The following is a 55,336-nucleotide window of genomic DNA, read 5'->3' as shown; positions in this document are numbered from 1 at the left end:
TGGCCGTACATGGAGCCAAAGAGCAGAGATGTCGATGGATGGGTGTGCGCCGGGGAACCGACCACACATAAATGGGCCGAGGCCGTGGCAATATATGCGGCAAATCACACGATTAAAGAAGAGTTCCATCCGATAGATCTCATGGACTACGGTCTCGATGAAGACCAGAGCTATGAGGTATGTCGCGAGCTCCGCCGCAAAGGCGAGCTGAAGCTACCGGACGGAGTGAGGTACGGCGGTGATGGAGAATGAAGTCCCGCCGCGGAAAACCCGATCATGAGGCCGAAAGCATATCCGTAAGGGCCGACAGTATCGAGAAGCCTGAAAAAATATACCGCAACGCCAAGCATAACGGTAACAGGACGAGTGCCAAAGGAAACGTCGAAATAAAGGTCAACAGACAGAAACCCGAAAACAATGCCGATGATATCTTCCGCCCAAGGCCCGGAACCATACTGAAGGGGGGAGAGGAAGAATCAGTTATTATCGAGTCGAAGCGCATCCAGAAGCAGGGCCGACACAATGGTAAGGATGTCGCTAACGCCAGTAGAGATGTGAGGATCTTCGGCAAACTCAGGAGGGCGAAGAAATGACTGCCGCGGATTTAGCCCTTATCGGCGCCCGCAGACCTTCTGGCGCGCTCTTCTTCTCTGATTTTATCGAGGTAAAACCTGATGGCATAGAGCGCAAAGTCTCCTCTCCCGGTAAAGTTGCCTTTGGCAACTTCTGCATCTATCGCGTCGATGACGTTCTCCGGCGCCATTACCTTTATCGCCCTGGTGTTGGCCATATATATCTGAACGGTAACTCCAATAATCTTTCTATGGGCACTGTTCAGTTACCGTACAGTAACATATATAATGGAGGTAACTAATATGGTACGTATGTGCAACCCAACTTACATCAAGGTCACTATCTCCAAAAAAGAGGCAGAGGGGATCGATAGGGCCGTAGGCATGGGTTACGGCCGTTCACGTGCCGACTTCTGCCGCACCGCCATTTCCGCATATCTGGCGGAACTGAACAGAGAAAATGAGGCCTCTGCATGAACAGCACTGTCCTTAATTATCCTGAAACCGTACCTGTGTCCGCCCCCGGAAGGGGAGAACGGACAAAGGGAGGTGAAAAAACGAAGAGCGAATGGGAAGAGCTTGAGAAGCTGACCAAGGATGAACTGATTATCGAGCTGGTGAGGGCAAGAGTATGTTACAGGAATCTTCGCGAAAAGGTCGAAGATGAATGCATTTGGCCCCTGCCTGAGGGACTAAGATTCGGAGACGCCCGCGACGGTCATGAACCTGAGAATGAAAAGACCACCCGCGAATGGGCGGAGAAGATAGCACAGTATGGTGCGATGCACCCCAAGGATGGATTATTCTGCTGGTGCGATCTTATGGACTATGGTCTAGACGAGGACCAGTGTTTCGACGTAACGGAGAGTCTCCTGAGGAACGGCAGTCTTAAGGTTCCAGAGGGCACCGATATCGACTGGGACAATTTGAACGGCGCGGAACCAAAGGAGGATGCCTGATGAAGCCGTCCCGCCACAGCCCGCAAGTTGAGGCTGAGAAAGTCACGGTCCGTGCGGACGAGATAAAGGAGAAAGGCTACTTCCACGCCAGGAACAGGCATGGTGGCAACAGGCTTGAAGCCGAGGGCAATGTGGAGATCGCCATCGTAAAACAGCATCCAGGTGTCCGTAGCAGTGCCCGTCGCCCCGAGCCCGGTACGGTGCTTGAAGCACCCGGAAAGAGGAGCAAAGTCACCATAGAAGCGCGCGCGGCAGGGAAACATAATGGTGTAGATGAATCCAGACGGGAGACCGGTAGCGCCAGGTCTCGTGTGGAGATATTCGGCAGACTCCGGAGGCGGAAATGAGCCACCATCCGGAATCCGTCGAATCGGTCATTGAGTCGTACTGCATCCATCTCCGCAGAGATCGGAGAGTCAAGGCCAGATTTATCGAGTCGTATAAGGGGAACCTGCATTCTGTGATGATCAGACTAGAAGCAGGCGGCTGCGAAACGCTTCCATGGCTTATCGACAGAAAAACGATCACATACCTTCTCGATTGTTTTGATCGGGACAAGCTTGCAGTCAAAACCCGCAGGGGATATATTGCGGCGATCTCGGGACTCATGAAATTCTACGGCAACAGCACCATTAATGAGATGTACATCAGGTGGCCGCACGATTCTCAGCCGAACGTTGATTGGCTCTCTCCGAGCGAAGCCCGTACATTGGCCAATTATCATTTTGCGGAGCCCCTGACGAACCTTCTGGTTCATTGCGAACTGTGCCTCGGAATGCGCGCGTCGAGGTCCTGCGGCTCACTGTATGCTCGTTCGGGCGCGATACCGTCAGGATCGACGGTAAAGGCAGGGTCGTCGACGAGATCCGCTATATACCGTACCATCGAAGGACACAGGAGATTTTAGGTGATTATATGAAATGGAGAAATGAACAGGTAGATGTCGTTCTCTGCAGAAGGCCTGCAACAAAAATCCCAGACAATCTGCTGATCCATCGCCGCGGATTCAATATCGGAACATATGAGCAGCACAAGGCACAGGCGATGAACAACCGCATGAACTCGGCCGCGTAAAACTCGGTCATCACACCCTGCGCAGAACCTTCGGCCGGCAGCTTTGGCTGGATGGCGTGAAAATCGAAACTATAGCAGACATGCTTGGTCACGAGGACCTCGCGACCTGCAAGAAGTACATCGGAGTGAACATCGGAGACATGGCTTCCGCCATGAATAAGTTCAGTATCTAAGGAAAAAGGAGTTGAAAAAATGGAAGCGAAATGTGAATCGTATAAATACATTAATTCGGAAAATCAGACTAGCCAGATGGAAAATGGTGGGCCCAATGTGATTCGAACACATGACCTCCCGGTTATCAGCCGGGCGCTCCAACCAGGCTAAGCTATGGGCCCAATAAGGGACTTCAATAAAGAAGTATGATATAAACATTCCCCTAATGTCAGCAGATACCAGATGTTACGGAAAATTGATAACCGGGACCTGCCATGCGCATGTATGGAACCTATCTTCAGCGAGAGGATACGAGTTATTCCTGAGATAGCCGAAAGGGCTTTGCTTGCGATTCTCGTTCCCACGGACGCTTTCATTCTGATCAGCGCCGCGCTTGGATGGGTGACCTGGTGGCTGTTCGCGGTCATGGCTGCGGTCACCGTTTTCATGTTTCTTTTTTCCAGATTATTTATCCTCAAGACCGACGTTTATGAAGATAAAATAGTAATAAAATACTTTAAAACCAGAAATTACCGGATGGAGAAGATCCGCGACCGCCGCTACGGCGTAATGAACGACATACGGAATTTTGCCGGCGTCGGCCTCCGCGGCCTGCGCTATAGGAACTACCTCAGCGCAGGATGCGAAACAGGGGTCGTGTTCCTTACACAGGGCTCGGTCGTCGCGGTGTCCTCTCACAGGACCGAGGAGCTTGCTAATCTATTGCCCAAGGCCGAACCGAAACCCAAGGAGTGACAAATATGCAATCGACTTTCCGTTGGATAAGAGCCAGGGTTATGTGCTATGCTACCGAAGATAAAGAAAGAGTGTCAGAGATGTTCAAAACGTTCATCGGTACCGACGAATGGAACGAAGACCTCGTCGAGGGCGAACTGGGAAACATCACAGTAATAATGGACGCGGAGCTGACCAGACAGAAGCCCATTGATGAGATGTTCGCAAGGCTTAGTCAGAGCACCGTTGACGAGATCATAGCCGAACTTGACGAACGCATCGACGAGGAATGCACTTTCTACGTGCGTCTGAACAAACAGATGGCGATATCCGGGTCATACGTCGTGGCATCGGGAGGGGATGTGATCTCCCTTACTTGCAAGATAGCATCGTATCCCGCCAAAAAGGAGCTTGCCGTCGATATTCTCAGAGAATATCTCAGTTCCCTTCCCCGGTCGGCTCCTGAACTTCCTTGATGTCGAAACGAGCTTCCTTAACACGGCGGCCCTTTATCGACTTTACAGTGATTTTAACGTTATCGTTGTCGACAACCGCACCCCTGTACGGGATATCGTCGATCATGTACTGGACATAACCGCTCACGTTGTAGTCCGCATAATCCTCCGGGTCGAACTTCAGCCCAAGGTCGTCCATCACATTATAGATGTTGGCGTCCCCGATCACTGTGTAGGAGCCGTCGGCTTCCCTCACCACAGGCAGTTTGACATCGTCGCTCTCATCCCATATCTCGCCCACAAGCTCCTCGATTATATCTTCCAAAGTCACGATACCGAGGGTACCTCCGAAAGAGTCAAGGACCACGGCCATGTGGACTTTGGTCTTCTGCAGAGCGTTAAGCACCTCCGCCAGGCTTGCGGATTCCTGGAAGAACTTGACCTGCCTTATTATGTCTATCAGATTGAAGTTGTCATGGTTGACGACCCTTCTGAAGAAGTCCTTCGCATTTACGACTCCGATTATGCGGTCTATGCTGCCGTCGTAGATGGGGATCCTGGAGTATCCGGTATGGGTGAACATCTCCTTCAGCTCGTCCATGTTGATGTCCTTGCTGGCGGCGACTATGTCAACTCTGGGTATGTAAACTTCAGATATCGATGTGTCGTCGAAAGTGATGGCGGACTTGATCAGATCGCTTTCGCTCTTCTCGAGGGTTCCTTCCTCTTCGATCTCATCGATCATCACGACCAGCTCGTCTTCGGTAAGCGTGAGGCTGGTGTTTTTCTTGGACTCCTTGGTGAACGCCGAGCTGAGCTTGATGAAGAACCAGGTGATCGGAGTGAGCACTGTGACCGCAAGGGTCAGAGAACCGGCGAGCTTCAGGGCAAAATGGTCTGCCCTCCTCTTAGCCAGGTTCTTCGGTGCTATCTCTCCGAACGTTAGGATCACCAAGGTCATGAACACAGTCGCGATTACGGTGCCCAGAGCCGGGCTTTCAGGGAACAGCTGTTCCGTGAACAGCATCGTACAGGTTGTGGAAGCCGCGATGTTGAGTATGTTGTTGCCCACAAGTATCGTGGTGAGGAGCCTTTCGAAATCCTCGGATAGCGCGAGCGCTTTCGTGGCGTTTTTAACTCCGTCGCTCTCGAATTTCTTCAGACGGATGTTGTTCACGCTGGAATATGCCATCTCGGACATCGAGAAGTAAACTGCACCCAGCAGAAGAAGGAATATTATTACGGATAAAATTACGACGAGCCCTACGTCCATCTCAGATCAATCCGTTCGTTATAAGCGTACCAAAGGACACTTTTCTAAACCTACCATGTCTCACAGACATCTCAATTAAGCGACCATTGGATATAATTGTTATGAATAAAAAGTCCAACGATATAAAAATTAAAGAAAGGAAAAGGTTTGTTACTGGTATATTGGCTTCGTGCTTACATTCCCATCTTGCTCTTGACGTCGTTCGAAAGAACGGCGACCAGGAGGAAGGCGTACAGAATGAAATTGCAGAGGCTCAGGACCGCGGCTATTACTATGTCGATGATGTCCATGTCCACGAGGAACGGAGTGAATATTCCGATCAGCGAGACGATGGTCAGCACGAGGAACACTATCACCAGGATTATCCAGATGATCTTGTCGAGAGTGTCTGCGGTACTGTCGGTGATCCTCTTGGCTATCCACATAAGGATAAGACCGAAGATCAGACCGATGACGATTTCGACGACTCCGGCTCCTGTGTCACCATCAACAATCATTCCAGCCCCCGCGAAGAGGTAGACGACGATTGTTGCAAGTCCGACGAAGTTAACGAACTTTCCGAGGATGCTGAAAGCATTTGTGTCCTCGCCCCTATAAATAGGCAGTCCTATCCCAAGAATCAGAACACCGTATAGGAGGGTACCTACTGCCGCAACAACGGATCCCGTTGCCATCGGGTCAGCCAGTGCACCCCTTACGATTGCTACGATTCCTGCCAGTATGCTGACGATACCGATAACCACGGCCGCCAGTCCAAAATTTTTAGGGTTGTCAATGAATGACATGGTTTAATGAACCCGCGAAAGAAATATAAATACTATTCTAAATAACGCCAGATGGATAACAATGGATTTTTACTGATTTTATCTACCCTGGGTCTTATTATATCCTTATTTTTCAATTATAAAGCGCACCCGTCGATTGCCGTAATTTTATTTATATTATAATAATTATACGAGCAACAGAGCTGACCGCCATGGCAAGCGAATTTACATATGAGATTGTCGAAGAGATAGCGACACTGTCCCAATCTTCGAAGGGCTGGACAAAAGAACTCAACCTCATCAGCTGGAACGAGAGGGAACCTAAGTACGACATAAGGGAGTGGTCTCCCGACAGAAGCAAGATGGGAAAAGGAGTCACACTTTCCAACGAAGAGGTTTCCATTCTGAAGAAGGCCCTGGATTCCAGAGACGACATAGAGTGATTTCGTATCTTCCGTACGCTCGGGTGTGTTTGAATGTCAGATAATAGGGTCAGCTATCTCGAGCGTTTCCTGGGAGGGATCGATAAGATCGAGGCTGGCCGTCTGGGAGGAATATCCGACGACCGATGGCTGGTAACATATTACAGGCCAGATTACTCCCCCGTAATTCTAAGATACCTTTCGTACGGAAACGAGAACGTACGGGCCGAGACCGTGATGTTGTTGACCGATGTCCGAGAGCCTGCTGCGGCAGACATCGTCCGCAGGATGATCGTCTCCGACACGGAGAAGGTTCGCGGTGCATGCATCGGATATCTGAGCATCGTTGCAGATGCCGAAGAGCGGATCCCCCACCTTATGGATACGCTCAGGCGCTCTCGCGGAGAAGATTTCTCGAAGGCGGCATCGCAGATGGGTTCCATCGGGCGTTCCGAGGACATAGACGGGTTACGCAAGATATACGGTCAGGTACGGGGCGACATGCGTAAGGACATCTTCAATACACTGACACGTATAATCGGCCGTTACCCGGAACTCGAGCCCAAACGGGACCTGATACTGTCGGTGCCGATACCTCCGGATGAAGACTCTTACGACCGTTTCATAACCGCCTCTGTCGAGTATATAGACAAGCGTTACAGGGAGAACGTTTCGGGACTCGACAAGATCAGCGCCAATACGGGTAACAACGTGGCCTCGGCCCTCAATAAGATGAGGATGAGGATCTATAACGAATCTGAAAATATTCAATACTACGGTGCCGAAGAATCGGAAAGGACGGAGAAGCTCACGGAGCTCGTATTGTGGGCATCCAAGGACCTCGCCTCGAAAACGGTCCGTGCAAACGGTCCGGGACATCTGTGCCCGAAGTGCGGAGCTCAGATGATATTGTACCGCGGACTGTGGTCCTGCCCGAATTGCTGACCCGTTTTGTACAAACCTTTAAATGTAGAACGTCAATCCAAACTCAGGCATTCTAATATAGCTCCCTGTACGCCGTAGGGAAGAGTTAGGAAGTAGTATTGGGGCCGAAAAAGATAGGAGATAGAAAATATGGCCTACGGAGAAGACAGGAACAGAGGATTTAGAGACAACAGGGAGCCCAGGGAGATGTTCGACACCACCTGCTCCGACTGCGGAAAAGAGTGCCAGGTGCCCTTCAAGCCCACCGACGGAAGGCCCGTCTACTGCAGGGACTGCTTCCAGAAGCACCGCCCCGCTGACAGGGAAGGCGGCAACGGCGGCAGGCGCCCGAGATACTGAGCTTTTTAAAAGTTCATCGTATTCCTAAACTTTTTACGTATTCACTTACGTTTTTGATTTTTTGAATTCTTGCTGTCGATGAGAGCCTGCGACATCATCGCCACCTTGAGGACGGCGAAGGACATCACTATGCCTGCCATCCCGATCACCAGCATGACGACCCCTGGAGCCTCGTATTCCATGAGATATAGCCCGAGTCCGATAAATGCAATGGCGGCGGATACGAAAAATGCCGCCTGAGCGACGTGCGTTCCCTGTTTTATGTCCACATGAAGTCAGCGAACGGCATATATTTAATTCGAATGTAGAAAAAGTAAGTGGTTTTGTTAATATTTTCAGGAAAATCAAGCTATCTTCTTTCCGGAATTGGGGCCGACCCCTTCATCGTAGACGGCGGTGACCTTGAACTTCCACAAAGCTTTGGCACGCATGTTGGCGCCTGCAAGTGCCTTGTTGAGATTCTCGACGTCGGATCCCTTTTCCTCGCGTCCGAGGACGGTCGCCTGCATCTCGTAGGCTTTGGGCCCTGCGTTGACGAGAATTGCAACCTTCTTGTTCTCGGCCATGTACTCGGCGGACCTCTTCATGAGGATTTCTCCTACGGTGATAACGTCGTTGCCGATCGTCCCGAAGCTCCCGCATACGATGGCGTGAGGCTGTCCGGCCGCGTTCGCGGTCACCAGGACCTTTGTCGTTCCCTTCTCATTCATTATGTCCAGAATTTCTTTGGGTATTGCTACCATTATGTATCACCAGGTGTAGATGGTATCAAAAGTATATATAACAGGGGGTTACAGCCGTGTAATCCATTTACCCGGCAGCAAAAGCTGTCCAAATAAGCTGGCTTACTTGGATTTCTTAGCTTTGAATTTCTTCTTGCACTTGGAGCCCATAGTATCAAAGGCGAGTATTATGACGATCAACGCGACCACAGAGATTATAACAGGCGAGAAATCGACCAACATTTCGATCATACCTGCCCCAACGGCGGGTGCATATTTATGGCTTTTCAATCGGCCTAAGATGCTGGACGACCAGTTGGATCCTCCCGTCCTTGAAGTACGGTATGGAAGTGCATGAATATTGCGTGTCCGTCCCGGGTATCACGCGCGGCTCGTTGCAGCGTACGGGCCCCTGTGTTGCGATCACATTGCAATCTGTGCAACATGTCGTACGCCCGATGAGGCGGTAGCACTTGCGGCCGATGACCTCGTCGGCGTTTTTGTTGAAGACTTTGAGGGCCGCACGGTTCATCCAAACAACGGTGTGCTCTGAATCGTGTATCATTATGAGGTCGTCTATCTCGTCCAGTACCATGTTGAGCAGAACATCGGCGAATCCCTCTTCTTCCATTTTTCTCACCACGTATGAATCATCTCGGAAGTATTAAACCTGGCGGGACCGAAGAAAATCAAAAATAGCACATCTGGTACGGAATATGTCGGTGTCTCGTATGTAACCCACGATTTTCTGCAAGAATTCTGACAATTCCGTAAGCGGATTTCGAATCTCGAATCGGATCACCAAGTTATTCAGACATTTTTTTATATGGACAACATATAGCCCACTGAATGACTTACGACGTTATCATCATCGGAGCTGGTCCGGCAGGTCTGACCGCCGGCATCTATGCCAGGTCCAAAATGATGAATACGCTTATTATCGAATCCGGCCGCGTAGGCGGTCAGCTTGTCAGCCTGTATCCGGAGAAGGGGGTTCACAACTTTCCGGGCTTCGAGAGCGTACAGGCGCGTAAGCTTTCAGACCGCCTCTATGCACAGGCCGAGAACCTGGAATGTGAGATCAGGGAGCGGGAGAAGGCACTTGAGATAAAAGACGGGAACGAGGACCTTGTCGTAATCACCAACAAAGGCGAATATCATACGCTTACGGTGATCATAGCCATAGGAATGGGTGATTTCAACCCCAGGAAGATGGAGGTCCCCGGAGAAGACGAACTTTTCGGCAAGGGCGTTTCTTACCTGTTGCCAGTAAAAGAAGAGCTTGTCGGCCAAAAGGTCACGATGTTCGGAGGAGGAAACAGTGCCATTGAGATGGCGCTGATCGCAGACTCTGTCACAGACACCACGATCGTCCACAGAAGGGGTGATTTCAGAGCAGACGAAATGAACGTCTTCCACCTTGAAAAGAGCAACATCCTCAGAGTTATGAACGCAGAAACGATTTCGTTCAACGGCACAGAAAAACTGAAATCGGTAACTGTGAAGCAGGATAACAGGACTTTTGAAATACCGACCGACCTCGCCGTCATAAATATAGGTATAAAGTCAGACCTGGGAATACTTACCAAGTGGGGGCTCGGGCTGACGCCCGAGGGGCTCGTGAAGGTCGACCTCGATATGTCTACGAACAGACGCGGAGTGTTCGCCTGCGGAGATGTCGTCGACTATCCGGGAAAATACAAACAGATCATCACCGCATGCGGAGAGGCCGCCAACGCGGTACAGATGGCCTACAAGTTCTCGAAGAAACCCTATTGGGCTTGAAAAAAGAAATTGTTTTCCGGCCGATGAAGGCCGAATTGAATCACTCACTCATCGACTATAGCGTCGTTGGGGCACTCGTCTATACAAGCTCCGCAATCGACACAGGCATCGAGGTCGATGACTGCGATGTCGTCTATCGTGATAGCGTCCTGAGGGCATATGTCGGCACATGCTCCGCAGGCAGTGCATTTATCTGCTATTACTTTCGGCATTTGAACACCTATCACAGTATGAAAAAAATCTGTATTTGTACTTTGCGCGAAGCAACATCAAAATATCCTATGTCCGACATGGGGTTGCATGGAATACTTTTCGGGCACCGTCATAACTCAGGACGGTGCGATCGAAGGCTACGTCTGTCTTGATGGAGGTATCGTCGCAGAGGTCTCCGAAGGAAGATGCCCCGCCCAACCTTTGGCGACGGGCATAATCGTACCTCCGATGGTGAACGCGCATACCCACTGTGCGGACGCCGGGCTCAAGGTCCCGAAGGGCATCGGCCTCCCTCAACTGGTAGGGCCGAAAGGTCTGAAAGATAGATATTTGAAAAGGACCCCGTCCGAACTTATAGCAGAAGGGATGAAAAGATTTTCAGAATTGGCACATATTAACGGCATAGGGACTTTCATTGATTTTCGCGAGGGCGGTGAAGAAGGCAGCAAACTGCTCAGAGAAACGGTGCCCGGAGCATTCATACTCGGAAGGCCCATATCGCCCGAATTCGACCCCAACGAGATCGACAGGATACTGAAATATGCTAACGGGATCCAGTTATCCGGAATAAATGATGTTCCGAAACACTATGCCGAGGCTGTTGCTGACCGGGTACACCGTTCTGGAAAAATATTCGCCATACATGCAAGCGAAGGCTCCCGAGAAGACATAGATTCAATACTGGCACTTTCGCCTTCCTTCGTGGTTCACATGGCATCTGCGGAACGTGCGGACCTTCTGAGGTGCGCCGATGACGACGTTCCCATAGTCTCGTGTCCCAGATCGAACAAATTTTTTGGCCTCGTTCCCCCGCTGGCTATGATGTACCAGTGTAACAATGCCGTGATTCTGGGAACCGACAACGCGATGATATGCTCGCCTGACATGAGAGAAGAGGCCAGAGAGTATTATTCCATTCTACGGAAGCAGAACGGAACTACGAAAAAGCTATGGAACGCAATGGTATTCGAAGGAAGAAAGATATTATATGATGGGAAAAGAATCGGGCTCCAACGCGGCATGGACGCCGATATAACGGTACTGCCCTCTGAGGACGGTACTGCCGGCGGAATGCTTAGGAGCAAGGAGCGCGTATTGCGCTACAGACAGAATAAAAAAGGTGATGACAATGGTTTTCGATAAGATACTTGTACCTACTGACGGAAGCGAATATACGAAGGCAGCCGTAAGGAAAGCCATTGAACTCGCCAAACTTAGCAACGGGAAGATAACCGCTCTCTACGTGATGGACCAGACCATCTTTACAAATGTACCGATGGACACAGCGGTCATGAACGTCTATCGCACGCTCGAGAAGGAAGGCAACAACGCGCTCAAATACGTCGAGGAGCTCGGAAAGGAGACAGGAGTAGACGTTGAGATCAAGCTTGCGGAAGGAATCCCGATAAAGGTCATACTCGAACTGTCCAAAGAGTACGACATCATAGTTATGGGCACCCTGGGAAGAACCGGGATGTCGAAACTTCTAATGGGAAGCGTGGCAGAAAGAGTTGTCAGAGCTTCCAAATGCCCCGTAATGGTGGTTAGGTCCCCTGAGGCTGATAAACAATGAGAACAGTATCCGAAATAATGACTCTGGCACCCATAGTAGCGGAAGTGCCTGGAACGCGAAACGATGCGATAAACATAATGGTAAGAAACGACCTCACCGGGCTTCCGGTCATCCGAGGTTCGGATGGAAAGCTCGTGGGCGTAGTCTCCAGAAGAGACCTCTTCAGAAAGTTCGAGGAGGACCAGCTGTCGCTCATCATGAAAAAGAACCCTATATCCGTCGACAGCAAGACGCCGGTGAGCAAAGCGGCCGAGATTTTCTTCAAGGAGAGGATTCACAGGCTGCCTGTCACCGAGGACGGCAAGCTGGTCGGGATAATAACCCCGACCGACCTTATGGACTCCGTCAGGGCGCTGAACAGCAAGATAACCGCCGAAGAAGCGATTCACACAACATGCGTAACGGCATGGGAGCACGACCCGCTTTCCTATGCCATTCCGGCCATGAGGGTCAGCGATGTCCCCGCGGTGCCTGTTCTCGACGAGAAGGGGAAGCTTGTGGGCATCCTCACCGACCGTGACCTTTTCAGCGACCAGTCCGAAGACCCGGAGGCCATGAGGGCCCTGGGTATCGAAGACACTTCGCTGGCAGGATACAGGAACGTACTTCCGCTCTTCTACACGGCGACCGACAAGTACCTCGATCAGAAAAAAGAGGTCAGCGACTTCATGGTCAGAGACCCCATTACCGTCTACAAAAAGACCTCCATATCCGAGGTTGCAAGGATTATGAAGGCCAACGACTTCGGACAGATACCTGTAAGGGGGTCCAAGGACGAACTGATCGGAATGGTCTACGATGTCGATATTTTAATGGCACTGACTGGTAATTCAAATGACTAAGGAAGCAGACGGCAACGAACTAATGGCCATCTGCAAGCGCAGAGGCTTCATCTGGCCTTCCTTCGAGCTTTACGGCGGAGTCGCCGGGATGTTCGACTACGGACCGCTCGGATGCACGATGAAGAACAACATCCTGGAAGTCTGGAGGGCCATATATAAGGGCCGGGAAGGTTTCGTAGAGATCGATTCCGAGACCGTAAACCCCGAGGAGGTTTTCAAAGCCTCGGGCCATGTGGACGAATTCTCCGACTATATGACATACTGCAGACAATGCCAGCTTCCGTTCCGCGCCGACCACCTGGTCAAGACGTTCTGCGATAACCCGGACACGATGAGCCCCGGGGAGCTTGAAGATGCCTTCACAGAATTCGGCATCAAATGTCCGGAGTGCGGCGGAGAGCTGGGCAAGGTCGAGGAGTTCAATCTGATGTTCAAGACCAACATCGGGCCCGGGTCCGCGCGCGTCGGATACCTGAGGCCGGAGACGGCCCAGGGCATATTCGTCAATTTCCAGAACCTTTACCGCTACAACAGGGAGAAACTTCCGCTCGGAGTGATCCAGACGGGCAGAGGATACAGGAACGAGATCTCTCCCCGCCAGGGCATGATCAGGATGAGGGAATTCAACATGATGGAGGTCGAACTTTTTGTCGACCCCCGTGACAAAGACTGGTGCAGATTCTCCGAGCTCGAGTGCGAGGAGCTCACGCTGTTGCCCAACACAGGTACAGAAACGGTGGTCAAGACCGTAAAACAGGCGGTGGAAGAAGGAATAATCGCAAACCGCGTGCTGGCTTATTTCGTATGCACGACCAAACAGCTCATGCTGCGCTTAGGGATCGATCCCGCGAAGCTCAGGTTCAGGCAGCATCTGAATGACGAGATGGCCCACTATGCGGCCGACTGCTGGGATGCCGAAGTTCTCCTTTCTTACGGATGGACCGAGATAACCGGGATAGCGGACAGGGGGTGCTGGGACCTTTCGAGGCACTCGCAGTTCTCCGGTTCCGACCTATCTCACTTCGACAGGTTCGACGAGCCCAAAGAGATGACCTTTATGAAGGTCCAGGCAAACCACAGGAAGCTTGGGCCTGCGTTCAAAGGCAAAGCGAAGGACATCGCCGCCGCCCTGGAGACGAAGACCCCGGACGACGTCAGGGACGGAAAGATCTTGCTCAGCATCGACGGAGAAGATTTTATTCTCACGAACGAGTACTTCGAAATCAAGGAAGTGACCGAGAAGGTAACCGGCGAACGCATAGTGCCTCATGTCATAGAGCCCTCCCACGGCCTCGACAGGATATTCTACTCGGTACTGGAACATTCGTACTTCTACGACGAGAAGAGAGAGTATTCTGTCCTGAGGCTCAGGCCGGAAGTGGCGCCGATAAAGGTCGGTATCTTCCCCCTCATGGAGAAGGACGGCATGGATATCCTTGCGAAACAAGTGTACGAGTCCGTTCATTCAACGATGACCGAGGCATACTACGACGGTTCCGGTACCATAGGGAAGAGGTACGCCCGCATGGACGAAATCGGTACGCCCTGGTGCATCACGGTCGATTACGAGTCGCTCGAAGGAGCTGACAAGGGCACGGTCACCATCAGAGAGAGGGACACGGGAGAACAGAAGCGCATTCCTGCAGAAAAGGCAGCGAAGATAATACGCAAGCTCGTGACGGGGCACTGCTTCTCCGACCTCTGAAACCTCAAATCAACCCTTTTTTTTCCTGCCAGCATCTGGCTGGCCTACCGAACTAAGTATTATAGACATTGAAGACCATGTACTTCAAGAGGATTATTTATGGTGATAAAAGATCTAGAGGATCCAAGAAGACTTTCCATGCTCAGGTCTCAGATCGACTCCAACTCGGTCGAAGAGATAATGGACAGCGACTTCCCGACCGTAAGCTCCGATGACCGTCTCTCCGACGCTCTATCGGTGATGAGGAACACCAATTACCAGGACATTCCCGTGGTAGATAACGGCACCTACATGGGCGTTATCAGCTACACCACGGTCCTCAAAAAGAGGAGCGCCAACATGGATGCCAAGGTCAAGGGCCTCATCAGGGGCGTTCCAATGCTCAGCAAGAGCGATGATATCACCAAAATCGCGGAGGAAATGTCCGGTAACAACTGCAGACAGCTCCCCGTTATCTCCGGCAAGAAGATCATAGGCGTCGTGTCCAGAAGGGCCCTCGTCGACATAGCCTCGAGGATAAAGGCCCTTAACGAGATCAAGGTCTGGGAGCTCATGACCAATCCCGTCAAGAGCATAGGCGTGAACGCCATGCTTTCCGATGCTTTTGATATCATGCAGGAGCTCGATACCCTGACGATACCTGTGGTCGACAACGACAACAAGGTCATCGGCGTGGTCGGCATGAGGGAGATCATCGACAACAACTGGAAGAACGACAATAAGATAATCGGCGACCTTCAGAAGAGCGCCAAGGCACAGATCACCGTCGAGTCTATCAGCGTCAGCCATGCGATAACCGTCAACTGGGACGACACTGTCGAGGAAGCAGCCACGCTGATGATCGAAAACGACATATCCACTCTGCCCGTGGTCGAAGGGGAGAAGCTTGTCGGAGTGCTTACACAGTACGACATAATCGAGATAATCTCCGCATGCCGCGAGAGGGAACTCATGTTCATCCAGATCAGCGGCCTCGAGGACGACGACAAGGCTGCCACTCCGGCCCTGTACGAGGTCATCGAAGAGCAGATGGTGAAGATCAGAAAGGTCTACAGGCCCGAGAGCCTGATGCTCCACGTCGCAAGATACAACGACACCGGCAACTCGGCCAAGTACAGCATATCCGCAAGGCTGTATCTCAGAGGTAAGATCGTGAACTACAAGGAAGTCGGATGGGACCTGGTAAGGACCACGTCCGACCTGATGAAGAAGATCGCCGAGTCCGTTATGAGCTTAAAGGACTCCAAGGTTAAGTTCCGCCAGCACAAGAAGTAAAACTTTTTCCTCACAACCTTTTTTAATACCCTCTTTTATAGTGTGCCCTGTTCAACATGCCGCAATATGACTCAGCTTCGATAGAGGGACGCTGGCAGAAGATGTGGAAGGACGATAGGGTCTACCATTTCGACCCGCAGTCCGACAAACCCGTTTTCAGCATAGACAACCCTCCCAGGTACACTTCGGGATCGCTGCACCTAGGACACGCGACCGGTTATTCGATTTCAGACTTCGCGGCGCGTTACAAGCGTATGAAGGGACACAACGTATTCTTCCCTCTTTGTTTCGATGTTAACGGCACGCCTATCGAGGTAAAGGTCGAAAAGAAATTCAATATAACGAAGCTGGACCTTCCCCGCAACGAGTACCGCAAGCTGTGCAGCGACTACGCCAACGGTTTCATCGCCGAGATGACGCATGACTTCGAGAAGCTTGGGGAGAGCATGGACCCCAGTATTTACTATCAGACGGATGCCCCGTACTACAGAAAGATCACGCAACTTTCGTTCGTCAATCTTTTCAAACGTAACCTTGTCTACAAAGCAAACTTCCCTGTCAATTGGTGTCCCAGATGCATGACCGCGCTTGCGGACGCCGAGGTCGAGTACCGAGATAACATCAACAAATTGAATTTCATCAAATTCGGAGTTGCTGGCACTGATGAATCCGTGCTTATCGCGACAACCCGTCCGGAGCTGCTTTGCACATGTCAGGTAGTCGCGGTACATCCGGACGACAGGGATAAGCAGCACCTGGTGGGAAAAGAGCTTGTCACACCCCTTTACGGGAAGAAGGTCAAGGTCATAGCCGACGAGAAGGTAGATCCGGCTTACGGCACCGGTTTCGTCATGATATGCACCATAGGGGACAAGGACGACCTGGAATGGGTCATGAAGTACCGCCTGCCGATGGAGAAGGGCATTGACGAGACGGGCAAGATGACCGCGCTCTCCGGAAAATATGAGGGAATGCCTGTCGCCGATGCCCGCGAGGCCTCGATGAAAGACCTTAACGATCTGGGTCTTTTGGTAAAACAGGTGGATAACCCTCAGCAGGTGTCCATCTGCTGGAGATGCAAGACCCCCATAGAATATCTTCAGGTCCCACAGTGGTTCCTGAAAACGTTGGAACTTAAGGAGCAGGTCCTGAAGCGTGCCGACGAGATCAAGTGGTACCCCGAGTTCATGAAGGTGCGCCTCCAGGACTGGGTCGACTCTCTCGAATGGGACTGGGTCCTGAGCAGGCAGCGCATATTCGCCACGCCTATACCGATATGGGAATGCGCAGAATGCGACTATGCCATATGCGCCGAGGAGGAACAGTTGTACTGCGACCCCGTCGAGGACAAGCCTCCGGTTGAAAAATGTCCCAGGTGCGGCGGAGAACTGATCGGATGCACAGATGTGTTCGACACGTGGATGGATTCTTCCGGATCTGCGCTCTACAACACATACTGGCACAGAGACGAAGAGATGTTCAAGAAACTCTTCCCGATGTCCCTCAGGCCCCAGTCGCATGACATAATAAGGACCTGGGCGTTCTATTCGATACTACGCTCCGAGCAGATAGCCGAGAGCATACCTTGGAAAGAAATAATGATCAACGGGTTCATAATGGCGCCCGACGGGACGCCTATGCACTCTTCCGTCGGGAACGTCATCGATCCCGTACCGATACTGGAGAAATATGGTGCAGATGCGTTGCGCTACTATGCCGCCACATGCTCGCTTGGAATCGACCATGCTTTCAGGGAGCCCGACGTCGTACGCGGAAGGAAACTTTGCAACAAGATATTCAATCTGGGACAGTTCGTGACCCGTTTCTTCGACGCCAAGCCCGAGAAAGAATGCGGAACGCTCCGTGTTTCGGACAGATGGATACTCAGCAGGTATTCGGAGACCGTCAGGGAAGCGACCGAATGGTTCGATGTCTATCAGTTCGACAAGGCCCTGAAAGCAATAGAGGGCTTTATCTGGCACGAATTCGCCGACCACTATGTGGAGATGGCCAAAGGACGCGACGACAAGGCTGTCAAGTACACCTTGTACAACGTGTTCTACGGATCGCTGAAGCTGATGGCACCGATCATGCCGCATGTGACCGAAGAACTTTATCAGACGATATTCAGACAGTTCGAGGGAGATGCGAGCATACACACGGCATCGTGGCCCGAACCGATATTGTTCGATAAGGATGCGGAAGATACGGGCGACGTCCTCAAGGAAGTTGTTGCGGCCGTCCGCGCATGGAAATCCGAGAAGAAGATGCCCCTGAACGCCGAGATAGCGCTGTTGGAGCTCATAGGTCCGGAATCGTCGATGTTGGAAAGTGCGAGAGATGACATTTCCGAGACCACTAAAGCTTTGAAGATCGCAATCGCCGATTCTGCAGAACTCATAGAAGAAGTCATCGGAGTAAAACCTGTCCACGCGAAACTCGGACCTGCGTTCAAAGCCGCCGCAAAAACGATAGTTGCGGCCATATCTAAAATGGAGCCTTCAGATATCGCTAAGCAGATCGAGAGCGGTTCTGTGAGGATCGAGGCCGACGAGACCTACAAGCTGGGACCTGAATATTTCGAACTGGAGAAGCGTCTCACCCTCGGCGGAAAGGCCGTTGAGACGATCCAGGTCGGCGGAATATTGATCGTTCTGGAATTGTAAGAAAAGAAGAGGAAGGAGGAAAGAGGTCACTGCATTACGTTTACAGTGATCTTCTTCCCTTCGAATCTCATCTTCGGCAAGTCCATCGTCATCTTCTTTCCGAAATCCTTGTGGACTTCCACGATAGATGATTTGCTGCCGATCTCGATGTTCCCGATCGAGTATTCCCTGATCTTGGCGTTCCTTATGATGAACTCGGAAAGACCCACCTTTCCTAATCCGTCCTTTTTACCCAGATTGATCTCGAACTTGACCATACCGAACACATCTGCCGATTGATCGAAGTCGACGACCATTCGTATCGTGTCCTTGCTTCCTTCCTCGGCATCGGGGACCTCCCTCTTGGTGATGGCCATTCCCGTGCGGAGCTCGAACTCGTGGACGAGATGCTCTTCCTCGGTGGTTATGAAAGATACGGCGGTGCCCTCCTTGCCGGCTCTTCCCGTGCGCCCTATTCTGTGGATATAGGTCTCGACATCTTCGGGCATGTCGTAGTTTATAACATACGAGATGTCTTCGACGTCCAGTCCCCTTGCGGCTACATCTGTGGCCACAAGTATCTGGACCCTTCCCTCTTTGAAGTCCCTGAGCACCTTCTCCCTCTTGGACTGGGGCATGTCGCCGTGTATCGCCTCCGCGACGTACTTGTACTGCTCGAGACGCTCGATCAGCATGTCGACCATCCTCTTGGTCTGACAGAATATTATCGCTTTGGGCTGGTCGATATCGAGTATCCTGCTCAGCGCCCAGGATTTGTTCCGCCTTCCTACCGAGATATAGTACTGCTTTGTAAGGTCGAGGACCACTTCGTCTTTTGAGACGCTTATCTCCTTAGGGTCCCTCATGTAGTCGTAAGAGAGGCGCTTCACGCCTTCCGGCATCGTGGCGGACATCAGCAGAGTCTGTCTGCTGGACGGCATCATGCGCAAGATGTCCTCGATATCCTCTATGAACCCCATGTCGAGCATGCGGTCGGCCTCGTCCAGCACTACAACTTTAATGGCGCTGAGGTTCAACTCCTTGCGGGACATCATATCCTTTACGCGGCCTGGCGTACCGGCGATTATGTCCGCACCTTTCTGGAGCTTCTTTATCTGGCCATCTATGCTCGCTCCGCCGTATATCGGGACGCATACGTGTCCGGTGTACTTCGCAAGCTTGGTTATTTCCTCCGATACCTGGACTGCCAACTCTCTTGTGGGGGCCAGTATTATCGATTGGGGGATTTTTTGAGGGGCATCTATGTTACCCAGTATTATCGATCCGTAGCAACCCGTCTTACCGGTTCCGGTCTGCGCTTGCGCGAACATGTCCCTTCCGGTCAGTCCGATCGGAACGGCCGATACCTGGATTGGCGTGGGTTCTTCCCATCCCATATCTTCCATGGCTCTGGCAACTTCTTCCGAAATACCTATTTTTGTGAACTTGGAGATCATCATATCACTTGATCCGAATTTAAACAGCCTGCGACTTCAACACAGACAACGCTCAATTTCGTAACTCGATATGCTTGCTATATTTATAATAATGACTGGGATGTAAAATTACAACGGCAAAGTATATATTTAAAAAGTTAATCTGAGGGTTTGCACTGTGGATGTGGTGTAGCTGGTTATCACTTAACCTTGCCAAGGTTAGAACTCGGGTTCGAATCCCGGCATCCGCACTTTCTTTCCTATCCGAGTCTTCGGGTTTTGATTCGGATTTTTTCGGTCCGACCGTTATAATCTCTCAGAAATAATTGCCACCGGCATTGCCTGAGGTCCCGCATCGAATTTTTTACATTTAACTTTAGCCCGAAATTTCTCGGCCTCGAGGATGATGTGTCCCTTCGATCGCTTTAAAAATACGAATTTTAAACAAAAAAATTATTTTTAAATCATAGCATTGATAATTAGCGACATGACTATATTTACAGTCTACGATTTTTGACCATGTATAGGAACAATCGAAAACTCGGGGGTACCATATTACTGCTTACCGCAACGGCATTCTTGATGCTGGGCCTCGGCGCCTCGGCGCTATTTATCAACGAAATCGAAGAAGCCTCTGCTGTAGGTACGCCAGTATCAGAAAATGATCTCGATATAGGCGATTTAAAATACGATTTGAACGGCACGACCTTCTCGGCGACCGTCAAGGGCCTAAGCATCCAGGGGCAGTCGGAGAATTCCATTTCGATCCCCAATTACGTGGATTACAGTTCGTACAGATACTATATCACTTCCATCTCTGAAAGCGCTTTTGCAGATAAGTCCGGCATCACATCCATCACAATCCAAGCCGGCGTGAGCATACCTGCCGGAGCATTCTCGGGCTGCACTTCGCTGATTTCGGTGACGTTGCCCGATGCAGTCCCTTCAGTGGCGTCCGATGCATTCTCGGGCTGCACCAGCCTCAATTCTTTGGGCCTGTTCGGCAATTCGGTGACCGACTATACTGATGTCATAGGTTTGTTCCCCGAGAGTATCACGTCCGTGGCGTTCAGCAGCACGGCGTCGGTCAGTCTCTCGAGCATCGCCTCCATTGACCGGATCACAAAGATCGGCATATCGGCTTCAACGGCGACCCATAACATCTCGGGACTCACCTTCAAAGACATGAACGGAGCGACGATACCCGATGCGGAAGGCATTGAGGGCAATGTTTTCGCCCCGGAAACCCGCACGACCTGGGTCCAGATAGCCACCATCGAGCCTTCCGACTCCAACGTGAAGTATCAGGTGAACAGGGCCAATATGACGGCCCAGGTTATCGGACTTTATGATACTTCGGCCACAGGAGCAGTCATCGACAGTTACTTCATTAGCGAGAGCGCGGCCTTCGAGGTCACCTCTATCGGTGACAATGCTTTCTCGGGCTACACCTCCCTCGCGTCGGTGACGATCTCGGACGGCATAACGTCGATCGGAAGCAGCGCATTCAGCGGATGCACGTCGCTGACGTCGGTGACAGTGCCGAACAGCGTGACATCGATAGGAAACAACGCGTTCCGTTATTGCTCCAATCTTGCCTCGGCGACGATGTCGGACAATATGACCTCGATCGGCTCCAGCCTGTTCCATGGCTGTTCGGCACTGACGAGCATCGCGATACCGGATGGAGTGACGTCCATTGGCAGCAGTGCGTTCGCCGGGTGCTCTTCCTTGGAGACGGTCACGATATCAGAGGGCGTAATTTCGATAGGGGACAGTGCTTTCAACGGTTGCTCTTCTTTGGAAACCATAATGCTGCCTGACAGCCTCACATCCATCGAGGATATGGCATTCTATGGATCCGGACTTACCTCCGTCACGATCCCCCAAAACGTCTCTTACATCGGCGAGGGCCCATTCTCCAATTGTCAGAACCTCGACGAAATATTAGTGGCCGACGAAAACGCGAACTACATGGACGAAGGCGGGGCCCTATACGATGCGGACGGCACGACTCTTGTGCAGTATCCAGGCGCACGGGCCGGGGCGTTCTCAATACCCGAGGGCGTGACGACGGTCGGAATGTATGCTTTCGCCTGGTCCTCGGTTACGTCGGTGACGATACCGGGCAGCGTGGATTCTCTGGACTTTTATGCTTTCAGCTACAGCGCGGCGTTGACCTCCGTGACCATGCCGGACAGCATCGGCACGATGAATCCCACGGCCTTCTCGGGATGTGATGCCCTTACCTATGTGATGATCAAGGGAGGTGCTTCCTCGACCGTTACTGACTATACGGGAATCCTCAACAGGATCCCCAATCCGACTACAGTTGTCGTCGACAGCCCTGCGGCGGTGGATCTTTCCAAGATAAGCGCCCTCAGCACCGTGACGAAGATACTATTGACAGAAAACACTGTTGCCTCCACGGGGCTTACCTTGATGGAGGAGGGAGTGGCGATCACTGACCCGGCCGAAAGGGCTGCGATGGCGTATACCACGACCGATGTATCGAGAATAATATGGGATGGCACCGCAACGGTACCTATGCCGAGCGGAGTGACTGGGCTCATCTACAATGGAAATGATCAGGTGGGTGCTGTAACTACTTCCAAGTACGCCTTTGGAACGAATATCGGAAAGGATGTTGGAACATATACTTCAACCGCCATGTTGCTGGATACGGATGATATCTGGTCTGATGGAACCACAAGCAACAAGACCGTAACTTGGTCCATCGCAAAGGCCACGCTAACCGCAACGTACTCGGGAGAGACAGTTGATTTCGGAACATCTCCGGCGCTTAATGTTAACGTAACAGGATTCGTTGGAAACGAGACTGCCTCCACCGCAGACGGATATGTCGCTCCGACCATCAACAACTCCAACACAGCAGCGGGGACGTATTCTCTCACACCTGCAGGGGGTGCAGCGGACAACTATGAGTTCACATATGTGTCAGGAACTTTGACCATAGAAGCATCCGACAATCAGAATGATGATACCGAGGAAGTTGAAGACAACACCTTCCTGTATATCGGGGCCTCCGCCGCCGCTATAGCCATAATAGCTGCCATAGCTATCATATTGATAAGGAGATATTGAGTCAAATAATTTTGATTAAAAACCTGCCTGAAAGGCAGGGTTTAATTTTTCTTTTTACCTGTGAATAAGTTTCATTGAAATATAGTGATATTAAAAACGAATTTTTCTGGCCGGGCATGAACCGATATGAACATAATTTTAAAATCCGTATTATCTGTTTAATTGTGCCATCAATAGAAAAATTATCAGAATATGTTTTCCTTTAGCTCTATTGCCTCTCCGCAACATAAATCCAGACATATCCCGCACCCATCGCATTTCTCCGGATCCACATAAGTACGCCACCCCATTTCAGCATTCTCGTCTTCTACCCGACATATTGAACCGAGAGGACATTTCCTCATTGGTTTTGCAGTATTCCTCCAGAGATGGACATTTTTTCATATCGATATACGCTATGATCTCATTAACCCCCTTAGCAAATCATTTATCGGCGAATTAACCCTAATAAACATTCTGTGACGGGCACATTATCTTTCATATTCTGGGCTTTTTTAATAAAATTTTAAATCTTCCCATTGACCTTCTATTTATTGATTATTTTCTCAGACGCGGTTCCTGAAAAAATATAAATATGAAATATGTCCTAATTTGCATATTCGAATATGCGAATATACAAATTCACATGGGGTGGATCATGGAAAACATAATTGAAGTTCTGAAAGCCCTGTCCAACGAGACCAGGCTGAGAATGATCAACCTATTGAAAGCTAGGGAGATCTGTGTCTGCGACATAATGGATACGCTTGGCATCACACAGACCAAGGCCTCAAGGCACCTTAAGCATCTGAAGTCCGTCGGGCTCGTTGAAGACCGGCAACAGGCCCAGTGGGTTTATTATTCCATAGCACACGGTATAGACGAGCGCCTTATCGACGAACTTATCGCCAGGGCACGCATCACCGAACCTTACATGTCCGATCTGATCAAGCTCGAGGAACGCAAGAACAGATGCGGAAAGGAATGCTGAAAGAACGTTGGAACATATCGATGAGGGCTTACGATGAGCGATGAAAAAAAATCTGATATCGGTGTTTTTGAAAAGTATCTGACCTTGTGGGTCCTGCTTTGTATGGCCGCCGGGATACTTGTAGGAAAATATGTATCTGCGGTTCCCGACTTTTTGGAAGGAATGGAAATCGCAGGCATAAACATCCCGATCGCAATTCTGATATGGTTCATGATCTACCCGATGATGATGAAGATCGACTTTCAATCCGTCAAGAAAGTAAAGAAGCATCCTAAAGCCATCATCATATCCACCGGGAGCACCTGGGGAATAAAACCGTTCCTGATGTTCGGGCTCGCCACGCTGTTTTTTATGATAATATTCAGACCGCTGATACCGACGGAACTGGCACAGGACTTCGTCACCGGAGCCGTCCTACTGGGGGTGGCACCTTGCACCGCAATGGTCTTCGTTTGGAGTGCCCTGACCAAAGGGGACCCGGCATACACTCTTGTGCAGGTCTCCATAAACGACCTCATCATCCTGGTACTGTTCATCCCGTTGGTGCAGCTGCTGCTGGGAATAAACAATGTCACGGTGCCCTGGGGAACACTGGCCTTCTCGGTCGTACTGTTCGTAGTTGTACCGTTGGTCGCAGGCGCGATAACCCGTTTCGGAATGATAAGAAAGAAGGGAATTGAATTCTTTAACAGTAAATTTGTTCCAAAATTCGGCGGAATAACCAGCGTTGGCCTTCTGCTGACTCTCGTATTGATATTCTCATTCCAGGGCGATGTCATATTGGACCAGCCTCTGTATGTATTGTTGATCGCGGTTCCGCTGATACTTCAGAACATCATTTCTTGGGGCCTGACATACGGACTGTCCATGTGGACCAAACAGCCCCACAAAATCGCTGCTCCGGTCTCCCTTATCGCAGCATCTGATTTCTTCGAACTTTCGGTTGCGGTCGCAATAGCTCTGTTCGGCCCGGCCTCTCCGGTCGTGCTCGTCTGCACCGTGGGAGTCCTGACCGAAGTGCCGGTGATGTTATTGCTCGTGAAGATCGTAAACAAGACCAAGAACAAATTCCCGCAAGATTGCGGGGACGATATTAAAACCGGTTCATGAGATATTTTACTGACACGATTGGAACAAAGGATGAAAATGATATGAACGACAAGGAAGAAATCAGGGAATCGATAAGAAAGGACTATTCGGATGTCGCCCGTAGCGGATCCAAGGGATGTTGCGGCGGAGGTTTCAGCTGCAGCCCCCTGGTGGATATTAAAGGCGCGTCCCTGATTATGGGTTATTCGGAAGAAGATCTCGAGGGCATACCTGTGGAGGCGAACATGGGGCTCGGGTGCGGGAATCCTATCGCGATAGCTTCGCTGAAAAGGGGCGAGACCGTTCTGGATCTTGGAAGCGGAGGAGGCTTCGATTCATTCCTGGCAAGGAGAAAGGTTGGAGATAAAGGTTTAGTGATCGGGGTCGACATGACGCCGGAAATGATTAAACTGGCAAGAAATAACGCAAAGAAAAGTGGATTCGACAACGTAGAATTCCGCTTGGGAGAGATTGAACATCTTCCCGTCGCAGACAGCTCGGTGGATGTGATCATATCAAACTGCGTAATCAACCTGTCGTTAGATAAACAGCTTGTGTTCAACGAGGCGTACAGAGTGCTGAGGAAAGGCGGGCGGCTTTCGATATCTGATGTAGTGGCAACGGCAGAGATACCTGAAAGCGTGAAGGGCGATCTGGCCAGCATCTCCAACTGTATCGCGGGTGCGGAGTATGTAGGCGACCTCGAGATTATTTTAAAGAAAGCGGGTTTCGTCAACATACGTTTAGTGCCGAAGGACAACAGCAGAGAAATAATCAAAAGCTGGGAGTCAGGAAGGAATTCTGAGGATTTCGTCGCATCATATATTATCGAAGCGAAAAAACAAGAATAAAGGAGATCCATAAATGAACAATAAGCCGAAAGTTGCGTTCGTATGCATACACAACTCGTGCCGTTCGCAGATTGCCGAAGCTCTCGGGAAATATTATGCGAAGGATGTCTTCGAAAGTTATTCTGCAGGAACGGAGATCGGCCATGGTATAAACAAGGACGCCGTAAGACTGATAAAGGAAATATACGGCATAGACATGGAAAAGACCCAGCATCCAAAATCTGTGGATGAGCTCCCTGAAGTGGATGTGAAAATATCGATGGGATGCGATGTATCATGCCCCTATGTGCAGGCCGAGATAATCCAGGATTGGAAATTAGAGGATCCGACAGGCAGAGGGGATGAATTCTTTAGAGTCGTGATCGGTGAAATAGATCGAAGAATAAGGGCCCTTGAGGAGAGCTTGAAACAGGCCCTCGACCCCTCCGAGTTCGATAAAAAGAAATTATTTTGTTGAGATTTCACTTCACCAGTATCAGCAACATCTTGAACTGGGTCACTCCCTTGACCGAGTGCGGAATCCCCTTCGGCATTATGATGGACTCCCCTTCCTTCAGAAGGAACGGCTTTCCTCCGATCGCTATCTCGGCTTCTCCGTCCAAAGCGATTACAAAGGCATCTCCTGGGGCAGTGTGAGCATTCAGGCCCTCGCCCTTGTCGATCGCTATCACCGAAAGGTTTAGATTGTCTCTCCTGACAAGAGTCAGATTGACGACCTGCCCGGGGCGGTACTCGACCATTTCCTTCGCGGCCATCTTGGTTGACACATCGATATTTTTGATGAGCTCTCCTTCCATAGGAAGTAATATGCTTGCGTACTTAACTGGTTTTGTTGCGGTTATAATCACGTCTGTCTCTTCCGGGACGATGTAAATCTCGCCGGCAGAGATTTCCGCGGGTGGTTCGGTCCCGATAAGCAACGAGCCCTTGAGAATCAAAATTATGTTATCGTATGGAGCTTTCATCTCGCTGATCTCTTCGCCCTCGTCCAAGAAATAAACATATATCTCGGCTGCAGGCGAATAAAGCACGCCGTAACTTATGGTCTGGCCTCTCCCTTCCGAGACCGATTCGTCCAGCCTGAACTTCTTGGAATCTTCGAGCTTCCGGAATACCGACATGTACATGTTATCGCTTTAGGAATCAATAAGTTTCGGACGCGACCGTCCGATTAGTTACACTTCGAAACGTATGGAAAAATTAACAATGAGCCCTTAGGAAAAACGGATTTCCGGCCGGCTCATTTTTACATTTGGTTGTATTGATCGATATTATCACAAAAATTCGACATAACCCGATTTATTAACAAACCTTCAGCCTGGAACATGTGTACAAAGGTAAAATATGCGCAAGACGATGCGAACCTATGGACAATGTGCTGACAATATTTGATTCGGAAGATGCCCGCAGGAAACGCCGGTCGGACTATGAGAGATTCAAACACTCCATGGATATCCTGGCAAAGAAAGGGATCGATATGAAGTATATTGACTGCAGGTCTTCGGAGGACATTATCGGAGATGGGGAGGCAAGGGAGATCGTGGAGTCCGAAGGATTCGCATCCCTGCCAATCGCCGAGTACAACGGCGTTGCCATCGCTGCGGGCGAATACGTTTCAGATCAGGACCTGGCCGATTTCCTGAATGTTCCTGACGGAATCCTGAGCGTGAACGGCACCAAGCCTCCGGCGCTCAACGAGCTTGGGCCATCGTGCTCATGCGGCTCCGGTGGCAAAGTTCCGAAGTGATCAGCGGACCTTCCAGGACCCGGCCCGGCGGCTTCCAACCCTCATTAGGGAACCATCGGATTTGAGGTCGGAGATATGACGTTCGATTTGCCGCCTGCTAAGTCCCATCTTTTCAGACAGATCGCCCACGGTTACGCTGACGTCGGAAAATATCTCTTTCAATATCCTTTCAGCAACGGGGCTCCTCTCCGTTCTCAAAAAGCCCGCACGCTTCACTGAGATTGTTACTGTGCCAGATAAATGATTTTCATCGATAGATACCTCATATCCCGCCATATTTATTGATGTTATCGCAGAGCCTAGACCGCGGCACGGAGATATCATTCCCAGCATTTTTGCGATTGCAGGGTTCCTGCGGTCTTTGGTGCCATTTATAGACAATTCTTGTCCTGCACGGAAAAGCCCAGCATTGGAAATGACGATATTTTCTTCCGAACATTCCACAGATATACCTTCGCCGAAATTGTAATCGGAATGTGCCAGTGCGTTAATTATCAGCTCATTAGCGGGACAGCGGATGTCGGGAAAACGATAATCGATAATCTCTGAGACCTTTGATATGAAGTCTATTATGTTCCCCGTCCAACTTCCGTCTTCAGAATCTATCAGTATTTTTTCGTCCTTGTATTTCAGACGGTAACCGGGAAAAATCGTCGATGCGGTATAGTAATCGGAAAACAGTAAAATGCCAGCATGGGTTGGCCTGAGCCAGCCCTCTACATCTGCTGCTGCGGATGTCAATGAAAGGAATTCATCGTCTGTCCGGGAGTCCCAGATATGCCCTTTGCTTTTGACCGATGCTCTGAAAGTCCTGACCGACTCCATATTGAGAATAGATATGTCCGATATAACGGGGGCAGAATCGCATGAGGAGTCCTTGCTGTCACGTATCATCGACCTTATGTTATCGATGTTGCACTTCACTGTTCTCCCTTCTGATCTTACAAATGTTCCAGTCTCTTTGGAATCTCCTACAAACACCGGGCGCAGGCGTCTGTCTGCAGAAGGAACGTTTACCGAAATGCCATCCGTGGTTTTCTTGATGTCCGATTCCATAAGAATATTGGAACTTACTACAAACCGGTCGAAGAGTCCTTCCCTCACCTTTGCCGTAAATTCTTCTATATCAGAATCGAATCCGCCGGCATTGTACACTCTTATAGATCCGCCACCGGAATTTGCGAACGCCGAATAATTCTCCCAGAATTTCAGAGGATGACAGTTCTGCAGGGGCATACTCTCTATTCTAATCCCCTCCGGCCGGCTGGCCTTACCTTCCGCGTAGCGCATTAACGCATCCCAAAATAACAATCTCAATTATAGAATATAAACATATCGTTTATAGTGCCTTTATTATGACATTTATCTTAATTATTAGTGACATTATTTAGATATATCATTAATTAAACAATGTTTTTTCTATCTATTGTGTCATATTAAACCGCCATATCATTAGGATATGATTACTCCAATGGAAGGTTATTTGAAAAGAATCAAGTAGAACGCCGTTATTGTGGTGTCATGGATGAAGAGAAGACCAAGGGCCAACAGCTCGCAGAAGAACTTTTGATGAAACCCAAGAGCCTTGGGGAGATCGACAACTCGATGCTCCGGGAGTCAAGCGAATTCTGCGAAGGATACAAAAGGTTCCTCTACAACAAGACCGAGCGCGAAATCGTTGACTACACCGTACCTATCCTCGAATCAAGAGGATATACCGAATACGTCAGGGGAAAGAAATACAAGTCCGGCGACAAATTCTATATGAACAACCGCGGAAAGAGCCTCCTGATGGTCACCATAGGATCTAAACCTGTCTCGGAGGGGATGCGCATCGGCGTGAGCCACACAGACAGCCCGAGGCTCGATTTCAAGCCCAACCCGATGTTCGAGAGCACCGGGATGGCTTACTTCAAGACTCACTACTATGGCGGGATTAAGAAATATCAATGGTTCGCGATCCCTCTGTCCCTGCACGGCGTAGTCTGCACTAACGACGGCAAGACTGTAAAGATCTGCATTGGCGAGGAGGAAGGCGAACCCCAGTTCTGCGTTACGGACCTGCTGCCTCACCTGGCAAAGAACCAGATGAAACAGCCTGTCGCAGAGGCGTTCAACCCCGAGAACCTGAACATACTGATCGGCTCTTGGCCATACAACGATGAAAAGGTCGCCGAGAGGGTCAAACTGAATGTTATGAACATCCTGTCGGAGAAGTACGGGATATCGGAGAAGGACTTCCTCTCTGCCGAACTTTGCGCAGTTCCCGCCGCGAAGCCGATAGACCTGGGTCTTGACCGGTCCATGGTCGGAGCCTACGGCCAGGACGACAGCGTCTGCGCCTACGCAAGCCTTATGGCCGAACTCGATGCGAAAGAGCCGGAATTCACCACTGTCACCGTATTCGCCGATAAAGAAGAGACCGGTTCAGACGGCAACACGGGCATGCGCTCTTTCTTCTTCAGGGACTTCCTGGAGGACATCGCCGATACCTACGGCCTGAAGGTCCGCCACATACTGCAAAAATCGATGTGCCTGTCCTGCGACGTCAACGCCGCGATAGACCCCGCATTCATGGACGTATACGAACCGGCTAACTGTTCGTACCTCGGGCGCGGACCCGTCGTCTCGAAATACACGGGATCGGGCGGAAAGTACTCGACCAACGATGCTTCCGCCGAGACCATGAGCTTCCTGCGCAGCATCCTCGACGGGGCCAAAATACCTTGGCAGGTCGGAGAACTTGGAAAGATAGAGGCGGGAGGCGGAGGAACTATCGCCTCGGAGATCTCGCTTCATAATCTCGACACCGTGGACATGGGTGTCCCGGTCCTTTCGATGCATGCTCCCCTCGAGGTCGTATCCAAAGCAGACGTGCTCATGCTCTACAGGGCCATCAAAGCATTCTATGAGAGCCCCAAGAGCAAACCATAAACAATTTCCGGCCTTCCCGGCCGGGATGATTTAATTTTATTTTTCTTTGGACGCAACGTAGATGTTGACCGCACCGAACGTCTTTACGTAACATTTGGCGTCTTTGAACCCTGCATTGCGGAATATCTCGACCATCGCATCGCCGTACGGGAAACCTTCTATGGAAGATGTCAGCCAATCATAGGCAGGCTGTCTCCCGTCGATATTCTGGCCTTTGTCGTACTTACGACCGTAATGGGGAATTATACGGTTCATATAGAAATTGTAGAACGGGCGGACGAGCCTGCTCCTCGGCCTTGCAAGCTCTGCGACGACACACTTACCGCCTACCCTGAGCATCCTGTACATCTCGCTTACCGCTTTCGGAATATCGGTGACGTTCCTGAGCATGTATCCTGATGTGACAGCATCGAACGTCCCGTCGGGCATCTGTATGTCCAGCGCGTCCCCGACCACGAACTCGATGTTTGTGATCCCCATATCTGTCATTTTCTTCCTTGCTAGCTCGAGCATGGCCGGGGTGATGTCCAATCCGACCGCCTCTCCGCCTACGGCTTTCTCGGCAACCAGGAACGCGATCTCTCCCGTTCCCGTACCTACGTCGAGACATCTTTTCCCCTCGAGGTTCCCGAGCTTCTTCATCATGAAATTGTGCCAGCGCTTGATCATTCCCATGGACATGATGCCATTCATCTCGTCGTAGTACGACGCGATCTCGGTGAAAACGTCCTTGACGTAAACTTCCTTGCCGTCGAATTGATTACCCAGTTTTTCTTTGTCCATCAAATCAGCCCCGGAACAACCGATACTCCCATTAAATAACCTATCGCGAGCAACGCACCGAGGTGCCAATTGTGGATGAACGCCTCTGGTACCAGCATGAAGCTGGACCTCTTGTCCTCGGGGGCCCTCCTGGAATTAATGTACAGACTGCGATAGTCTATCAGCGCAACAAAGCCCAAAGCACAGGTCCACGGGACAGCGCCGATGATTATAACCATGGCCAGAACCGGGTAGCACAACGCATTTATCGTCCTATAGAATTTCAGGGAACCTTCGTAGGTCATGTGCCCGGACAGCGTCCCTGCTCCGGCCTCCTTGTCGCTATGATAGTCCCTCGTCTCGTTTCCGCTGAGAACTCCCGTTATGGTGAAAGCATTGGGAAGACCCAGTAGGACTACTTCCAACGTGACGGTTCCTGTCATGACATAGTATGTTCCTGCCGGCATAAGTATGCCCATCAGGAAGAAAGTGCTTATCTGACCCAGCGCTTTGTACTTGTAAGCAACGCCGAGGGTGTAAGAACCTGCTCCGAGTATTCCAAGGATTCCGAATGCCAGGATCCCCCATCCGATATACCATATGAACACGATGCCTATCAGCGCCGTGATGACCAGGCATGCCAATCCGGCACCGAATATCTGCTTGGGCCTCATTTTTCCCGAAACCAGCTCGGGAGAACGCGAATGGTTCTCCTCTGTGTCCGTTCCTTTGACAAAGTCGCCGTACGTGTTCAGAAGGTTCGCGGCTGACTGGAGCAGTATCCCTCCGGCGAGCACCAGCAAAAATATCCACCAGTTGAAGAAGCCGTCCTTGAACGCTACGATGCCTCCCAGGACCACCGGGACCACTGCCCCGTGCAACGTCCAGGGTCTGAATGCATTGTACCATCCCGCTTTCACGGGCGCAGCCTTCGCCATAGTTCAACTCGTACGCAATCCTTTTACATAACGTTAACTTTGACAGTCCTCTATGAGGGCAAAGGAGGTTCTCGCAAGCAGCGCCATCGTGATGTCTGTTGCACTGGTTTTTTCACTGTTGCTGAATTTGTCCGGTTATTTTCCCGGGGACATATTGGTTCCAGAAATCAGAAGCGACCTCACGGTTTTTGTGCTTGCGGTCATGCTGACCATCTCGCTCTCCCGTATCCCCTATAAAAATCTGGACCCTGTCAAGAACGGCCGCTCGGTCACCAGAGCTTTGCTTCTTGGACTTGTAGTGGCGGCCGCGACCCCGATCGCAGGCTATCTGCTTATGAAGGACACGTCCTGGGGCCCGTACTCCGTAGGTCTGGTATTTGTGGCCGCGGCTCCGTTTGCAGCTTCGGTCGCCCCGCTCTCTTACATATTGAGGGGGGACATGGAGCACGCCGCGAGGGGCACCATACTCGTATACGTAGCATCCCTTCTCTGGATCCCCTTCATAATTTACATCACATTGGGAAAGACAGTAGACATGACAGATGTGATAATAACCGTCCTGGAGATTATCGGTGTCCCGTTGGTACTGTCAAGACTGCTTACCAAGGTGAAGATCAGCAGAGATACCATGTCCATCATGATGAATCTCTTCATCTCGTTCCTTGTTATACTGTCGGTAAGCTCGACCAACTTCCCGCGCGAGTTCACTCCCCTCTTCTTATTCGTGATCATAGCGGGCCTGAGGACCTTCGCCCTGGGGACGGGAGTAGAGTACGCTGAGAAGAGGGCCGGGATCAACTGGCATCAGCGCGTTACCGATGTATTGATGGTATCCTACCGCAACAAAGGGATCGCTATCGCAATGTGCGCGGCGACGATGGGGCCTGCCGCAGGCATAGCCATGGTCGCGATTGCAACCTCTATTGTAGTCGAGATAAGCTGGGTCATCTTCATGGACTCGGTAATGTTCTCGAAGAAGCGTATGCATAAGGAGATCGGTTCAGAAATCAGTGATGCGTGAACGTCTGTCTGTGATATCGGTAACGGTATCCGTCTCCCTCACCTTCCCGTAGAGCATCTCGGACTCCGGGTCGTATTCCTTAGACGCGCGTTTATCCGGGGTGATGCGGTTCGCATAACAATAAACGCAGTTGTGCATGCATGTATCATATGCACCGATATCGATGTTCTTGACACATCTGCAACCGTCCCTTATGTTGCCGGAGACGTCCTCGAACGGAATGCCCAATGATATCATTGTTTCGCGGTCTATGCATCCCCGTCCATCGATCCCGTACTCCGGATATCCGCGGGATGAACAGCAGAGGCTCGCCTGAATGCCGAACTCTTTCGATATCGGGCCCATCATCCTCATAAAGTCCTCCCTCTGCAAAGGAGATGAGGAAGCGAGTGATCTGGTACTTTTGAGTTCCTCGAACTTTGGATACATATCGAGAAAACTGAAGATACATCTGTCGGTGTACCCTGAAAGCTCGGAACAAAGGAGCCTGAACTTTCTTTCATGATATCTCATATTGTATCTTTCGTCGATTATGACCGGGTCATAGCGCCACGTCGTGCGGTCGCTCCCGAATCTTTCGGATATTTCCCTGAAAGCGTCTGCCACTGATGCTTTGTCGGGAACGCCTGGTTCGATCTCTTTACCGTATGGCGTCATAGTGATCTGAAAGATGATGCTGTATCCCATTCCTTCGATCTCTTCAAGATAGGGCAGAAGGGGTTTGGGATTTTTAGAAATAAAGTAAAGACACCCTACGCTCCTGGGGTCGAGGTCGACCTTGTAGACGACATTGTCGCATATTGGGTTACGCACCATGGCATAGCCTGCCCTGAGCCGGTTCATCAGCCATTCCGAATGAAATGCAGGAATATCTGTACGTCTGCTGGCGCAGATTATCACAAAATCCTATATGTCACCTGTGAGATAAACGTTAGGAGGATACTTATTGACCGTAGACAGGTACACTTTCACTTACGTCACGCTTTTCGGCAAGATGAGCATAAGCGAAGACGGAGAAGGCAGAATAAGCGGACTTTACCTCCCTTGCTGCAACCTTCCGTGTGCCGTCGACCGTGAAACAGAGGTCATCGCCGAGGCTGCGGGCCAACTTAAGGAATATCTTTCGGGGGGCCGGAAGAAGTTCGACCTTCCGTTGGTCTATGAAGGCTCCGACTTCCAGAATTCCGTTTGGTCAAGGATTCTTGAAATACCGTATGGAAAGACGGTGACTTACGGTCAGATAGCCGAGGACGTCGGAAGCCCCGGAGCTTCGAGGGCTGTCGGAACAGCCTGCGGCAAGAATCTCATTCCGATTTTTATTCCCTGTCATCGCGTGATTCCATCTTCAGGCGGGACCGGATTCTATGCCGGCGGAAAAACCATGAAAAACAAGCTCCTTAAACTGGAGGTCGAATTCCTTTGACCAGGCTAATTGGAGAACTTCGAAGCGAAAGCGACACCAAATACAAAAATTTCAACAGTGGTCTGATTAAAAGCAAAAAAGACCTCATCGGAGTAAGAATGCCGAAGCTCAGAAAAATGGCTTCAAAAATAATAGAAGATGATTGGCGCTCTTTTATTTCCGAAGAAATGATCGTCTTAGAGGAGGACATGATAGCGGCATTGGTCATCGCAAATGCCAAAATGCCTCCCGGGGAGAGGCTGGAACTTACAAAAAGATTCGTTCCCTCCATTGATAACTGGGCCGTATGCGATATATTCTGCGGGGATTGGAAAGCATCCGCGGAAATAAAGGATGAACTTTGGGAATATTGCGGTGAGCTTTTAGCCTCCGGCGAAGAGTTCAAAATGCGCGTAGGTGCTGTGATGATGCTCTCCAAATTCTTGGACGAAGAGCACATAGATGGTGTGCTGGCACGTTTTACCTTGTATAAAAACGACGGGTACTATTACAAGATGGGCGCGGCGTGGACACTATCGTACTGCTACCTCAAATATCAAGACAGGACCGAAGCCCTGCTCAGAACCGGCAAGCTCGGCAGAGATGTCCAGAACCTTGCTATAAGTAAGGTTCGCGAATCCCGTCGTGCAGACGATGCCATGCGCGAAAGAGTGAAAAGTTTCAGACTGTGAGCTCTGAAACCTTCTCCCTTATTTTCTCCGCATTCTCATTTCCGATCCTTGCGCCTTTCCTCTCTAGGAAGGTCCAGTTCCTCTCTTTGCATAAGGGCTCGAACTCTTTCGATGTGACCGCTACGACCTTGCCATCGTGGAGAGCGTTGTTGTCGATCAGTATCCTGAACATCTCTTTGGGAACGCATACGATGACCATATCATAACCTCTGGAGACGTATTCCAGGACTCCGGCGTAATCTTTTCTGACCTGCGCCGCCTCGTACTGCTCCTTGTTGCACATTGCATAGGTATAGGATGATATCGCATAGGTGCTGGGAACGAAACCGAACAATGTTGAGATTATTCCAAATGAGACGTTACATTTACCGTTGCCTTCCTTACCGAACTCTGCATCGAGTCTCTTGAAGAAGTCCCTGACCTCGGTCACGCGACCTCCGAATATGTCTCCGGCGGCCTCAAGCCTCTTTGAGAGAAAAACCTGGGAATCGTTGGTTACTATCAGGACGTTTTTCTTGCCCGTCGCGGGCGCAGCTATTGGTTGCATTTTTTTCACCTCTTTGCTGAGAATCTGTAAGCTATGTTGCAGCTGCCCTCCGCGGAGACCATACAAGGTCCGCTGGGATTGCTGGGCTTGCATACCCTCCCGAACATAGGACATTCCTCAGATGTTATCAATCCGCGCAGAACCTCTCCGCACCTGCATCCCTTCGCCTCTTCCTCGACCTGGGGGGTCTCGGCAATAATATCTTCATGGATCTTTGTCGCATCGTGATCCGCATAGGCGGGCTTAAGTGCCAGCGCGCTCTTTTTTATGACGGGGAAGCCCCTCCAGTTACGGTCTACGGGATCATAGGTGCGATCCATAAGTTCCCTCGCCTTCTCGTTGCCGTGCTCTTTGACAAGACGCGTGTACTCGTTCTCCACTTCCGACCTTCCTTCGGAGATCTGCTTGGCCAGCATATAGCACGACATGAGTATGTCAAGCGGCTCGAATCCCGCCACGACCTGCGGAACGTGATAATTCTCCGAGAACGGCCTGAACATGTCCATTCCTGTGATCACGGCGACATGGCCGGGCATTATGAAACCGTCGATCTTGTTCTCTCCCATGTCCAGAAGCGCCTGGATGACAGGGGGGCATATCCTGTGGCAACTGTAAACAGAGAAGTTCTCGGGAACGTCGTCCCTGTTCAGGGGAACGCATGTAGAGGGCGCCGTGGTCTCGAAGCCTACGCCGACGAACACCGTGTCGCCCTTTTTGTCCCTCGCCATTTTCACAGCGTCCTCTATGGAATAAACGATACGTACGTCCGCTCCTCCGGCTTTTGCGTCGAAAAGCGAACCTATAGGGGTCGGTACCCTCATCATATCGCCGAACGCGGTCACGGTGACACCGTTCTTGGCCAATGTAATTACTTCTGCTAACTCTCTGCTCGTTGTCACGCAGACGGGGCAGCCGGGGCCCTGGCATATCTGTATTCCCGAGCCTGAAAGCATCTGGTCAAGGCCGAAACGAACGATCGTATCCTGATGTGTGCCGCATATGTGCATTATCTTGCAGTCCACATCCTGTTCTTTGATCCCCTCTACGATACGTTTCGCAGTCGCTTCGTCCCTGTATTTGAACATTATTCCTTCTCCTCTAACTCTAAAGATCTGACACAGCATGACTGTCCCGAAGTGACCTTTACCCGGCCGCCGCATTCCGGACAGGAAAGCACAGGTATGGCATGGGAGCTGAAATCCCCTGCATCCAGCATCACTACCGGACCGTCATATCCGCACTCTTTGCACGCTACATTGATCGGTTCGTGCTCTATGTTGAGCACCGACCCCTCGAGCATTGTATCTCTGGTTACTATCTCGTAGGCGAACAGCAGCTGCTCATCGCCCAACTGTGTCATATCGCCGATAACGATGTCGACGCTGGCTACTGAAACGGCGTCATATTTTTTCAGTTCCTCGAGAACGGCATTGACCATGCCTGATATGACAGATACCTCGTGCACGCGACTGTAATACTTTAACTCATTAAATAAAGAGCGTTTCAGCTGCGACGCGAATCGCACATCGATGCGACCGAACATATTTGGCACTGGGGACGGTTCGGTTTGCACACCAACTGCCCGTGACGTACAAGATATCGGTTGATATCCGTCCACCTGTCCTCCGGGGTGATTTCCATAAGAGCATATTCCGTGTCTTCCGGGGACTTTGTGCTTACCAATCCCATCAGATTCGCTATGCGGTGAACATGCGTATCGACGCATATTGCGGGAATGCACATGGCGTACGACCGAACGCAGGCCGCGGTCTTCCTTCCTACCATCGGCAACCTGAGAAGCTCTTCGGTTTCTTCAGGCACCTCGCCGCCGTATTCCGACAATAGTATGTTGCAGCAGTCGACGATCGCCTTGGCTTTCTGATTCGGAAATCCCGCAGGACGAACTAGCTCGGAAACTAATTCAACGTCCGCTCCGGCCATCAGGTCCATGGTCGGAAATGCGGTGAAAAGACGATCTGATGCTTTGCGGGTGTTGTCGTCCTTCGTCCTCTGAGAAAGTATTGTGGCCACCAGAACATGGAACGGATCGCAGGGCCATTCCGGGTTCAGTCCTTCCGAGGACCTTCCGGGGTATGCTCCGCTTTCATACTCCTCAGACAGCGTGTCGAGGATCCAGGATATGTCTTTTCCAACCACTTCAGTGCATCTCCGGCCATGTAGAAAGAGCCTGTCACCAATATCAACTCATCGGGCTCCCTTATGCTTAGCGCAAGGTCCATCGCATCGCCTACGCTTTCCCTTATGGCCACAACATCGGAATATTTGGCCATTATCTCAGAAATCCTTTCCAAAGGCGCCGCCCTTACTGAATCCGGTTTTGTTAAAATTATTCTGCTGGCTATATCGGATATGTTCTTTGAGACGTGTTCTATGTCCTTATCGCCCAAAATACCGAAAACAACGAGCACCTTTCCGTAGATGTCTCTTATATCCGAGCTCAGGCATGAAGATCCGGCAAATGTATGGGAAACGTCCACGATGAACGGCGTCCCCTCCACCCTCTGCATCCTGCAGGGCCAGTTTATCTTGCTGAGTCCGGGCTTGATCCTGCATCTGCACCTGTGTCCGTAGATCTTCAGCTTTGACAGGGCCTCTATTGCAATCGAAGCGTTCCGGGCCTGATGCCTCCCCGGGATCGATACAAAATATTTCTCTTCCTTGTATGTGAACTCGGTGCCTTCCGCTGAAACCGATATCACGGAAATGTCATCAGGATTTATGCGCGTGAGCGGGGATCTCCTTTCTTCGGCGACCTTCCTTATGACCGAGAGGGCCGGCTCGGGATTTATCGTAACGCACGGTACGCCCTCTTTTATTATACCGGCCTTTTCAAACGCTATCTCTTCTATCGTATTCCCGAGATATTCGGTGTGCTCCAAACTGATATTGTTAATGATACTTACCTCTGGTACTATCACATTTGTTGCATCGAACCTGCCGCCCATGCCTACCTCCACGACGGCGTATTCAACTCCTTTCTCTTTGAAATAGAGAAATGCAATGGCCGTCGTAACCTCGAAGAAGGTGCATAGCATCCCCTTTCCGGCCATCGCCTTGACATGAGGGACCGTGACCGATGCCATGCACGCCAGCTCCTCGTCGGTGATCGGAACTCCGTCGACGGTTATGCGCTCGTTGAAGTTCAGGATATGCGGTGAAGTGAACGTTCCGGTCCTGACTTTTCCGTCGATAAGGACCGCGGATATTATCGCGCAGACGGACCCCTTTCCGTCCGTACCCGCCACATGCACGCTGCTGAAAGCTTCCTGAGGATTGCCCAGGCGTTCCAGCAGTTCGGTGATGTTTCTCAATCCCAGCTTTATTCCGTGCACGCTTAGGCCGTAAAGCCAACTGAGGAACTGTTCCTTGTCGGCATTGTCGATGCTCACGGGAGCGGATGACTGGGGTCTCATATAAACACTATCAATCGAGCTCTTCTTTGCATATCATCGAGATATACTGGTGCTGGGTCATCCCCTTCCTCTTGGCTGTTGCCTTGATGAGGTCCGTGGCTCCCGAGCCGTACTGGGCCGCCTTCTTGCTTTTATCTGCTATGAAATCGAGGCCCCAGCTCAGCGCCAGCACTTTTAGGACCGCTTTCCTTGAGCTCTCGTCCTTGGGCTCCAGAATACCGAACGGAATGGAACGCGCAACATTCTGGACCTCCGGGGACGTGAAGGGCCTTATCATTGTTTTACCCGACGCGACTGCGACCTTGTCCTCATGTTCCACAACTTCCGTCATAAGCTTTTCCATGTCCTCTGCGCTGTTCCTGCGGAACTCCTCCTCCGGCATCCCCATATACTTATGGTATCCTGCGAAAAGCTCGTCCGAACCCATGCCGCCTAGGATAAATTTCTCTTCCGATCCTTTTGTCACACAGAACGTCGGGACCTCGAACGAGAGGGTGAGCGGAGATGTAGTTCCAGTAAAACGGACCATCTCTCTGAGGATTGTTTCGATGTTTCCTTCGTGCAGAGGTATGTGTATCCACGGCAGCCCCATCTTTGACGAGGCGTCCCTGGAATTGATAACATCATAGGAGACATCGGACCCTGCCGTGTACAGGACCACGCTTTCCGCATATTTTGCGGCCAGTGCCGCTACCAGTCCGGAATCCAGACCTCCCGAGAATGCAACCGCGACCTTTTTTCCGGAGACCGCGTCCCTGACCGCGGAATCCAGCGCTTCACCTATGCGTTCCGAATATGTCTCCACGGATTGGTATCGCGGCGCTAAATGATAAATCTCCCTGCTTCCAGAACTTATGCGTTAAGGATACAAGACTTCCGACAGTATTATTACGGCCCAAATGTGATTGGGGTTCATGGACGGCGTCACCCGCATAGGCGTTTCACTTGAACCAGAACTCCTCAGGGAGTTCGACGAATCGATATCTAACAAAGGCTACGTAAGCAGGTCCGAGGCCATCAGGGACCTGGTGCGCGATTCGCTGGCAGAGAGCGAGTGGAAAAACGATGAAGAGTACATGGTCGGAGTCATAGTGATGGTGTACGACCACAACGTAACCAATGTGGGAGACAAGCTGACCGACATTCAGCACGACCACTCCGGTAACGTGAACACGTCCATACATGTGCACCTGGACCACGACCGTTGCATGGAGATACTCATAGTGGAAGGCAAGCTGGGCTCGCTGAAGAAGCTCGCATCGGAGATCACGTCCATCAAGGGCGTCCTCAGGGGAAGGCTTACGATGGTGTCGCCGAAATCAGGCAACATGCACCACCTGGGCGCCCGCAAGTGACGTCAGTTCAGCGTCAGTCCCATAATCGCAGAGGCTATTTGCGAGTCCCGCGGGTCCCCGCATCTGGATTTTATGATGCAGTCCGTGGTGGTTGCCGGTGAGAATACCACCGCTTCGGAAACCCCGTCCTCCTCTGAGAATCCATGGTATATTTGGGACACCATGACAATCTGTATATCCGGGCCCATGTCGGCGTCGGGATACAGTATGAAGTCTTCAGAAAGCCATATTATGTTGTCTTTTCCCTCAAATTGGGACCGCTTCGAGTCGGCGATGTCCTGACCGACTATTCTGCCCTCCCCGTCCTTCATGAACATGATGCTGTCATCGGGATGCTCGAAAGAATAGTCGCAATAGATGCATAGTTTGATGTCCTTCGATAAACACTCCTCCATGGCCTCGTTCACGATCGGGATGCCGAAAGCGCTGACTATCTGGCTCTCTTCTTCCTTTATTATGTCGACCAAGTCGTCTTCTAGGAGCGTTACTTTCCTAACTCCCCTGTGCCTCATAAGCGACTCGATTATTTTATCGACGGACATGTGCGTCGATAGTGAGTACAAAATACTTAATCAGGAGTACTGCGGCCAACGGATTGCCAGTCGCCAATGGTTAAATAATGGCTAATGACTCGGTTGCACGATGAAAAAACTGATAATCACCGAGAAGGCCAATGCTGCCAGGAGGATATCCACGATCCTTTCCGACGGCAAATATACCACAAAGAAGGTCGGAGGGGCCTCGGTGATTACTTTCTCTGCAGGAAACGATGAATACGACGTCATAAGCCTCAGGGGACACATCCTCGAGCTCGACTATCCCGAAGAATACAACAATTGGTCCGACGGCTCGCCCACCGACCTTGTGTATGCGCCGCAGGTAAAGACCGTGCGTGTCAAATCCATTCTGGAAAACATCAAAGAATCCGCCGCAGAGGCGGACGAAATCATAATCGCCACCGACTATGACCGCGAGGGAGAGCTCATAGGGGTCGAGACCGTCGAGGCCGCAGGCGTGGATATGTCCAAGGTCAAAAGATCGAAATTCAGCGCACTTACCAAATCAGAGATAGAGGCTGCCTTCTCCGACCTTGCACTTCCCGACAAACGTCTGGCGGACGCCGCCGAGGCAAGACAGATAATAGATCTGACATGGGGCGCCGTGCTCACAAGACAGATATCCCTGGCATCGGGCCAGGTCGGAAAGAACTTCATGTCGGTGGGACGCGTTCAGAGCCCCACGCTCAAACTGCTCGTGGACAAGAACGAGGAAATCGAAAACTTCATATCAAAGCCGTTCTGGAACATCGTCGGGCGCTTCGGCATCCTTGCGTTCCAGGGACAGCATGCCGGTAATCCGTTCTGGGAGGAGGACGCCGCCAAAGATATACTTGCCCGCACATCTTCCGCCAAAACAGGAACCGTAACCACGTTCGAGGTCACGGAAAAAGAGGAATACAGGCCTCCGCCGTTCGACACCACGCAGATGCAGGTCGAGGCGAACAAGATCGGGATTCCCCCGACGGTCGCCATGAAATTGGCAGAGGACCTATACACCGGGGGATACATTTCGTACCCCCGTACAGAGAACACCGAATATCCCAAGAGCATAAGCATCCGAGGCGTTTTGGAGAAGCTCAGGGAATCTGACTTCAAAGAAGAGATAGAAGAGATACTGGCACAGGAGAAGATATATCCATCGAGAGGAAAGAGGCGTACGACCGACCATCCTCCTATCTATCCGACGGCGGCGGCCAGCTCGGCAAAGATGAAGGGCGACAAATGGAAGCTTTACGAACTTATCGTAAGGAGGTTCATGGCTACGGTCGCACCTTCGGCGATAGCCGAGGTAACCGAATGCATCGTCAAAGTTAACGATGAAGAGTTCAAATGCGAAGGGTACAAACAGAAATCCAAGGGATGGAAAAAGTACTACGGGAAATACATAAAATCCAAGGAATCCTCGATTCCGAAAGTGAAGGTCGGAGACATCGTCGACGTCCGTTCCGTTTCTATGGAGGCTTCCGAGACCAAACCTCCTTTCAGATACAACCAGGGTTCCCTGATCCAGGAGATGGACAGATTGCAACTCGGGACCAAGAGTACCAGGCATGACATTATCGCCAAACTGTTCTCTAGGAACTATGTACAGGGGAACCATCTGATCCCCACCGCAGGCGGCGTTTCGCTGACCAAAGCCCTGGAAAGGCATGGTGGCGGAATAACGGAACCGGACATGACCGCCAAACTTGAATCGGACATGGTCAAGATCGGCAACGGAGAGCGCACGCTCGACGGCGTGGTCAAAGAATCCCAGGATATGCTTTACACGGTTTCCGAGAAGATCTCCGCCGAGGAGGAGGCCATAGGAAAAGAGATCAGGGCCGCTCTGAGAACTCAGCAACACATCGGCCTATGCACGGCGTGCGGCAACAACCTTACAATCAAGAAATCGAAGAACGGAAATTTCATCGGATGCGATGGATATCCGGAGTGCACATGTTCTTACCCGCTCCCGCGCGGGGCCATGGTACAGACCACAGAATCCGTATGCACGGTCTGCGGACTCCCCCATCTCAAAGTGATCAGGAAGGGTAACCCGCCGCTCCTGCAGTGTATCGATCCTAAATGCCTTTCGAACACCGAGCGTACGTTCCTCGGGGACTGCCCGACGTGCGGCAAGGGAAAGATCAGGATGATGTACTCCAAGGCCGGGAAGAGGTTTGCAGGCTGCACCGAATGGCCTGCCTGTACGCAGACGTATCCTCTCAGGCCTAGGGGGAGCATCGTCCCCACAGACAAGAAGTGCGAACTCTGCAACTCGCCGATCATCCTCTTCGGAAGTTCCGAAGACTGTATCAATCCCGACTGTCCCGCAAAACAGAAGGCCACATCTGAGAAGAAGGCTAGTGCAAAGAAAACGGCCGTAAAGGATGCTGTGGAAACTGAGAACGTTGCACCTGCAAAGAAGGTAGGCGTGAAGAAAGCGGCCGCAAAGAAAGCCGTCGATGCTGAGAACACCGTACCCGCAAAGAAGGTAGGCGTGAAGAAAGCGGGTGTCAAGAAGGCCGCTAAGGCCGATAAATAATAAGATCAGAATTCTGCGATGGGCTCTTCGCCGCTGAAGTGTCTGTTAAGGGAATCTATCTCCTCGGAGATTCGCCTGTTGCGGCAATGGGTGCATTCCAGCTTTTTGCCTATGCTGAGCTTCAGGCCCATCTCCGACCGGTCAAGCCAGACGATTCTGCCACACTCGCAGTAGACGTTCATCATGCCGTCGATGCGTATCCTGTCCAACGTTTTATCCAACAGACTGTCGATGCAGCGCTCTGCTGAACATGTTGCATTCCCGATTTTACTTCCCCCGATTATAGGCTCCAAACAAGGCTTCTACACCATCCACAGATGCCTCGGGAAGTGCCCTAGCTTCCTATATTTAGAGCGGATATAAGCTTTCTGTTACCATCTCTGGAAGGGCACATACGATACCCCCAAAGTGTATATATTGAATATTATTTTGTAACACGATAATAATATTACGGCCCCTGTGAGACCATTTCCGCGCAGTTCACAGGAGTCCGTTCTGTTTCATGTGCTCCAACTGCTTCAGCACGTATTCGCGGACTTCTTTGGGTTTAACCTCAGGGATAACTCTCTTTCCGTTTTTGAGCACGGGCCTTTCGATCATTTCCATGACGCATCCGCAATCGCATCTGATCTCGTCGTCGGGAACGAGCGATACGCCCATGGTGTAGCAATGCGGGCAGCGGTACGGGAACTTGCGCCCGGCGAACTTGCCCCTCTTGGCGATCGGCTCGCTGTCCTTCTCCACAAGATCCATCGAGAAGTCCAAGGTCGGGGCGTTGGCGATAGAAGTTCCGACACCGAAGCTTGAAACACATGTGTCTGCCAGCTTGGCGACCGATTCCTCATCGAGACCGCCGGAGACGATTATCTTGACGTTCTTGTAGCCGTTCATATCCATCTCCCAGCGAACCTCGTCGATCAACTCCTTGAAGTTCCCCCTTCTGGAGCCCGGAGTGTCCAGTCTGACTCCCACCAGGTTCTTCACGGACCTGCAGGCCTCTATTGCGGCGCTGCGTTCGTCAGAGAATGTGTCGATGAGCATTATACGAGGGACTTTCGGATCTATGGTCTCGTCGAATGCCCTGAACGCTGCGTCGTTGCTGCCCATCATCAAAGTGAGTGCATGGGGCACCGTTCCCAACGGTTCCTTGCCGATTATATCTCCGCCGATACCCGAGGACACGTCGTCGCATCCGCCTATATAGGCCGAACGGTCGAGGACGCCCGCAATTGCAGGGTGCATCCTCCTGTTGCCGAAGGCTATGACGGGTTTTCCCTGTGCGGCGATCTTCACCCTCGAAGCCTTAGTGGCCACGCCTGTGGGCTGGCATATCATCCCCAGGATCGCGGTCTCCATGACTCCGAAGTCGACGTAGTTTCCTATGAAGTTCATTACCGGCACCCTGACGCTGGCCGGGGTGCGGGCACGTATTATCGTCCCTTCGGGTATCGCATAGACCGAAACGTTGGTTCCTTCCGAAAGGCGTATGACCTCTTCGAGACCGCAGAAAACGGCCCATTCCCAGCCGCGGGGCAGCGAGCTGCTTGTAAGCTCGGCGCATACCCTGGATTTGTCCAGCCCCTTGGCTTCCAAAATCTGTTTTGTGCGCTCGAAGTACACGTCCATCGTGTAACCGTCCCTGACGTCCTTCTCGTCTGCGATGAAGAGCTTGTCCATATTATCAGAACCTGAACGCCTTGATGCCGGGGAACACGGCCTTCGATCCCAGTTCTTCTTCTATTCTCAGAAGCCTGTTGTATTTCGCGGTGCGTTCGCCGCGCGCCGGTGCTCCCGTCTTGATCTGTCCCGAACCCCACCCTACCGAGAGATCGGCAATGGTGGTGTCCTCGGTCTCGCCGGAGCGGTGCGACACCACTACATTATAGTTGTTTTTGAAGCTCGTCTCCGCGGCCTGGCCCGATTCTGTGACCGTACCTATCTGATTCACCTTGAGCAGGAGGGCGTTCGCCGCCCCGGCCTTTATTCCGCGCTTGAGCCTCTCCGTGTTTGTGACGAATATGTCGTCACCTACTATCTGCACTCCTTTGCCTATTCTCCTGGTGAGATCTGCCGTCGAATCGAAATCGTCCTCAAAAAATGGGTCCTCGATGCTTATGATGGGGAAATCTTTGGCCAGTCCCGCATAATGGTCCTCGAGCTCGCCTGCGGTGAAGCTGAAGCCGTCCACCTCATACCTGCCGTTGATGAAGAATTCTGAGGAAGCGGCATCCAAAGCAAGGAAAAAGTCCTTGCCGGGCCTGTATCCGGCATCGGACGTAGCTTGGGATATTGTTTCAAGCGCCTCTGCGACCGTGTCCACCGGGGGAGCGAAACCGCCCTCGTCGCCTATGTTCACAGCCGATACGCCGTACTTCTTCGAGAGAAGCTTCTTCAGAGACATGTACGCCTCCGAAGCCATCCTCAGGCATTCGGAGAAGTTAGGGGCCCCGGCCGGGACGAGCATGCATTCCTGTATCTTCAGATTGCCTCCCGCATGCTTCCCGCCATTGATTATATTGAACATCGGAACGGGCAGCGTTATGTGATCGCCGCCAATATGCTCGTAGATCTGCATGTTCCTGGACATAGCGCCCGCCTTGGCGACAGCCAGCGACGTTGCCACGGTGGCGTTCGCGCCGAGCCTTTTCTTATTAGGCGTTCCGTCGAGGTCGATCATTGCCATATCTATCGCCTCCTGGTCGGACGGGTCCATTCCCGTGATGCACGCGGCGATATCTTCCCTTATGTTGCCGACGGCCTTGAGGACCCCTTTGCCTCCGTATCTTTCGCCGCCGTCCCTGAGCTCATGGGCCTCCCAGGTGCCCGTGGACGCTCCCGATGGCGCGATGGCCCTTACCTTGTGCCCTGCCACAGTGATCTCAGCCTCTACCGTGGGGTTACCCCTCGAATCGAGAACCTCTCTTGCCCATACTTTCTCAATCTTCATCAAAAAGCCTCAGTCGACGGTCTTATGGATATCCATATTATGAACGAGTATGTCCAGACCTTTTTTGTCGATGGAATTCTCGTTCAGAGATATTAAAAATGTTGCGGAGCCGGCGTTATCCGCCGTGAGCTGGCGCATCATGGTGAGTGTGCGGTTAGGGCCGTTCTTCTCCATCAAGGCGGACAGCCCGTCGATCACGATCACGGGACGCGCGTTATCGGATATGAAACGATTGACCGAATCGGTAAGGGATCCTAGCTTCCTTATGTCTTTGTAGTCCAGCCTGGGCTTTGCAGAAAGAGCTATAACGTTCATCTTGCCGTATTTCATCTTCTCCCTTACGGCCTTGATCTTGTTGCTGGTGATGATGAGCATGTCATATCCTGCATCGGCAAAATCCGAAGCGTATTTGTAGACGCCTACAGGGTTGCCCTCCAGTATGAGATGGGCTCTGCCGGACGGCAGCCCCGTCTGCTCGGCAGCCGCCAGCTGCTCCTTGTTCTTGCGCCTTTTTTCGAGCCTCGAGGGCCTGGACGCCGGAACCGGTGCAACTTCAGGAACGTTCTTCGATCCCGATAATATCGCAACTATGTCGGCGCTCCTGAACGGCTTCTCGATCTCCCCGACCACGAAGGCCTCGTCTCTGGGTATATACTCCTTGCTGTTTTTCAGAATATAGACCTTCATGTTCATGGAAACGTCCTCTTCGTGGACGATGTCTATCGCCTTCATCCCGGGCTCGCCTCCCAAGAACATATCTAAAAATATCAGTTCGGGGCGATTCTGAAGTATTGATTCCGCGGCCTCGACCACATTAGAAGCGAGAAAAACCTGGTTACCAGTATTGGTGACGATTTCTCTCAATATTTCCTGTATGGCTACATTATCGTCAGCGACCAAGACCTTCATGAGATACCCTCAGGTGAGACTGGAACTCCTTACGGCCCACAGACTATTTAAATTAAGGGAACGACCAGTTAGACGGTCGCAAAGCTGGCACAGACCCGGCCGGTCTGGCCGGATCACTGCTTCCTGCTCTCTTTAGCCTTGGGCCTAAGGTTGCTGTATCCGCATTTGCGGCATTTAGACGCCTTAGGGGGGTTCGTTGCATAACAGTTCATGCATACGGACTTATCAAGGAGCCTGCTCTCGGCCTCTTTAAAACGTGCCATCTTCTTTCCTCTGGATTGTGCAAGATAGAAGTATTATTTATAGCATTCGTAAGTCGAACGGAAAATGCGAACGCTGGGCCCTGAAGTCGCCCAGCGGGTCGCCCGAAACGAAACCTGCCATCTCGTGCGTGACGTAATCGGGGGACAGCATTTCGACAAGTTCCGCACATCTGTCCGACTTAAAAGGACGGTGCTGGTCAATCTTGCCTATATGTTCATTGGCCTTCTCCATGAAAACGCCCATTGAATCGTCAGGGTCCCTGGTCCGACCTTCGAAACTGTCCCTGTAATCCGAAGATGTGCTCACATGTAGATGCACGGTGCCTATTCTGTCCAATGTATCGGCGCTGTACCCTTCGAAAACCTTTCTGAGAGAGCATATGGCGTCATTTTCGTTGCGTATGTCGGGAAGGCAGTTCAACAGATGCCCTGTATCCAGGCATATTCCCCATTCCTCGAACTCGATCTTATTCTCAAAGAACTTGACCTCCCATCCGTCCTTCATTTTGAGGCCCGGCCACCAGAGATTCTCGAACGCCAATTTGAAGGGGACCTTGCCGTGGGGAAGCAGCGATACTGCAGAATTAACCATCTCGCAGAAAGACCCCAGGACCTTTTTGTCGCTGTCCATGCCCTCGTGCATGAATATATCGTCCAGATTGATGTTGCCGGCATGGAGCACCCCGTAAGGAGGATTGAGCTCCGAAGCCTGGGAAATTGCAAGTGCCAGGCTCTCGGTTACGTCGGCGGCGCATTTTCCGAACATGATGAACCTCGCCGTTTCCATATCACAATCAGGGACTTCTTTGCCCGTCCATGCGCGGAGCCAATCCGCAGCGTAGGGAAGATGGACGCCCGTGGCATAGCTGCGGTATTCGTCCGGGACAGGGTAGTATCCTGTCAGAAGTTCCAATCCGTCGCAGCCCATGCCATTCAGAGTTGATTCGACGGCGGTCGACGAAATTTCGGCCAGCTTCTGATATACTGAAAAGCTGAAAAGATGCTTCACGGCTCGTAAAGGGTTTGGTTGTAAATAGTTTTATCAGAACAGCTCGAGGGCTGCCGTGACCGCCGCCTCTATCGCCAGCAACTTGGTCTCCCCGCCGCCTACGATGATGACATCGCTCCCGGTCATGCCTATGACCTCTCGTACCTCTTTTGCGAGCCTGGGATTCTCCTCGTCGACGTTCCAGTCAGGGGGGATCAGCAGAACGCCGTCCCGTATGACCAACGTGGTGCATCCGGTGGCTCCGGCCTTGATGCCCGCGTCTCGTTGCTGCATCCCGTTGAACACTTTATCGGAGACCCCCATGACCAGCAGGCTCTGCGTGTATTGGCCGACCACAGAGTTGCCGACGTCCAGATTTATTACGCGGATTGGCATCTGCTCCAGGTAGCTTCGGCCGGCCTTGGTGATCATTATCCCCGTCTGCTTTACGAAGATAAGTCCCCATTCCCTAAGAGTGTCGACTATGCGGCGCATGCTTCCCTCGCCCACTCCGACGGCCTCGGAGAGTCGCTTGCGTCCAATCCTCCTTCCGTCCGAAATTGTGTGCAACGTCCAATATACATTGGCATCGCTGAACCTGAACATCGGCCCATACTGCGGCTCATCTATTATTTTCATATCCAGCTCACCGGAAGGGGACTCAGAAGGTCCTTACTTTACCGGTCGTGATAAGTTCTGTGACCTTATCAATGTTATCGAGCCAATGCTCCATTATGCCTTCGGCGTCGGACTTCCACTTGGACAGTTCCTTTGGCTGGTCTGCTCCTGGCGCAAGCACCTGAACAGAAGCGTTGAGCGGTTGCGAAATCGGTTTTCCGATCTGCGACAGCAGTCTAACGCGTATTTCGACCTCTGGGCCTATCTCTTTGGATATTTCCTCGGCGACGAGTTTTGACATCACATTGTAGATCTTTCCGACGTGGGTTATCGGGTTCTTTCCGGAAGTGGCCTCCATGGACATCGGCCTGTATGGCGTAATTATCCCGTTACACCTGTTGCCTCTTCCGACCGAACCGTCGTCTCCCATCTCCTGGGACATTCCCGTGACCGTCAGATAGTAAACGTTGCGGGAGTAGTCGTCGCCGGTGTTTACGTCCACGTTGACGTTTATGTCCTCGTTTCCGATGATCTTGAGCGCGTTGTCTGTGACCTCGTTCTTAAGCTGCACCATTGCAGACTTGTAAGCGTCGGCGTCGGTGAGGTATCTGTCCACCATCGCACATGCCACTGTCAAAGTTATGTCCTTTCCGATCCTGGATGCCATTACTTTGACGTCCTGCCCTGTCTCCGGCATCTTCTTCTTGAGGGCGCCATTGATGAACTCCTCGGTCTCCAGGGTAAGCCTGTCCGTGATCGAGAACGGTGCATATCCTACACCGAAAGACGTGTCGTTGGAGTGGTATCCCGATGCTTTGTAAACTCCGGTAAGATCGTCTGACCCAAGACCGATCCTAGCATCCATTATGATTTCAGATTTAACATCCAGATTGGGGAAGTTCTTCTCTAGATACTCTTTAGCCGCTCTCAGCGCGACTGGCTTGCACGGCAGGAATTTGAGCTCCTTTCCGACCTCGACCTCTGTGGTTGCACGTCCGACCAAAAGTATGTAGGACGGATCTATGATCGTTCCGCCTCCGAACTTGGGGTGTGCCCTTCCGGCCGCAATCTGAGTCTCGTCGGTGTTGTGGTGGAGTACGTGGCCGAACTCCTTGATGTACATTTTACACAGTGCCCTGCTTACCGACTCTGCGATACCGTCTGAAACGCTGTCGGGGTGCCCGATACCTTTCCTCTCGACGATTTCTACCCTTCTGTTCGGTACCGGTATTTCATCGATACCCTCAACGTAAATATTCTTAGCCATTTCTATAGCCCCTCAGCTTATGCTGTAGGAAATCGTACATATTCATTATTTATAAAGTAAACTGTAAGAAATATTCATATAAGAATAATAACGTATTAAGTAAAGTGAAATTCCCGCCGGAATCGGACATCAAGAAAATGAGGAATGCGCTCGGAATCACTCAGTCGGAGCTTGCCAACGGATCCGGCGTCAGCCAGAGCACCATCGCCAAGGTTGAGAGCAGAAAGACCGACGCCAGCTATCGGACCATAGTGAGGCTCTTCGAGACCCTGGACAAGATGAACCGGAAAACCGGGATAGACCGCACCGCGGCGGACGTGGCCTCCACGTCGCCCATTACGGTAGATGCGGACGACAGCCTTCGCGTGGCTTCGGACCTCATGCGCCGGACAGGATTCTCTCAGATGCCGGTGATGAGCGGCGACAGTCCTGTAGGAAGCATCTCTGAAAGAATGATACTGGGCCTTATTGAACAGGGCATGAGCATGGACGAGCTCCGAAAGACCTCCATAAAAAAGGTCATGGGCGAATCGTTCCCGGTGGTTTCTGAAGGCATGTCCCTTTCGGCGGTCGCTCAGCTCATGGGAGACAGCGACGCCGTCCTGGTGTCCAGGCAGGGAAAGGTGATCAGCATGATAACCAGCGCGGACCTGCTCAAACTGATCTGATTTCCCTGCGTGTCACCATCAGATGCATGAAATCTTCTGCCAAAATGGTGTCCGGGAAGATTTTTGCCGCCTCTTCTAGCAGCGGAGCGCGGTCCTTGTAACGGTTGCTTATGTGGTTTAGTACCAGGGTCCTAACGCCGCATTCCCTGGCTATCGCTGCGGCCTGCACCGACGTCGTATGATTGTGTTTTTCGGCGGATTCTGTCTGGTCGGAACCGAAAGTCGCCTCATGTACCAGCACGTCCGCTCCCATCGAAGCCGAACGCACCTCTTCGCACGGAAGCGTATCGCCCGTGTATACGATCCTTATGCCTTTCACCGTACCGGAGGATATGTGTTCGGAAGATATGCCGTTCACGACGTCCCCCTCTTTTATCATCTTGATATCCGTCGCGGATACTCCCATTTCGGCGGCCTTGCGGGCATCGATCCCCACCTTGTCATCTTCAGAGAAAACAAACCCGAGGGACGGGACGCCGTGCTCTGTCGGAAAGGCCGTTACGGAATAATCGGAGATACGGAACGTCTCGCCGCCATAGGCTTCTGTGATCGACAGATCGAAAGGCAGGCTGTCCCCGCATGAACTTAGAATGTTCCCGAGCAGTTCGCCCGTCCCTTCGGGCCCCACTATACGTACCGGGTCCGACCTTCCGGACAGGCCCATTGTCAACAGCAACCCGGGCACCCCCAGAAAATGGTCTCCATGTAGATGCGTCAGGAAAATCGCCTTGATCTTCATGAAAGACATCGGTGACATCATCATCTGCCTCTGGGTCCCTTCCCCGCAATCGAAAAGCACGATCTCGCGACCGCTGCGGACGGCCATCGCTGGCAGCCCCCGGCCCCTCGAGGGGACGCTGGCCCCTGTCCCTAGGAAAAGGATCTCTGTCATCAGTATATGCGGTCCAGGCCCCTGGTCGTCTTGGTCTGTTTCTTAAAGTCGCGGTAGTGTTCCTTGCAAAGGTGTACCTGGCGGTACTCCCCGGGCTTAAGGACCAGCGAGGTCTCCGACACCTGTTTGTAGTTGAACGAACGCTCAGAGTCGGAATTGCATCCTTCCACATCGCATACCTCGATCTTTTCGCTGTGATTGGCCGTTGCCATGAACTTCCGAAAGATATCGTCCGATATATTTGTTCACTTACGACGGCTCTCCGAAGAGCAAATTATAATGATGTAATATCATATGACCGAATGATGACAAAGGTATCAGCTTCCATTCTTTCTGCGGATTTTTCCCGTCTCGGCGAAGAGATGAAACGATTGGAAGCATCCGGTTCCAACTGGGCACATGTAGATGTCATGGACGGCATGTTCGTGCCTAACATTACGATCGGCCCCTCGGTAATAAAAGCTATACGCGGATGTGCCAGCATCCCCTTCGATGTGCATCTTATGATCGAGAGGCCGGAACGTTACATCAAGGATTTCATAAGAGCGGGCGCAGACTACCTGACCGTCCATCCCGAGGCCGAAGGCGACACCATGGGGGCAATCAGGATGATTTCGGACTCTGGAATAAAGGCTGGAATCTCGCTAAATCCCGAGACCGATGTGAGAATACTCGATAAATTCCTCGAAAAAGCCGACCTTATTCTTATCATGACCGTGCACCCGGGGTTCGGCGGGCAGAGCTTCATACCCTCCGGCATCGACAAAATACGTTACGTAAGGCAATGGGCGGACGAACACAATCCGAAACTCGAGATATCGGTGGACGGCGGCATCAACCGCTCGACCGGACTGGAATGCGTAAAGGCCGGAGCTACCGTGCTCGCGGCGGGCAGCGCCCTGTTCGGCCTGAAGGACATGTCCTCCGAGATCAAGATGTGGCAGGGCTTCGGCCCTGACCCGTGAGGCGCCACCATGGGAGTGAACCTTTCCGGCCTTACAGAGCCGATGTGCGTCGAACTGTCGGACCTCAACGGAAAATCTGTCGCAATAGATGCTTACAACACGATATACCAGTTCCTTTCGACGATAAGGCAGCCCGACGGACATCCCCTGCACGATTCGCAGGGGCGCGTCTCCTCGCATCTCTCTGGGATATTGTACCGGACCGCGAACATGATCGAAGCGGGGATCGAACCTTCTTTCGTCTTCGACGGGAAGCCCCACGAACTGAAGAAGGGCACATTGGACGGACGCCGGGAAAGGCGCGAGAAGGCCAAGGAGGAATGGGAGGAGGCCATAGAAGAAGGGGATATCAAAAAGGCGTTTTCGAAAGCGCAGCAGACATCGCGCATGACCCCCGAGATATCGCAGTCCTCCAAGGACCTCATCCGATATCTTGGGCTCCCCATTATCCAGGCGCCGAGCGACGGCGAGGCCCAGGGTGCCTACATGTGCGCAAAGGGCGACGTCTGGGCATCTGCATCTCAGGATTTTGATTCCTTGCTTTTCGGCGCTCCCATCCTAGTGAGAAACATAACCATGGCCGGGAGGCGTAAAATGCCGGGAAGGGACCAGTTCAAAGAGGTAAAGACGGAGGTGATAGATCTCAAGGGCTTCCTCGATGGCCTCGGAGTGACGAGAGAGCAGCTTGTGGACATGGGCATCCTGATCGGTACGGACTTCAACCCCGGCATCAAGGGGATCGGTCCGAAAAAAAGCTTGAAACTGATAAAGGACCATGGAGATCTGGAACATGTTCTGGCACATATCGGCGAAGATATCCCTGAATATCAGGACATCAGGGATATATTCCTCGACGGACCGAACACGGACGAATATGATCTTGAACCTAAACATGTAGACCGCGCATCGGTCCTGGATGTCCTGACGTCGTATGACTTCTCCCCTGCGCGCGTCGAGGCCGCTCTGGACCGTATCGAAAAATGCAGGACGGCAAACAGATCGAAACGTTCCCAGCGTTCGCTTGACACTTGGTTCTGAATTAAAAAAATATGCCCTGCCTGATTTTATCTTGGCAGGGCTTGATGTTTTAGAAAATATTTTTGTCTGTTTCAGCTCCTCCTGACGAAGAAACCGTATACTGCCAGAATGTCCACGATTGCGATTACGATCAGCGCCGTTACGATGTACAGCATAGTGTTTCCATCGGCCGGACCTTCATAGACTGCCTCGGCCATCACATATTTAGAGCAGTGTGTGAGGCCGAAGGTTACCGATCCGTTCGTTACCGTAACGGTCTGCTTTTCTTTGAGCTGATCGGCATCCTCGTCATAGAAGAACACGGATAATTTCGTGCCATCGGCGTATATATCGCCTACATTGTACGTCACAGTCGCATCTATCGGCAGTACTCCGCTTGCAGCGAAGTTGAGAACCAACGGGTTTTCGTAATTTGAAGAATCGATCAGACTTTCCAGATCGTAACCGGGGTCCGCCTCGTAGATTTTTGGCCTGAAAGTGCCTGCTTCCGATCTGTACTCACCTTCAAATGACCAGGAATATGCCAGTTTTTCATTTTCATCCAATACGTTCACGGTGAAGGGCTTGCCTGCTTCCGCAATTCCTTCGAAGAATGCATTGTCCAGCAGGTTGCCTGCGGCAGTTGCCCTTATCTGAACCGCCGGTCTGTCGTTCTGGGAGATTATCTCGTTCAGCTCATCAAAGGGCATGTCGTCATAAATATTCAGCTTCCAGGCCGCATACAGCGTGGAATTTGAAAACACGGTATATTCGGACATCGCATCTCCTCCGGGAGTCATGGACCATCCGCCGAACTGATATCCCGCACGGACGGGCGCTTTCACGTCCTCCAGTTCCAATAGCGACCCGCCTAGGATCGTTCGAGGCCCGGGAGCGACACCTTCGAACCCATTGAGGCTGAAGGACACAACGTAGTTCTTTGCTATTTTAAAGGCCACTGGCACAGTTCCGGCGTAGTTG

General features: G+C 51.5%; 66 protein-coding genes, 2 tRNA genes and 1 pseudogene (2 of these 69 running past the window's edge). 36 read left to right on the top strand and 33 right to left on the bottom strand.

The window, feature by feature from the left end; all coding sequences use genetic code 11:
• Window positions 1-252, top strand: partial view of a hypothetical protein gene (locus VB016_03880; protein MEA4977670.1) — the 3' portion only. Its footprint begins 201 nt before the window's first position; only the last 252 of its 453 coding nucleotides appear in the window; the start codon falls outside the window, past its left edge; it ends in the stop codon at window positions 250-252.
• Window positions 249-593 carry a hypothetical protein gene (locus VB016_03875; GenBank protein ID MEA4977669.1) on the top strand — a complete coding sequence of 115 codons (345 nt, stop codon included), beginning with the start codon at window positions 249-251 and terminating at the stop codon, window positions 591-593. The genes VB016_03880 and VB016_03875 overlap by 4 nt, the downstream gene beginning before the upstream one ends.
• A gap of 11 nt (window positions 594-604) precedes the next feature.
• Here the strand turns inward: VB016_03875 and VB016_03870 are convergent, their stop codons facing one another.
• Complete coding sequence (locus tag VB016_03870; GenBank protein ID MEA4977668.1) at window positions 605-790, bottom strand: hypothetical protein; 186 nt, start codon at window positions 788-790, stop codon at window positions 605-607.
• 85 nt (window positions 791-875) lie between these two features.
• On the opposite strand from VB016_03870, the gene VB016_03865 reads away from it, so the two are divergent.
• From VB016_03865 to VB016_03840, 6 genes and pseudogenes are all read left to right on the top strand, one after another.
• On the top strand, window positions 876-1,049 hold the full coding sequence (locus VB016_03865; protein MEA4977667.1) for a ribbon-helix-helix domain-containing protein: 174 nt from the start codon (window positions 876-878) through the stop codon (window positions 1,047-1,049).
• Window positions 1,046-1,531, top strand: coding sequence for a hypothetical protein (locus VB016_03860; GenBank protein ID MEA4977666.1), 486 nt, complete (start codon window positions 1,046-1,048; stop codon window positions 1,529-1,531). The genes VB016_03865 and VB016_03860 overlap by 4 nt, the downstream gene beginning before the upstream one ends.
• Window positions 1,531-1,878 (top strand): hypothetical protein, encoded by a 348-nt coding sequence (locus VB016_03855; GenBank protein ID MEA4977665.1) that lies wholly within the window; start codon window positions 1,531-1,533, stop codon window positions 1,876-1,878. Before VB016_03860 ends, VB016_03855 begins: the two co-directional genes overlap by 1 nt.
• Entirely contained in the window at window positions 1,875-2,438 is a 564-nt protein-coding gene (locus VB016_03850) for a hypothetical protein (protein ID MEA4977664.1), read from the top strand. The genes VB016_03855 and VB016_03850 overlap by 4 nt, the downstream gene beginning before the upstream one ends.
• A gap of 8 nt (window positions 2,439-2,446) precedes the next feature.
• Window positions 2,447-2,605 carry a hypothetical protein gene (locus tag VB016_03845; GenBank protein MEA4977663.1) on the top strand — a complete coding sequence of 53 codons (159 nt, stop codon included), beginning with the start codon at window positions 2,447-2,449 and terminating at the stop codon, window positions 2,603-2,605.
• Window positions 2,606-2,616: 11 nt separating this feature from the next.
• Window positions 2,617-2,778, top strand: a pseudogene (locus tag VB016_03840) (tyrosine-type recombinase/integrase).
• Between the two features lie 84 nt (window positions 2,779-2,862).
• Here the strand turns inward: VB016_03840 and VB016_03835 are convergent.
• Window positions 2,863-2,940 (bottom strand) — tRNA-Ile (locus VB016_03835).
• Between the two features lie 103 nt (window positions 2,941-3,043).
• Between VB016_03835 and VB016_03830 the strand changes: the two genes are divergently transcribed.
• The gene (locus VB016_03830; protein ID MEA4977662.1) at window positions 3,044-3,514 is read left to right on the top strand and encodes a hypothetical protein; all 471 of its coding nucleotides are present in this window, start codon (window positions 3,044-3,046) and stop codon (window positions 3,512-3,514) included.
• A 5-nt stretch (window positions 3,515-3,519) separates the two neighbouring features.
• Window positions 3,520-3,969 (top strand): RNA-binding domain-containing protein, encoded by a 450-nt coding sequence (locus tag VB016_03825; protein ID MEA4977661.1) that lies wholly within the window; start codon window positions 3,520-3,522, stop codon window positions 3,967-3,969.
• On the opposite strand, the gene VB016_03820 is transcribed toward VB016_03825, so the two are convergent.
• Entirely contained in the window at window positions 3,932-5,221 is a 1,290-nt protein-coding gene (locus VB016_03820; protein MEA4977660.1) for a hemolysin family protein, read from the bottom strand. The two genes, VB016_03825 and VB016_03820, sit on opposite strands and share 38 nt — an antisense overlap.
• A gap of 173 nt (window positions 5,222-5,394) precedes the next feature.
• A complete protein-coding gene (locus VB016_03815) occupies window positions 5,395-6,006 on the bottom strand; it encodes a hypothetical protein (GenBank protein MEA4977659.1) in 612 nt (203 codons plus the stop codon).
• 191 nt (window positions 6,007-6,197) lie between these two features.
• On the opposite strand from VB016_03815, the gene VB016_03810 reads away from it, so the two are divergent.
• The 3 genes from VB016_03810 (at window position 6,198) to VB016_03800 (ending at window position 7,691) form a co-directional block, all read left to right on the top strand.
• Window positions 6,198-6,428, top strand: coding sequence for a YdbC family protein (locus VB016_03810; protein ID MEA4977658.1), 231 nt, complete (start codon window positions 6,198-6,200; stop codon window positions 6,426-6,428).
• Between the two features lie 33 nt (window positions 6,429-6,461).
• Window positions 6,462-7,352, top strand: coding sequence for a HEAT repeat domain-containing protein (locus tag VB016_03805; protein ID MEA4977657.1), 891 nt, complete (start codon window positions 6,462-6,464; stop codon window positions 7,350-7,352).
• A gap of 129 nt (window positions 7,353-7,481) precedes the next feature.
• On the top strand, window positions 7,482-7,691 hold the full coding sequence (locus VB016_03800) for a CxxC-x17-CxxC domain-containing protein (protein MEA4977656.1): 210 nt from the start codon (window positions 7,482-7,484) through the stop codon (window positions 7,689-7,691).
• Window positions 7,692-7,732: 41 nt separating this feature from the next.
• Here VB016_03800 and VB016_03795 read toward each other — a convergent pair whose 3' ends face one another.
• The 4 genes from VB016_03795 to VB016_03780 all read right to left on the bottom strand — a co-directional run bounded on the left by VB016_03795 (window position 7,733) and on the right by VB016_03780 (window position 9,044).
• Window positions 7,733-7,960, bottom strand: coding sequence for a hypothetical protein (locus VB016_03795; GenBank protein ID MEA4977655.1), 228 nt, complete (start codon window positions 7,958-7,960; stop codon window positions 7,733-7,735).
• A 75-nt stretch (window positions 7,961-8,035) separates the two neighbouring features.
• The gene (locus VB016_03790; GenBank protein MEA4977654.1) at window positions 8,036-8,434 is read right to left on the bottom strand and encodes a hypothetical protein; all 399 of its coding nucleotides are present in this window, start codon (window positions 8,432-8,434) and stop codon (window positions 8,036-8,038) included.
• A 102-nt stretch (window positions 8,435-8,536) separates the two neighbouring features.
• Window positions 8,537-8,665, bottom strand: coding sequence for a hypothetical protein (locus VB016_03785; GenBank protein ID MEA4977653.1), 129 nt, complete (start codon window positions 8,663-8,665; stop codon window positions 8,537-8,539).
• A gap of 25 nt (window positions 8,666-8,690) precedes the next feature.
• Window positions 8,691-9,044, bottom strand: a complete 354-nt coding sequence (locus VB016_03780; protein MEA4977652.1) for a PAS domain-containing protein — start codon at window positions 9,042-9,044, stop codon at window positions 8,691-8,693.
• A gap of 218 nt (window positions 9,045-9,262) precedes the next feature.
• Between VB016_03780 and VB016_03775 the strand changes: the two genes are divergently transcribed.
• A complete protein-coding gene (locus VB016_03775) occupies window positions 9,263-10,198 on the top strand; it encodes an NAD(P)/FAD-dependent oxidoreductase (GenBank protein ID MEA4977651.1) in 936 nt (311 codons plus the stop codon).
• Between the two features lie 44 nt (window positions 10,199-10,242).
• On the opposite strand, the gene VB016_03770 is transcribed toward VB016_03775, so the two are convergent.
• Window positions 10,243-10,410 carry a 4Fe-4S binding protein gene (locus VB016_03770; GenBank protein MEA4977650.1) on the bottom strand — a complete coding sequence of 56 codons (168 nt, stop codon included), beginning with the start codon at window positions 10,408-10,410 and terminating at the stop codon, window positions 10,243-10,245.
• Window positions 10,411-10,498: 88 nt separating this feature from the next.
• Between VB016_03770 and VB016_03765 the strand changes: the two genes are divergently transcribed.
• The 6 genes from VB016_03765 (at window position 10,499) to VB016_03740 (ending at window position 18,472) form a co-directional block, all read left to right on the top strand.
• A complete protein-coding gene (locus VB016_03765) occupies window positions 10,499-11,554 on the top strand; it encodes an amidohydrolase family protein (GenBank protein ID MEA4977649.1) in 1,056 nt (351 codons plus the stop codon).
• Window positions 11,541-11,984, top strand: a complete 444-nt coding sequence (locus tag VB016_03760; protein MEA4977648.1) for a universal stress protein — start codon at window positions 11,541-11,543, stop codon at window positions 11,982-11,984. Before VB016_03765 ends, VB016_03760 begins: the two co-directional genes overlap by 14 nt.
• A complete protein-coding gene (locus VB016_03755; GenBank protein MEA4977647.1) occupies window positions 11,981-12,826 on the top strand; it encodes a CBS domain-containing protein in 846 nt (281 codons plus the stop codon). Before VB016_03760 ends, VB016_03755 begins: the two co-directional genes overlap by 4 nt.
• On the top strand, window positions 12,819-14,531 hold the full coding sequence (gene glyS / locus VB016_03750; GenBank protein MEA4977646.1) for a glycine--tRNA ligase: 1,713 nt from the start codon (window positions 12,819-12,821) through the stop codon (window positions 14,529-14,531). Before VB016_03755 ends, glyS begins: the two co-directional genes overlap by 8 nt.
• 99 nt (window positions 14,532-14,630) lie before the next feature.
• Complete coding sequence (locus VB016_03745; protein ID MEA4977645.1) at window positions 14,631-15,806, top strand: CBS domain-containing protein; 1,176 nt, start codon at window positions 14,631-14,633, stop codon at window positions 15,804-15,806.
• 56 nt (window positions 15,807-15,862) lie between these two features.
• Window positions 15,863-18,472 (top strand): valine--tRNA ligase, encoded by a 2,610-nt coding sequence (locus tag VB016_03740; protein ID MEA4977644.1) that lies wholly within the window; start codon window positions 15,863-15,865, stop codon window positions 18,470-18,472.
• Between the two features lie 26 nt (window positions 18,473-18,498).
• Here the strand turns inward: VB016_03740 and VB016_03735 are convergent, their stop codons facing one another.
• Entirely contained in the window at window positions 18,499-19,911 is a 1,413-nt protein-coding gene (locus tag VB016_03735; protein MEA4977643.1) for a DEAD/DEAH box helicase, read from the bottom strand.
• Window positions 19,912-20,065: 154 nt separating this feature from the next.
• Here VB016_03735 and VB016_03730 point away from each other — a divergent pair.
• The 6 genes from VB016_03730 (at window position 20,066) to VB016_03705 (ending at window position 26,359) form a co-directional block, all read left to right on the top strand.
• Window positions 20,066-20,138 (top strand) — tRNA-Gly (locus VB016_03730).
• A 331-nt stretch (window positions 20,139-20,469) separates the two neighbouring features.
• Window positions 20,470-22,992, top strand: a complete 2,523-nt coding sequence (locus tag VB016_03725) for a leucine-rich repeat protein (protein ID MEA4977642.1) — start codon at window positions 20,470-20,472, stop codon at window positions 22,990-22,992.
• 637 nt (window positions 22,993-23,629) lie between these two features.
• The gene (locus VB016_03720; protein ID MEA4977641.1) at window positions 23,630-23,962 is read left to right on the top strand and encodes a metalloregulator ArsR/SmtB family transcription factor; all 333 of its coding nucleotides are present in this window, start codon (window positions 23,630-23,632) and stop codon (window positions 23,960-23,962) included.
• A 33-nt stretch (window positions 23,963-23,995) separates the two neighbouring features.
• On the top strand, window positions 23,996-25,072 hold the full coding sequence (gene arsB / locus VB016_03715) for an ACR3 family arsenite efflux transporter (protein MEA4977640.1): 1,077 nt from the start codon (window positions 23,996-23,998) through the stop codon (window positions 25,070-25,072).
• Window positions 25,073-25,113: 41 nt separating this feature from the next.
• Window positions 25,114-25,902, top strand: a complete 789-nt coding sequence (locus tag VB016_03710) for an arsenite methyltransferase (protein MEA4977639.1) — start codon at window positions 25,114-25,116, stop codon at window positions 25,900-25,902.
• Window positions 25,903-25,915: 13 nt separating this feature from the next.
• Entirely contained in the window at window positions 25,916-26,359 is a 444-nt protein-coding gene (locus VB016_03705; GenBank protein ID MEA4977638.1) for an arsenate reductase ArsC, read from the top strand.
• A gap of 4 nt (window positions 26,360-26,363) precedes the next feature.
• On the opposite strand, the gene VB016_03700 is transcribed toward VB016_03705, so the two are convergent.
• Window positions 26,364-27,023 (bottom strand): cupin domain-containing protein, encoded by a 660-nt coding sequence (locus VB016_03700; GenBank protein ID MEA4977637.1) that lies wholly within the window; start codon window positions 27,021-27,023, stop codon window positions 26,364-26,366.
• A 245-nt stretch (window positions 27,024-27,268) separates the two neighbouring features.
• Here VB016_03700 and VB016_03695 point away from each other — a divergent pair, with 245 nt between their 5' ends.
• On the top strand, window positions 27,269-27,649 hold the full coding sequence (locus VB016_03695) for a hypothetical protein (protein ID MEA4977636.1): 381 nt from the start codon (window positions 27,269-27,271) through the stop codon (window positions 27,647-27,649).
• On the opposite strand, the gene VB016_03690 is transcribed toward VB016_03695, so the two are convergent.
• Window positions 27,650-28,939, bottom strand: coding sequence for an HTH domain-containing protein (locus VB016_03690; GenBank protein MEA4977635.1), 1,290 nt, complete (start codon window positions 28,937-28,939; stop codon window positions 27,650-27,652).
• Between the two features lie 231 nt (window positions 28,940-29,170).
• Here VB016_03690 and VB016_03685 point away from each other — a divergent pair, with 231 nt between their 5' ends.
• Entirely contained in the window at window positions 29,171-30,583 is a 1,413-nt protein-coding gene (locus VB016_03685) for an aminopeptidase (protein MEA4977634.1), read from the top strand.
• Between the two features lie 36 nt (window positions 30,584-30,619).
• Here the strand turns inward: VB016_03685 and VB016_03680 are convergent, their stop codons facing one another.
• A complete protein-coding gene (locus VB016_03680; protein MEA4977633.1) occupies window positions 30,620-31,366 on the bottom strand; it encodes a ubiquinone/menaquinone biosynthesis methyltransferase in 747 nt (248 codons plus the stop codon).
• Window positions 31,366-32,283: a 1,4-dihydroxy-2-naphthoate octaprenyltransferase gene (gene menA, locus VB016_03675; GenBank protein ID MEA4977632.1), complete on the bottom strand. Its 918-nt coding sequence runs from the start codon at window positions 32,281-32,283 to the stop codon at window positions 31,366-31,368. Before menA ends, VB016_03680 begins: the two co-directional genes overlap by 1 nt.
• Window positions 32,284-32,335: 52 nt before the next feature.
• Here menA and VB016_03670 point away from each other — a divergent pair, with 52 nt between their 5' ends.
• Entirely contained in the window at window positions 32,336-33,304 is a 969-nt protein-coding gene (locus VB016_03670) for a Na+-dependent transporter (GenBank protein MEA4977631.1), read from the top strand.
• On the opposite strand, the gene VB016_03665 is transcribed toward VB016_03670, so the two are convergent.
• Window positions 33,284-34,204 (bottom strand): DUF1848 domain-containing protein, encoded by a 921-nt coding sequence (locus tag VB016_03665; protein ID MEA4977630.1) that lies wholly within the window; start codon window positions 34,202-34,204, stop codon window positions 33,284-33,286. The genes VB016_03670 and VB016_03665 overlap by 21 nt on opposite strands.
• Before the next feature lie 46 nt (window positions 34,205-34,250).
• Here VB016_03665 and VB016_03660 point away from each other — a divergent pair, with 46 nt between their 5' ends.
• Both VB016_03660 and VB016_03655 read left to right on the top strand, forming a co-directional pair.
• Entirely contained in the window at window positions 34,251-34,727 is a 477-nt protein-coding gene (locus VB016_03660; GenBank protein ID MEA4977629.1) for a methylated-DNA--[protein]-cysteine S-methyltransferase, read from the top strand.
• Window positions 34,724-35,398 (top strand): DNA alkylation repair protein, encoded by a 675-nt coding sequence (locus tag VB016_03655; protein MEA4977628.1) that lies wholly within the window; start codon window positions 34,724-34,726, stop codon window positions 35,396-35,398. The genes VB016_03660 and VB016_03655 overlap by 4 nt, the downstream gene beginning before the upstream one ends.
• Here VB016_03655 and VB016_03650 read toward each other — a convergent pair.
• Genes VB016_03650 through VB016_03625 form a run of 6 tightly spaced genes read right to left on the bottom strand, consistent with a single transcriptional unit; the run spans window position 35,388 to window position 40,184 of the window.
• Entirely contained in the window at window positions 35,388-35,945 is a 558-nt protein-coding gene (locus VB016_03650) for a hypothetical protein (protein ID MEA4977627.1), read from the bottom strand. The genes VB016_03655 and VB016_03650 overlap by 11 nt on opposite strands.
• Window positions 35,946-35,950: 5 nt before the next feature.
• Window positions 35,951-37,030: a hydrogenase formation protein HypD gene (gene hypD, locus VB016_03645; protein MEA4977626.1), complete on the bottom strand. Its 1,080-nt coding sequence runs from the start codon at window positions 37,028-37,030 to the stop codon at window positions 35,951-35,953.
• A complete protein-coding gene (locus tag VB016_03640; GenBank protein ID MEA4977625.1) occupies window positions 37,030-37,410 on the bottom strand; it encodes a hydrogenase maturation nickel metallochaperone HypA in 381 nt (126 codons plus the stop codon). Before VB016_03640 ends, hypD begins: the two co-directional genes overlap by 1 nt.
• 38 nt (window positions 37,411-37,448) lie before the next feature.
• Complete coding sequence (gene nth / locus VB016_03635; protein ID MEA4977624.1) at window positions 37,449-38,102, bottom strand: endonuclease III; 654 nt, start codon at window positions 38,100-38,102, stop codon at window positions 37,449-37,451.
• The gene (locus tag VB016_03630) at window positions 38,012-39,355 is read right to left on the bottom strand and encodes a folylpolyglutamate synthase/dihydrofolate synthase family protein (GenBank protein MEA4977623.1); all 1,344 of its coding nucleotides are present in this window, start codon (window positions 39,353-39,355) and stop codon (window positions 38,012-38,014) included. Before VB016_03630 ends, nth begins: the two co-directional genes overlap by 91 nt.
• Before the next feature lie 34 nt (window positions 39,356-39,389).
• A complete protein-coding gene (locus tag VB016_03625) occupies window positions 39,390-40,184 on the bottom strand; it encodes an asparagine synthase-related protein (protein ID MEA4977622.1) in 795 nt (264 codons plus the stop codon).
• Between the two features lie 109 nt (window positions 40,185-40,293).
• Here VB016_03625 and nikR point away from each other — a divergent pair, with 109 nt between their 5' ends.
• A complete protein-coding gene (gene nikR / locus VB016_03620; GenBank protein MEA4977621.1) occupies window positions 40,294-40,734 on the top strand; it encodes a nickel-responsive transcriptional regulator NikR in 441 nt (146 codons plus the stop codon).
• Between the two features lie 2 nt (window positions 40,735-40,736).
• Here the strand turns inward: nikR and VB016_03615 are convergent, their stop codons facing one another.
• On the bottom strand, window positions 40,737-41,276 hold the full coding sequence (locus VB016_03615) for a hypothetical protein (protein ID MEA4977620.1): 540 nt from the start codon (window positions 41,274-41,276) through the stop codon (window positions 40,737-40,739).
• Between the two features lie 100 nt (window positions 41,277-41,376).
• Here VB016_03615 and VB016_03610 point away from each other — a divergent pair, with 100 nt between their 5' ends.
• Window positions 41,377-43,821 carry a DNA topoisomerase I gene (locus VB016_03610; protein MEA4977619.1) on the top strand — a complete coding sequence of 815 codons (2,445 nt, stop codon included), beginning with the start codon at window positions 41,377-41,379 and terminating at the stop codon, window positions 43,819-43,821.
• Window positions 43,822-43,826: 5 nt separating this feature from the next.
• On the opposite strand, the gene VB016_03605 is transcribed toward VB016_03610, so the two are convergent.
• The 8 genes from VB016_03605 to VB016_03570 all read right to left on the bottom strand — a co-directional run bounded on the left by VB016_03605 (window position 43,827) and on the right by VB016_03570 (window position 50,813).
• Window positions 43,827-44,042, bottom strand: a complete 216-nt coding sequence (locus VB016_03605) for a hypothetical protein (protein ID MEA4977618.1) — start codon at window positions 44,040-44,042, stop codon at window positions 43,827-43,829.
• A 259-nt stretch (window positions 44,043-44,301) separates the two neighbouring features.
• Window positions 44,302-45,498 (bottom strand): nicotinate phosphoribosyltransferase, encoded by a 1,197-nt coding sequence (locus tag VB016_03600; protein MEA4977617.1) that lies wholly within the window; start codon window positions 45,496-45,498, stop codon window positions 44,302-44,304.
• 4 nt (window positions 45,499-45,502) lie between these two features.
• Window positions 45,503-46,768 carry a phosphopyruvate hydratase gene (eno, locus tag VB016_03595; GenBank protein ID MEA4977616.1) on the bottom strand — a complete coding sequence of 422 codons (1,266 nt, stop codon included), beginning with the start codon at window positions 46,766-46,768 and terminating at the stop codon, window positions 45,503-45,505.
• A gap of 9 nt (window positions 46,769-46,777) precedes the next feature.
• Window positions 46,778-47,677 carry a DUF835 domain-containing protein gene (locus VB016_03590; GenBank protein ID MEA4977615.1) on the bottom strand — a complete coding sequence of 300 codons (900 nt, stop codon included), beginning with the start codon at window positions 47,675-47,677 and terminating at the stop codon, window positions 46,778-46,780.
• A gap of 113 nt (window positions 47,678-47,790) precedes the next feature.
• Window positions 47,791-47,940, bottom strand: coding sequence for a 50S ribosomal protein L40e (locus tag VB016_03585; GenBank protein ID MEA4977614.1), 150 nt, complete (start codon window positions 47,938-47,940; stop codon window positions 47,791-47,793).
• Window positions 47,941-47,977: 37 nt separating this feature from the next.
• Entirely contained in the window at window positions 47,978-48,949 is a 972-nt protein-coding gene (locus tag VB016_03580) for a hypothetical protein (GenBank protein MEA4977613.1), read from the bottom strand.
• A 33-nt stretch (window positions 48,950-48,982) separates the two neighbouring features.
• The gene (locus VB016_03575) at window positions 48,983-49,567 is read right to left on the bottom strand and encodes a DUF4443 domain-containing protein (GenBank protein ID MEA4977612.1); all 585 of its coding nucleotides are present in this window, start codon (window positions 49,565-49,567) and stop codon (window positions 48,983-48,985) included.
• Window positions 49,568-49,589: 22 nt separating this feature from the next.
• Window positions 49,590-50,813 (bottom strand): methionine adenosyltransferase, encoded by a 1,224-nt coding sequence (locus VB016_03570; protein ID MEA4977611.1) that lies wholly within the window; start codon window positions 50,811-50,813, stop codon window positions 49,590-49,592.
• A 104-nt stretch (window positions 50,814-50,917) separates the two neighbouring features.
• Between VB016_03570 and VB016_03565 the strand changes: the two genes are divergently transcribed.
• Entirely contained in the window at window positions 50,918-51,481 is a 564-nt protein-coding gene (locus VB016_03565) for a CBS domain-containing protein (protein ID MEA4977610.1), read from the top strand.
• Here the strand turns inward: VB016_03565 and rnz are convergent.
• Window positions 51,468-52,373 (bottom strand): ribonuclease Z, encoded by a 906-nt coding sequence (gene rnz / locus VB016_03560; protein ID MEA4977609.1) that lies wholly within the window; start codon window positions 52,371-52,373, stop codon window positions 51,468-51,470. The two genes, VB016_03565 and rnz, sit on opposite strands and share 14 nt — an antisense overlap.
• Window positions 52,373-52,585 (bottom strand): hypothetical protein, encoded by a 213-nt coding sequence (locus VB016_03555; protein ID MEA4977608.1) that lies wholly within the window; start codon window positions 52,583-52,585, stop codon window positions 52,373-52,375. Before VB016_03555 ends, rnz begins: the two co-directional genes overlap by 1 nt.
• A gap of 90 nt (window positions 52,586-52,675) precedes the next feature.
• Between VB016_03555 and rpe the strand changes: the two genes are divergently transcribed.
• Entirely contained in the window at window positions 52,676-53,338 is a 663-nt protein-coding gene (gene rpe / locus VB016_03550; GenBank protein MEA4977607.1) for a ribulose-phosphate 3-epimerase, read from the top strand.
• Window positions 53,339-53,347: 9 nt separating this feature from the next.
• Window positions 53,348-54,376: a flap endonuclease-1 gene (gene fen, locus VB016_03545; protein MEA4977606.1), complete on the top strand. Its 1,029-nt coding sequence runs from the start codon at window positions 53,348-53,350 to the stop codon at window positions 54,374-54,376.
• A 71-nt stretch (window positions 54,377-54,447) separates the two neighbouring features.
• Here fen and VB016_03540 read toward each other — a convergent pair whose 3' ends face one another.
• Window positions 54,448-55,336, bottom strand: the end of a protein-coding gene (locus VB016_03540; GenBank protein MEA4977605.1) for an MBG domain-containing protein. 2,318 nt of this gene lie beyond the right edge of the window; only the last 889 of its 3,207 coding nucleotides appear in the window; its start codon lies beyond the right edge, outside the window; its stop codon occupies window positions 54,448-54,450.

The sequence above is a fragment of the Methanomassiliicoccaceae archaeon genome, assembly GCA_034928305.1.
GTDB lineage: Archaea > Thermoplasmatota > Thermoplasmata > Methanomassiliicoccales > Methanomethylophilaceae > VadinCA11.
This window is presented reverse-complemented; position numbering and strand designations above follow the sequence as displayed.

What these genes read in the sequence shown, in the direction of transcription:
- VB016_03705 (MEA4977638.1), top strand. Translation starts at nt 25,916, where the DNA reads ATGAACAATAAGCCGAAAGTTGCGTTCGTATGCATACACAACTCGTGC.
- VB016_03570 (MEA4977611.1), bottom strand. Translation starts at nt 50,813, where the DNA reads ATGGCTAAGAATATTTACGTTGAGGGTATCGATGAAATACCGGTACCG.
- VB016_03700 (MEA4977637.1), bottom strand. Translation starts at nt 27,023, where the DNA reads ATGTCGGTATTCCGGAAGCTCGAAGATTCCAAGAAGTTCAGGCTGGAC.
- VB016_03670 (MEA4977631.1), top strand. Translation starts at nt 32,336, where the DNA reads ATGAGGGCAAAGGAGGTTCTCGCAAGCAGCGCCATCGTGATGTCTGTT.
- eno (MEA4977616.1), bottom strand. Translation starts at nt 46,768, where the DNA reads ATGAAGATTGAGAAAGTATGGGCAAGAGAGGTTCTCGATTCGAGGGGT.
- VB016_03780 (MEA4977652.1), bottom strand. Translation starts at nt 9,044, where the DNA reads ATGGAAGAAGAGGGATTCGCCGATGTTCTGCTCAACATGGTACTGGAC.
- rnz (MEA4977609.1), bottom strand. Translation starts at nt 52,373, where the DNA reads ATGACAGAGATCCTTTTCCTAGGGACAGGGGCCAGCGTCCCCTCGAGG.
- VB016_03790 (MEA4977654.1), bottom strand. Translation starts at nt 8,434, where the DNA reads ATGGTAGCAATACCCAAAGAAATTCTGGACATAATGAATGAGAAGGGA.
- arsB (MEA4977640.1), top strand. Translation starts at nt 23,996, where the DNA reads ATGAGCGATGAAAAAAAATCTGATATCGGTGTTTTTGAAAAGTATCTG.
- VB016_03815 (MEA4977659.1), bottom strand. Translation starts at nt 6,006, where the DNA reads ATGTCATTCATTGACAACCCTAAAAATTTTGGACTGGCGGCCGTGGTT.
- VB016_03875 (MEA4977669.1), top strand. Translation starts at nt 249, where the DNA reads ATGAAGTCCCGCCGCGGAAAACCCGATCATGAGGCCGAAAGCATATCC.
- VB016_03740 (MEA4977644.1), top strand. Translation starts at nt 15,863, where the DNA reads ATGCCGCAATATGACTCAGCTTCGATAGAGGGACGCTGGCAGAAGATG.
- VB016_03865 (MEA4977667.1), top strand. Translation starts at nt 876, where the DNA reads ATGGTACGTATGTGCAACCCAACTTACATCAAGGTCACTATCTCCAAA.
- VB016_03770 (MEA4977650.1), bottom strand. Translation starts at nt 10,410, where the DNA reads ATGCCGAAAGTAATAGCAGATAAATGCACTGCCTGCGGAGCATGTGCC.
- VB016_03555 (MEA4977608.1), bottom strand. Translation starts at nt 52,585, where the DNA reads ATGGCAACGGCCAATCACAGCGAAAAGATCGAGGTATGCGATGTGGAA.
- VB016_03690 (MEA4977635.1), bottom strand. Translation starts at nt 28,939, where the DNA reads ATGCGCTACGCGGAAGGTAAGGCCAGCCGGCCGGAGGGGATTAGAATA.
- VB016_03860 (MEA4977666.1), top strand. Translation starts at nt 1,046, where the DNA reads ATGAACAGCACTGTCCTTAATTATCCTGAAACCGTACCTGTGTCCGCC.
- fen (MEA4977606.1), top strand. Translation starts at nt 53,348, where the DNA reads ATGGGAGTGAACCTTTCCGGCCTTACAGAGCCGATGTGCGTCGAACTG.
- nikR (MEA4977621.1), top strand. Translation starts at nt 40,294, where the DNA reads ATGGACGGCGTCACCCGCATAGGCGTTTCACTTGAACCAGAACTCCTC.
- VB016_03870 (MEA4977668.1), bottom strand. Translation starts at nt 790, where the DNA reads ATGGCCAACACCAGGGCGATAAAGGTAATGGCGCCGGAGAACGTCATC.
- VB016_03575 (MEA4977612.1), bottom strand. Translation starts at nt 49,567, where the DNA reads ATGAAAATAATAGATGAGCCGCAGTATGGGCCGATGTTCAGGTTCAGC.
- VB016_03585 (MEA4977614.1), bottom strand. Translation starts at nt 47,940, where the DNA reads ATGGCACGTTTTAAAGAGGCCGAGAGCAGGCTCCTTGATAAGTCCGTA.
- VB016_03710 (MEA4977639.1), top strand. Translation starts at nt 25,114, where the DNA reads ATGAACGACAAGGAAGAAATCAGGGAATCGATAAGAAAGGACTATTCG.
- VB016_03695 (MEA4977636.1), top strand. Translation starts at nt 27,269, where the DNA reads ATGGACAATGTGCTGACAATATTTGATTCGGAAGATGCCCGCAGGAAA.
- VB016_03720 (MEA4977641.1), top strand. Translation starts at nt 23,630, where the DNA reads ATGGAAAACATAATTGAAGTTCTGAAAGCCCTGTCCAACGAGACCAGG.
- VB016_03810 (MEA4977658.1), top strand. Translation starts at nt 6,198, where the DNA reads ATGGCAAGCGAATTTACATATGAGATTGTCGAAGAGATAGCGACACTG.
- VB016_03820 (MEA4977660.1), bottom strand. Translation starts at nt 5,221, where the DNA reads ATGGACGTAGGGCTCGTCGTAATTTTATCCGTAATAATATTCCTTCTT.
- VB016_03855 (MEA4977665.1), top strand. Translation starts at nt 1,531, where the DNA reads ATGAAGCCGTCCCGCCACAGCCCGCAAGTTGAGGCTGAGAAAGTCACG.
- VB016_03845 (MEA4977663.1), top strand. Translation starts at nt 2,447, where the DNA reads ATGAAATGGAGAAATGAACAGGTAGATGTCGTTCTCTGCAGAAGGCCT.
- VB016_03615 (MEA4977620.1), bottom strand. Translation starts at nt 41,276, where the DNA reads ATGTCCGTCGATAAAATAATCGAGTCGCTTATGAGGCACAGGGGAGTT.
- VB016_03830 (MEA4977662.1), top strand. Translation starts at nt 3,044, where the DNA reads ATGGAACCTATCTTCAGCGAGAGGATACGAGTTATTCCTGAGATAGCC.
- VB016_03725 (MEA4977642.1), top strand. Translation starts at nt 20,470, where the DNA reads ATGCTGGGCCTCGGCGCCTCGGCGCTATTTATCAACGAAATCGAAGAA.
- VB016_03785 (MEA4977653.1), bottom strand. Translation starts at nt 8,665, where the DNA reads ATGATCGAAATGTTGGTCGATTTCTCGCCTGTTATAATCTCTGTGGTC.
- VB016_03805 (MEA4977657.1), top strand. Translation starts at nt 6,462, where the DNA reads ATGTCAGATAATAGGGTCAGCTATCTCGAGCGTTTCCTGGGAGGGATC.
- VB016_03825 (MEA4977661.1), top strand. Translation starts at nt 3,520, where the DNA reads ATGCAATCGACTTTCCGTTGGATAAGAGCCAGGGTTATGTGCTATGCT.
- VB016_03735 (MEA4977643.1), bottom strand. Translation starts at nt 19,911, where the DNA reads ATGATGATCTCCAAGTTCACAAAAATAGGTATTTCGGAAGAAGTTGCC.
- VB016_03590 (MEA4977615.1), bottom strand. Translation starts at nt 47,677, where the DNA reads ATGAAGGTCTTGGTCGCTGACGATAATGTAGCCATACAGGAAATATTG.
- VB016_03760 (MEA4977648.1), top strand. Translation starts at nt 11,541, where the DNA reads ATGGTTTTCGATAAGATACTTGTACCTACTGACGGAAGCGAATATACG.
- VB016_03600 (MEA4977617.1), bottom strand. Translation starts at nt 45,498, where the DNA reads ATGGACAAGCTCTTCATCGCAGACGAGAAGGACGTCAGGGACGGTTAC.
- rpe (MEA4977607.1), top strand. Translation starts at nt 52,676, where the DNA reads ATGATGACAAAGGTATCAGCTTCCATTCTTTCTGCGGATTTTTCCCGT.
- VB016_03745 (MEA4977645.1), top strand. Translation starts at nt 14,631, where the DNA reads ATGGTGATAAAAGATCTAGAGGATCCAAGAAGACTTTCCATGCTCAGG.
- VB016_03680 (MEA4977633.1), bottom strand. Translation starts at nt 31,366, where the DNA reads ATGGACAAAGAAAAACTGGGTAATCAATTCGACGGCAAGGAAGTTTAC.
- VB016_03765 (MEA4977649.1), top strand. Translation starts at nt 10,499, where the DNA reads ATGGAATACTTTTCGGGCACCGTCATAACTCAGGACGGTGCGATCGAA.
- VB016_03775 (MEA4977651.1), top strand. Translation starts at nt 9,263, where the DNA reads ATGACTTACGACGTTATCATCATCGGAGCTGGTCCGGCAGGTCTGACC.
- menA (MEA4977632.1), bottom strand. Translation starts at nt 32,283, where the DNA reads ATGGCGAAGGCTGCGCCCGTGAAAGCGGGATGGTACAATGCATTCAGA.
- VB016_03685 (MEA4977634.1), top strand. Translation starts at nt 29,171, where the DNA reads ATGGATGAAGAGAAGACCAAGGGCCAACAGCTCGCAGAAGAACTTTTG.
- VB016_03650 (MEA4977627.1), bottom strand. Translation starts at nt 35,945, where the DNA reads ATGCAACCAATAGCTGCGCCCGCGACGGGCAAGAAAAACGTCCTGATA.
- VB016_03850 (MEA4977664.1), top strand. Translation starts at nt 1,875, where the DNA reads ATGAGCCACCATCCGGAATCCGTCGAATCGGTCATTGAGTCGTACTGC.
- glyS (MEA4977646.1), top strand. Translation starts at nt 12,819, where the DNA reads ATGACTAAGGAAGCAGACGGCAACGAACTAATGGCCATCTGCAAGCGC.
- VB016_03755 (MEA4977647.1), top strand. Translation starts at nt 11,981, where the DNA reads ATGAGAACAGTATCCGAAATAATGACTCTGGCACCCATAGTAGCGGAA.
- VB016_03800 (MEA4977656.1), top strand. Translation starts at nt 7,482, where the DNA reads ATGGCCTACGGAGAAGACAGGAACAGAGGATTTAGAGACAACAGGGAG.
- hypD (MEA4977626.1), bottom strand. Translation starts at nt 37,030, where the DNA reads ATGTTCAAATACAGGGACGAAGCGACTGCGAAACGTATCGTAGAGGGG.
- VB016_03610 (MEA4977619.1), top strand. Translation starts at nt 41,377, where the DNA reads ATGAAAAAACTGATAATCACCGAGAAGGCCAATGCTGCCAGGAGGATA.